Source organism: Streptomyces scabichelini, from assembly GCF_011045015.1.
In the GTDB taxonomy this organism is placed as follows: Bacteria; Actinomycetota; Actinomycetes; order Streptomycetales; family Streptomycetaceae; genus Streptomyces; species Streptomyces scabichelini.
On record NZ_JAAKZY010000045.1, the window covers coordinates 1 to 55,931 of the forward strand.

At 70.1% G+C, this 55,931-nt stretch carries 54 protein-coding genes and 1 pseudogene (1 of these 55 running past the window's edge); 37 read left to right on the plus strand and 18 right to left on the minus strand.

Features of this window, described 5'->3' with window-relative positions; translation table 11 throughout:
* The 6 genes from G5C60_RS16425 to G5C60_RS16450 form a co-directional block, all read left to right on the plus strand.
* Positions 1-1,239, plus strand: a 1,239-nt coding sequence (locus G5C60_RS16425; RefSeq protein WP_165259820.1) for a jacalin-like lectin, incomplete at its 5' end; no start/stop codon positions are given.
* A gap of 122 nt (positions 1,240-1,361) precedes the next feature.
* Positions 1,362-2,474, plus strand: a complete 1,113-nt coding sequence (locus G5C60_RS16430; protein WP_165259822.1) for a serine hydrolase domain-containing protein — start codon at positions 1,362-1,364, stop codon at positions 2,472-2,474.
* A gap of 98 nt (positions 2,475-2,572) precedes the next feature.
* Entirely contained in the window at positions 2,573-3,169 is a 597-nt protein-coding gene (locus tag G5C60_RS16435) for a TetR/AcrR family transcriptional regulator (protein WP_165259824.1), read from the plus strand.
* Entirely contained in the window at positions 3,166-4,002 is an 837-nt protein-coding gene (locus G5C60_RS16440; protein WP_165259826.1) for an alpha/beta fold hydrolase, read from the plus strand. The genes G5C60_RS16435 and G5C60_RS16440 overlap by 4 nt, the downstream gene beginning before the upstream one ends.
* Positions 4,003-4,053: 51 nt before the next feature.
* Entirely contained in the window at positions 4,054-5,442 is a 1,389-nt protein-coding gene (locus G5C60_RS16445; protein ID WP_165259828.1) for a hypothetical protein, read from the plus strand.
* Between the two features lie 46 nt (positions 5,443-5,488).
* Positions 5,489-6,211, plus strand: a complete 723-nt coding sequence (locus tag G5C60_RS16450) for a cupin domain-containing protein (protein ID WP_165259829.1) — start codon at positions 5,489-5,491, stop codon at positions 6,209-6,211.
* A gap of 23 nt (positions 6,212-6,234) precedes the next feature.
* Here G5C60_RS16450 and G5C60_RS16455 read toward each other — a convergent pair whose 3' ends face one another.
* The 4 genes from G5C60_RS16455 to G5C60_RS16470 form a co-directional block, all read right to left on the minus strand.
* Complete coding sequence (locus G5C60_RS16455) at positions 6,235-6,657, minus strand: NUDIX hydrolase (protein ID WP_165259831.1); 423 nt, start codon at positions 6,655-6,657, stop codon at positions 6,235-6,237.
* Between the two features lie 61 nt (positions 6,658-6,718).
* Complete coding sequence (locus tag G5C60_RS16460) at positions 6,719-7,492, minus strand: isocitrate lyase/PEP mutase family protein (protein WP_165259833.1); 774 nt, start codon at positions 7,490-7,492, stop codon at positions 6,719-6,721.
* 49 nt (positions 7,493-7,541) lie between these two features.
* On the minus strand, positions 7,542-9,290 hold the full coding sequence (locus tag G5C60_RS16465; RefSeq protein ID WP_165259835.1) for a DUF2264 domain-containing protein: 1,749 nt from the start codon (positions 9,288-9,290) through the stop codon (positions 7,542-7,544).
* Positions 9,291-9,542: 252 nt separating this feature from the next.
* Positions 9,543-10,595 carry a rhamnogalacturonan acetylesterase gene (locus tag G5C60_RS16470; protein WP_165259837.1) on the minus strand — a complete coding sequence of 351 codons (1,053 nt, stop codon included), beginning with the start codon at positions 10,593-10,595 and terminating at the stop codon, positions 9,543-9,545.
* A 227-nt stretch (positions 10,596-10,822) separates the two neighbouring features.
* On the opposite strand from G5C60_RS16470, the gene G5C60_RS16475 reads away from it, so the two are divergent.
* Complete coding sequence (locus G5C60_RS16475) at positions 10,823-11,803, plus strand: polyprenyl synthetase family protein (protein ID WP_338145838.1); 981 nt, start codon at positions 10,823-10,825, stop codon at positions 11,801-11,803.
* A 3-nt stretch (positions 11,804-11,806) separates the two neighbouring features.
* On the opposite strand, the gene G5C60_RS16480 is transcribed toward G5C60_RS16475, so the two are convergent.
* The 3 genes and pseudogenes from G5C60_RS16480 to G5C60_RS52095 form a co-directional block, all read right to left on the minus strand.
* Positions 11,807-13,279: an RICIN domain-containing protein gene (locus G5C60_RS16480; protein WP_165259839.1), complete on the minus strand. Its 1,473-nt coding sequence runs from the start codon at positions 13,277-13,279 to the stop codon at positions 11,807-11,809.
* Complete coding sequence (locus tag G5C60_RS52090; protein WP_241266852.1) at positions 13,280-14,056, minus strand: glycoside hydrolase family 43 protein; 777 nt, start codon at positions 14,054-14,056, stop codon at positions 13,280-13,282.
* 36 nt (positions 14,057-14,092) lie between these two features.
* Positions 14,093-15,157: pseudogene (locus G5C60_RS52095) on the minus strand (glycoside hydrolase family 43 protein); the annotation flags it as partial.
* A gap of 316 nt (positions 15,158-15,473) precedes the next feature.
* Between G5C60_RS52095 and G5C60_RS16490 the strand changes: the two are divergent.
* The gene (locus G5C60_RS16490) at positions 15,474-17,540 is read left to right on the plus strand and encodes an autotransporter (protein WP_165259912.1); all 2,067 of its coding nucleotides are present in this window, start codon (positions 15,474-15,476) and stop codon (positions 17,538-17,540) included.
* Positions 17,541-17,627: 87 nt separating this feature from the next.
* Here the strand turns inward: G5C60_RS16490 and G5C60_RS16495 are convergent, their stop codons facing one another.
* Positions 17,628-18,542, minus strand: coding sequence for a LysR family transcriptional regulator (locus G5C60_RS16495; RefSeq protein ID WP_165259843.1), 915 nt, complete (start codon positions 18,540-18,542; stop codon positions 17,628-17,630).
* 92 nt (positions 18,543-18,634) lie between these two features.
* Here G5C60_RS16495 and G5C60_RS16500 point away from each other — a divergent pair, with 92 nt between their 5' ends.
* The gene (locus G5C60_RS16500) at positions 18,635-19,462 is read left to right on the plus strand and encodes an oxidoreductase (protein WP_165259845.1); all 828 of its coding nucleotides are present in this window, start codon (positions 18,635-18,637) and stop codon (positions 19,460-19,462) included.
* Between the two features lie 94 nt (positions 19,463-19,556).
* Here G5C60_RS16500 and G5C60_RS51130 read toward each other — a convergent pair whose 3' ends face one another.
* Positions 19,557-20,900 (minus strand): protein kinase family protein, encoded by a 1,344-nt coding sequence (locus G5C60_RS51130; RefSeq protein WP_206439613.1) that lies wholly within the window; start codon positions 20,898-20,900, stop codon positions 19,557-19,559.
* A 320-nt stretch (positions 20,901-21,220) separates the two neighbouring features.
* On the opposite strand from G5C60_RS51130, the gene thrS reads away from it, so the two are divergent.
* The 3 genes from thrS (at position 21,221) to G5C60_RS16525 (ending at position 24,832) form a co-directional block, all read left to right on the plus strand.
* Complete coding sequence (gene thrS / locus G5C60_RS16515) at positions 21,221-22,501, plus strand: threonine--tRNA ligase (RefSeq protein WP_165259847.1); 1,281 nt, start codon at positions 21,221-21,223, stop codon at positions 22,499-22,501.
* A 290-nt stretch (positions 22,502-22,791) separates the two neighbouring features.
* Positions 22,792-23,484: a TetR/AcrR family transcriptional regulator gene (locus G5C60_RS16520; protein ID WP_165259849.1), complete on the plus strand. Its 693-nt coding sequence runs from the start codon at positions 22,792-22,794 to the stop codon at positions 23,482-23,484.
* Between the two features lie 202 nt (positions 23,485-23,686).
* Positions 23,687-24,832, plus strand: a complete 1,146-nt coding sequence (locus G5C60_RS16525; RefSeq protein ID WP_165259851.1) for an alpha/beta hydrolase — start codon at positions 23,687-23,689, stop codon at positions 24,830-24,832.
* A 404-nt stretch (positions 24,833-25,236) separates the two neighbouring features.
* Here the strand turns inward: G5C60_RS16525 and G5C60_RS16530 are convergent, their stop codons facing one another.
* The gene (locus G5C60_RS16530; protein ID WP_165259853.1) at positions 25,237-25,989 is read right to left on the minus strand and encodes an NADPH-dependent F420 reductase; all 753 of its coding nucleotides are present in this window, start codon (positions 25,987-25,989) and stop codon (positions 25,237-25,239) included.
* Between the two features lie 130 nt (positions 25,990-26,119).
* Here G5C60_RS16530 and G5C60_RS16535 point away from each other — a divergent pair, with 130 nt between their 5' ends.
* The 8 genes from G5C60_RS16535 (at position 26,120) to G5C60_RS16570 (ending at position 32,830) form a co-directional block, all read left to right on the plus strand.
* Positions 26,120-26,968 (plus strand): LysR family transcriptional regulator, encoded by an 849-nt coding sequence (locus tag G5C60_RS16535; RefSeq protein ID WP_165259855.1) that lies wholly within the window; start codon positions 26,120-26,122, stop codon positions 26,966-26,968.
* An 83-nt stretch (positions 26,969-27,051) separates the two neighbouring features.
* The gene (locus G5C60_RS16540; RefSeq protein WP_206439614.1) at positions 27,052-27,420 is read left to right on the plus strand and encodes a hypothetical protein; all 369 of its coding nucleotides are present in this window, start codon (positions 27,052-27,054) and stop codon (positions 27,418-27,420) included.
* Between the two features lie 18 nt (positions 27,421-27,438).
* Complete coding sequence (locus G5C60_RS54145) at positions 27,439-27,933, plus strand: DinB family protein (protein ID WP_165259857.1); 495 nt, start codon at positions 27,439-27,441, stop codon at positions 27,931-27,933.
* A complete protein-coding gene (gene mmuM / locus G5C60_RS16550; RefSeq protein ID WP_165259859.1) occupies positions 27,930-28,859 on the plus strand; it encodes a homocysteine S-methyltransferase in 930 nt (309 codons plus the stop codon). Before G5C60_RS54145 ends, mmuM begins: the two co-directional genes overlap by 4 nt.
* A 129-nt stretch (positions 28,860-28,988) precedes the next feature.
* On the plus strand, positions 28,989-29,282 hold the full coding sequence (locus tag G5C60_RS16555; protein ID WP_206439615.1) for a hypothetical protein: 294 nt from the start codon (positions 28,989-28,991) through the stop codon (positions 29,280-29,282).
* Positions 29,279-30,895, plus strand: coding sequence for an amidase (locus G5C60_RS16560; protein ID WP_165259861.1), 1,617 nt, complete (start codon positions 29,279-29,281; stop codon positions 30,893-30,895). The genes G5C60_RS16555 and G5C60_RS16560 overlap by 4 nt, the downstream gene beginning before the upstream one ends.
* Before the next feature lie 271 nt (positions 30,896-31,166).
* Positions 31,167-31,772, plus strand: a complete 606-nt coding sequence (locus tag G5C60_RS16565) for a sigma-70 family RNA polymerase sigma factor (protein WP_165259916.1) — start codon at positions 31,167-31,169, stop codon at positions 31,770-31,772.
* Complete coding sequence (locus tag G5C60_RS16570; protein WP_165259863.1) at positions 31,769-32,830, plus strand: CU044_5270 family protein; 1,062 nt, start codon at positions 31,769-31,771, stop codon at positions 32,828-32,830. Before G5C60_RS16565 ends, G5C60_RS16570 begins: the two co-directional genes overlap by 4 nt.
* A gap of 159 nt (positions 32,831-32,989) precedes the next feature.
* Here the strand turns inward: G5C60_RS16570 and G5C60_RS16575 are convergent, their stop codons facing one another.
* Positions 32,990-33,424 (minus strand): VOC family protein, encoded by a 435-nt coding sequence (locus tag G5C60_RS16575; RefSeq protein WP_165259918.1) that lies wholly within the window; start codon positions 33,422-33,424, stop codon positions 32,990-32,992.
* A gap of 293 nt (positions 33,425-33,717) precedes the next feature.
* Between G5C60_RS16575 and G5C60_RS16580 the strand changes: the two genes are divergently transcribed.
* Positions 33,718-34,779: a LacI family DNA-binding transcriptional regulator gene (locus tag G5C60_RS16580; RefSeq protein WP_165259865.1), complete on the plus strand. Its 1,062-nt coding sequence runs from the start codon at positions 33,718-33,720 to the stop codon at positions 34,777-34,779.
* Between the two features lie 64 nt (positions 34,780-34,843).
* Here the strand turns inward: G5C60_RS16580 and G5C60_RS16585 are convergent, their stop codons facing one another.
* The 3 genes from G5C60_RS16585 to G5C60_RS16595 all read right to left on the minus strand — a co-directional run bounded on the left by G5C60_RS16585 (position 34,844) and on the right by G5C60_RS16595 (position 36,870).
* Complete coding sequence (locus tag G5C60_RS16585) at positions 34,844-35,515, minus strand: ThuA domain-containing protein (protein ID WP_165259868.1); 672 nt, start codon at positions 35,513-35,515, stop codon at positions 34,844-34,846.
* A 96-nt stretch (positions 35,516-35,611) separates the two neighbouring features.
* Complete coding sequence (locus tag G5C60_RS16590; RefSeq protein ID WP_165259870.1) at positions 35,612-36,178, minus strand: hypothetical protein; 567 nt, start codon at positions 36,176-36,178, stop codon at positions 35,612-35,614.
* A 26-nt stretch (positions 36,179-36,204) separates the two neighbouring features.
* Positions 36,205-36,870, minus strand: a complete 666-nt coding sequence (locus G5C60_RS16595) for a DUF4389 domain-containing protein (protein ID WP_165259872.1) — start codon at positions 36,868-36,870, stop codon at positions 36,205-36,207.
* Between the two features lie 162 nt (positions 36,871-37,032).
* Here G5C60_RS16595 and G5C60_RS16600 point away from each other — a divergent pair, with 162 nt between their 5' ends.
* On the plus strand, positions 37,033-37,431 hold the full coding sequence (locus G5C60_RS16600) for a VOC family protein (protein ID WP_165259874.1): 399 nt from the start codon (positions 37,033-37,035) through the stop codon (positions 37,429-37,431).
* On the opposite strand, the gene G5C60_RS16605 is transcribed toward G5C60_RS16600, so the two are convergent.
* Together G5C60_RS16605 and G5C60_RS16610 are read right to left on the minus strand one after the other, a co-directional pair.
* Positions 37,417-38,121 carry a helix-turn-helix domain-containing protein gene (locus G5C60_RS16605; protein WP_165259876.1) on the minus strand — a complete coding sequence of 235 codons (705 nt, stop codon included), beginning with the start codon at positions 38,119-38,121 and terminating at the stop codon, positions 37,417-37,419. The two genes, G5C60_RS16600 and G5C60_RS16605, sit on opposite strands and share 15 nt — an antisense overlap.
* A gap of 10 nt (positions 38,122-38,131) precedes the next feature.
* Entirely contained in the window at positions 38,132-39,076 is a 945-nt protein-coding gene (locus tag G5C60_RS16610) for an AraC family transcriptional regulator (protein ID WP_165259878.1), read from the minus strand.
* 81 nt (positions 39,077-39,157) lie between these two features.
* On the opposite strand from G5C60_RS16610, the gene G5C60_RS16615 reads away from it, so the two are divergent.
* A complete protein-coding gene (locus G5C60_RS16615; protein WP_165259880.1) occupies positions 39,158-39,994 on the plus strand; it encodes an NmrA family NAD(P)-binding protein in 837 nt (278 codons plus the stop codon).
* Positions 39,995-40,006: 12 nt separating this feature from the next.
* Here the strand turns inward: G5C60_RS16615 and G5C60_RS16620 are convergent, their stop codons facing one another.
* A complete protein-coding gene (locus tag G5C60_RS16620) occupies positions 40,007-41,152 on the minus strand; it encodes a YhjD/YihY/BrkB family envelope integrity protein (RefSeq protein ID WP_165259882.1) in 1,146 nt (381 codons plus the stop codon).
* A gap of 88 nt (positions 41,153-41,240) precedes the next feature.
* On the opposite strand from G5C60_RS16620, the gene G5C60_RS16625 reads away from it, so the two are divergent.
* From G5C60_RS16625 to G5C60_RS16685, 14 genes are all read left to right on the plus strand, one after another.
* Positions 41,241-42,875, plus strand: coding sequence for an acyl-CoA dehydrogenase family protein (locus G5C60_RS16625; RefSeq protein ID WP_165259884.1), 1,635 nt, complete (start codon positions 41,241-41,243; stop codon positions 42,873-42,875).
* A 175-nt stretch (positions 42,876-43,050) separates the two neighbouring features.
* A complete protein-coding gene (locus tag G5C60_RS16630) occupies positions 43,051-44,454 on the plus strand; it encodes a hypothetical protein (protein WP_165259886.1) in 1,404 nt (467 codons plus the stop codon).
* A gap of 46 nt (positions 44,455-44,500) precedes the next feature.
* On the plus strand, positions 44,501-45,070 hold the full coding sequence (locus G5C60_RS16635; RefSeq protein WP_165259888.1) for a GNAT family N-acetyltransferase: 570 nt from the start codon (positions 44,501-44,503) through the stop codon (positions 45,068-45,070).
* 138 nt (positions 45,071-45,208) lie between these two features.
* Positions 45,209-45,292, plus strand: a complete 84-nt coding sequence (locus G5C60_RS53690) for a putative leader peptide (protein WP_309486338.1) — start codon at positions 45,209-45,211, stop codon at positions 45,290-45,292.
* Positions 45,293-45,418: 126 nt separating this feature from the next.
* Positions 45,419-47,116 carry a nitrite/sulfite reductase gene (locus G5C60_RS16640; protein ID WP_165259890.1) on the plus strand — a complete coding sequence of 566 codons (1,698 nt, stop codon included), beginning with the start codon at positions 45,419-45,421 and terminating at the stop codon, positions 47,114-47,116.
* A complete protein-coding gene (locus tag G5C60_RS16645; RefSeq protein WP_165259892.1) occupies positions 47,113-47,292 on the plus strand; it encodes a hypothetical protein in 180 nt (59 codons plus the stop codon). The genes G5C60_RS16640 and G5C60_RS16645 overlap by 4 nt, the downstream gene beginning before the upstream one ends.
* Positions 47,289-48,023: a phosphoadenylyl-sulfate reductase gene (locus G5C60_RS16650; protein ID WP_165259894.1), complete on the plus strand. Its 735-nt coding sequence runs from the start codon at positions 47,289-47,291 to the stop codon at positions 48,021-48,023. Before G5C60_RS16645 ends, G5C60_RS16650 begins: the two co-directional genes overlap by 4 nt.
* 2 nt (positions 48,024-48,025) lie before the next feature.
* Positions 48,026-48,619 carry an adenylyl-sulfate kinase gene (cysC, locus tag G5C60_RS16655; RefSeq protein ID WP_165259896.1) on the plus strand — a complete coding sequence of 198 codons (594 nt, stop codon included), beginning with the start codon at positions 48,026-48,028 and terminating at the stop codon, positions 48,617-48,619.
* The gene (cysD, locus tag G5C60_RS16660; protein WP_165259898.1) at positions 48,616-49,551 is read left to right on the plus strand and encodes a sulfate adenylyltransferase subunit CysD; all 936 of its coding nucleotides are present in this window, start codon (positions 48,616-48,618) and stop codon (positions 49,549-49,551) included. Before cysC ends, cysD begins: the two co-directional genes overlap by 4 nt.
* Before the next feature lie 2 nt (positions 49,552-49,553).
* Entirely contained in the window at positions 49,554-50,909 is a 1,356-nt protein-coding gene (locus tag G5C60_RS16665; RefSeq protein ID WP_206439616.1) for a sulfate adenylyltransferase subunit 1, read from the plus strand.
* 201 nt (positions 50,910-51,110) lie between these two features.
* Positions 51,111-52,232 carry an aliphatic sulfonate ABC transporter substrate-binding protein gene (locus G5C60_RS16670; protein ID WP_165259900.1) on the plus strand — a complete coding sequence of 374 codons (1,122 nt, stop codon included), beginning with the start codon at positions 51,111-51,113 and terminating at the stop codon, positions 52,230-52,232.
* A 59-nt stretch (positions 52,233-52,291) separates the two neighbouring features.
* Positions 52,292-53,080: an ABC transporter ATP-binding protein gene (locus G5C60_RS16675; RefSeq protein ID WP_165259902.1), complete on the plus strand. Its 789-nt coding sequence runs from the start codon at positions 52,292-52,294 to the stop codon at positions 53,078-53,080.
* Positions 53,067-53,978, plus strand: coding sequence for an ABC transporter permease (locus G5C60_RS16680; RefSeq protein ID WP_165259904.1), 912 nt, complete (start codon positions 53,067-53,069; stop codon positions 53,976-53,978). Before G5C60_RS16675 ends, G5C60_RS16680 begins: the two co-directional genes overlap by 14 nt.
* 6 nt (positions 53,979-53,984) lie before the next feature.
* Complete coding sequence (locus G5C60_RS16685) at positions 53,985-54,722, plus strand: sirohydrochlorin chelatase (protein ID WP_165259906.1); 738 nt, start codon at positions 53,985-53,987, stop codon at positions 54,720-54,722.
* A 262-nt stretch (positions 54,723-54,984) separates the two neighbouring features.
* Here G5C60_RS16685 and G5C60_RS16690 read toward each other — a convergent pair whose 3' ends face one another.
* A protein-coding gene (locus G5C60_RS16690; RefSeq protein WP_165259908.1) for a ketopantoate reductase family protein crosses the window boundary here: on the minus strand, positions 54,985-55,931 show its 3' portion. 91 nt of this gene lie beyond the right edge of the window; the window shows 947 of its 1,038 coding nt (coding positions 92-1,038); its start codon lies beyond the right edge, outside the window; it ends in the stop codon at positions 54,985-54,987.

The following is a 55,931-nucleotide window of genomic DNA, read 5'->3' on the forward strand; positions in this document are numbered from 1 at the left end:
GCCCCCTCCTCCGGCACCTTCAACGTCCTGACGTACAACGTCGCGGGCCTCCCGGAAGGGCTGAGCTCCGGCAACCCGGCGACCAACACCCCGCTCATCTCCCCGCGTCTCGCGGCGTACGACATCATCAATGTGCAGGAGGACTTCAACTACCACGCGGCGCTGTACGCGGGCGACAACCACCCCCACCGCACCGCGACCAGCGGCGGAGTCCCCTTCGGCGACGGCCTCAACACCCTCTCGGACCACTCCTTCGAGGACTTCCAGCGGGTGAAGTGGAACAAGTGCACCGGCACCAACTGCCTGACCCCGAAGGGCTTCTCACTGGCCCGGGTCCGGCTCGCCGAGGGCGTCTTCGTCGACCTCTACAACGTCCACACGAACGCCGACTCGACCGACGACGCCCTCGCGGCCCGCCGCGCCAACATCGACCAGCTCTCCGACTTCATCCAGGAGAACTCGGCGGGCAACGCGGTGATCGTCATGGGCGACACGAACACCCGCTACACGCGCACGGGCGACAACATCCGCACGCTCGTGAACGAGAACGGCCTGACCGACCCGTGGGTCGACCTGGTCCGCGGCGGCAACGCCCCCGCGCAGGGCAGCGACGCACTCGTCTGCCCCGAGACGGCCCCGACGAACGACTGCGAGGTGGTGGACAAGGTCCTCTACCGCGGCAGCGACCTGGTGAACCTCACCGCCACCCGCTACAACAACGACTGGGCCAAGTTCCTGGACTCGGCCGGCGGCAACCTCTCCGACCACTTCCCGCACGCGGTCGACTTCTCCTGGAAGCTGCCCGCGAAGCTCCGCGCCGGCGACTTCTTCGGCGGCCCGCACGGCACGGCCTTCAACGACGCGGACGACCTCCCCGCCACGCCCGCACCCCGCACGCTCACCCTGCGCGGCGCGTCCCGCCTGGACGGCGTATCCCTGACGCACGACGGCGGTACGTCCCTGACCCACGGCGGCACGGGCGGCACGGCGACGTCCCTCACCCTCGCCCCCGACGAACACCTCACCTCGGTGAAGCTCACCAGCGGCCAGAAGGACGGCCGGACGCGCCTCTTCTCGGCCTCCTTCACGACCGACAAGTCCCGCACCCTGACGGCCGGTTCGGCCACTTCGAACACCGCGACCTACACGGCCCCGTCCGGCTGGCAGATCGTCGGCTTCACGGGCCGCGCGGGCGCCGAGATCGACAAGCTGGGGGTGCTGTACGCGCCGATCGGCTGACCTGACGTACCGTCGGCCCCCTCCCCGGATCATACCCCCCGAGGGTATGGTTCGGGGAGTGCCCTCCGGGTGCACGCGCGGGGGGCACTCGACACCGGACCACGGGACGAGGGGAGACGGACATGGCGAACACGGCGCAGGTCGAGGGATACGCGGAAGACGGGTACGACGCGGTACGCCGGGTCTTCGAGAAGCTGCTGGCCGTCGGCCGGGAGACGGGGGCGGGCCTGTCGGTCCGGCGGGACGGCCGCGAGGTCGTCCGGCTCAACGGAGGGTGGACCGACGCCGAACGGCGTCACCCCTGGCAGAGCGACACACTGGTCATGCCGTACTCGCTGTCGAAGGCGTTCGCCGCGCTCGCGGCCCTGGCGGCCGTCCGCAGGGGCGCACCGGGGCTCGACGAGCCCATCGCCACCTACTGGCGCGAGTACGGGCGTCACGGCAAGGACCGCACCACCCTGCGTCACGTACTCACTCACCAGGCGGGCCAGCCCCGCTTCCCCGAGTCGGCCGCAGGGCTCGACCTGCTGGACGAAGCCGGGCTCCGGAAGAGCCTGGCGGATGCGGCACCGGAGTACGCCCCCGGTACGGGCCTCGGCGAGCACGCGCTGACCTACGGCCATCTGATCGACGGCATCCTGCGCGCGGGTGCCGGCACGACGCTGGGGGACGTGTTCAACGACGTGGTGCGGCCCGCACTGGGTCTCGACGCCTGGTTCGGAGTACCGACGCACGCACTCCCCCGCGTCGCCGACCTGGAGTACGCCCATCCCGACTGGCCCGTCGAGCTTCCCGCGGCGCCCTGGCTGCAGATCCCGGCCGGCGTCCTCGACGTGGAGCGGATGAACTCCACGGCCTGGCGGCAGTCGGTCTTCGGCGGGGTCAACCTGCACGCGAGCGCGACCAGCGTGGCGGAGTTCTTCTCCCACCTCACGAGCACGGACGGTCCGTTACGCGAACTCCTGGGGCCCGAGCTGCACACCGAGTACATCTCGTCCCAAGTCACCGGCTACGACGAGGTCTTCGGGAGCGGAACCCGGCTCACCTGGACGCTGGGCTTCCTGCGCGACAAGGGCAAGATCGCCAAGGGCGGCATAGGCGGCTCGGCGGCCTGGTGGTCACTCCGGCACGGACACGCCTGCGCCTACCTGACACACCGGCTCGACGACCACTCCCGCGCCGCCGAGATCGCGGCCGCCCTGGGCGACGACCTCACGGTGGTACACGACGGCTGACCCGACCGGTGTCCTGGCAGTGCCTGGCCGGAGAGTGGCTATGTATATTAGCCATCAACCTAGACCGACTAGGTTTTGCTTGCCGGAGGTGACACCCCATGGCCCGAGCCGGGCTCACGACCGCCCGCGTGGTCGAGGCCGCCGCCGAGCTCGCGGACGAGGTCGGGTTCCAGAACGTCACGGTGTCCGCGCTGGCGCGGCGGTTCGGGGTGAAGGACGCGAGTCTGTACTCGCACGTCAAGAGCGTGCAGGAGCTGCGGACGCGGCTCGCGTTGCTGGCGGGCGGCGAGATGATCGACCGGATCGGCGTCGCCGTGGCCGGACGGGCCGGCAAGGACGCGCTGGTCGCGTTCGCCGGCGCCTACCGGGCGTACGCGCTGAAGCACCCCGGGCGGTATGCGGCGACGCAGATCCCGGTCGGCCCGGCCCTCGTCGCCGACTCGGCCGTGTTCCGGCGCACCGCCGAGGTCACGTACGGCATGCTGCGCGCCTACGGCCTCGAAGAGCCCGACCTCACCGACGCCGTACGACTGCTGCGCAGCACCTTCCACGGCTACTGCCACCTCGAAGCGAGCGGCGGATTCGGCCACCCCCGCGACGTACGGACGTCCTGGGACAAGGCCATCGACGCCCTGCACATCGCCCTGGAGCACTGGCCCCGCGAGGAGAAGAAACATGGGGGAGAAGAAGCATGACTGAGACCACTGCGCATCATGAGGTGCGCGGCAGCGGGCCCGTGCTGCTGGTCGTCCCCGGCGGGGCCGGGCATCCCATGGGCCTCGACGGACTCGTGGAGCAGCTCGCCGACCGGTTCACCGTGGTGACGTACGACCCGATGGGTCTCGCGCACGGCCGGCTCGGCGAACCCGTGGAAGACCAGCGGGTGGAGGCGTGGAGCGACGGCGCGCGTCAGGTGCTCGACTCGCTGCTTCCGGGTGGCGAGTCCGCGTACGTCTTCGGCAGCAGCTCGGGCGGCATCGCCGCGCTCGACCTGCTCACCCGCCACCCGGACCGGGTACGGCACGTCGTCGCCCACGAGCCGCCGAGCGTGACGGTGCTGCCCGATGCCGCGCGGCACCGGACGATGTTCGAGGAGGTGTACGAGACGTATCGCACGGCGGGTCTCCAGGCCGCGGCGGCCCGGCTCAACGCCGGTCTTGAGGACCGGACTTGGGAGGCTCCGCCGCCGCCCCCCGTCGGCACCTCCCACATCCCCTCACCGCCGCCCGTCCCCGACACCCCGATGGCCGTCTTCGTCGCCCACGTCCTGCGCCGATTCACCGCGTACGAACCGGACTTCGCCGCTCTCCAACCCCTTGCCGCCCGCCTCACGCTCGCCGGTGGACACGACTCGCGCGCCCAACTCCCCCACCTGACCGCGCGCATGCTCGCTCAACGAAGCGGCAGCGACTTCGTGGAGTTTCCCGGCGGCCACATCGGCGCGGTCACGCATCCCGAGGAGTTCGCCGAGCGTCTCGCGGAGAGACTGCTTCCGGTCACCGTCACAGGTGTACCGCCGACCACTTAGACTGGAAGCTTCGCCAATATCCACGTGCCGCCCCGGGGGAGGGAGCGCGCCTTGTCTCAACAGCAGCTGGGACGCGGGCCGTTGAGAACGGATCCCGTGCCGCCCGTGCGCAACGGCCCGCGGCCTCCGCGGTTCGTGCGGTGGCTGGGCGGCTTCGGCTGCGCGGCCGCCGGTTACGCGGTGTTCCAGTCACTGGTCGGCGTGCTGCCGGACAGCATCGACGGGCAGGCCGCGCGGTACACGATCGCCGTGGTGGCCGGTCTCGGCACGGCTGTCGCGGCCTGGCTGGCAGCGGCACTGCTGCGCGCCAGGACCGAGAACAACACCCCGGCCGGAACAGGCCGGCTGACCGTCGGCCCGCAGTCGCTGTCGGGGCCGGGACCGCTCCCCCAGCTGTTCTCGTCGGCGTACGACACTCTCGCCGAGCATGTCTCCGTCGTCGACGATCCGGTCTGCGGACGGCTCACCGGCTGGCCGCACTCCCTGGGCGAGAGCGCGCAGAGCAGGCCGACCCCGGTCGGTACGGCGTACGGGCTGCACATCGCGCTCGACCTCGGCGTCCCCGACGGGCGGCTGAGCACGGGCGACCTGGTCGAGACGCTGTGGCGGCTGCGCCTGCCGGACGGCGGCTGGTCGGCGCGCTCGCAGGGAACCGTGGCCCGGCCCGAGGTGACCGCGCTTGTCCTCGGCGTACTGGCCCGGGCCGGCGCCGACCCGGCACGACTGGCCACGGAGGTGACGCGGTGCGAGTCGGGCTTCACCCTCGAACTCGACCGGGCCGGGCGGGAGTTGACCCACGTCGTGACGACCGTGCTGCGCGGGCTGCTGCGCGCCGCACCCCGCTCGGACGTGCTGCCGGTACTGCGCGAAGCCCTCGTCGACGGCGCCGTCACCGACCCGCGCCGCCAGCATCGCCGCTGCTGGAGCTACCGCCTGGCACCCCTCCACGGCCCGCCGTCCGCGCTGCACACCGCCCAGGCCGTGGTCGCCCTGGATCGCACGGCCCGCGTCCTCGGCGGCGAGAGCGCCAACGCCCGCGCGGCGCGCGAGGACGGCGTCCGCTGGCTGCTGGCCTGCCCGGACACCCTGCACGACTCCTGCCTGGATCTGTCCAGCCTCCGTGAGGAGGTGCGCCGGCCGCGCCCCGACGATCCGTCACGCCACGAGGTCCTGAACGTACGGCACTTCAGCGCCTCCTGGATCGTCCGCGCCCTGCTCACTCCGGGCGCCCACGACATCGCCCGCGAGGACGGCTTGGAGGAGGAGTGGCGGGAACGGCTGAACGGCGCGGCATCCGCCGTGTGGGCGGCACAGTCGGACGGCATCTGGACCTGGCCGCGCGAGGACACCAACGAGCTGCGCCGTCCCATGTGGATGACCTATCAAGGCCTTTCGGCGCTGCGCGCTCATGCCGTATGGATGTACCAGCCGCATGGCTGAGGCGGACGGATGCGCCCGCGGCATGGCTGAGACGGAGGGAGCGTGCATGGGTGGCCGACAGGTCCTGGCGGCACGACGGCTGCTGGCCGAGGCACTCGACGGCGAACTGCCCGAGCATGAACGGGTGTTGGCGGCACGTGCCGTCATAGCCGAACTCGGCTCTCCCGACCGGCTGTTGGAGCTGACCGCCGAACTCGCCTCCGGCGAGGGCGACCCGGAGGGCTGCGCCCGGCTCTCGTACCGCCATGTCCTCGGCTTCGACAAGCTCCTGCTCATCGACGGCGGCCCGCACCACATGCTGCGCGCCCACATGTGGCACGCCGGTCGAGGCGCGGCCGGCAAGGAGGACATCCACAACCACCGCTCCCCGCTTGCCTCTTATGTCGTACGCGGGCGTCTGGCCATGGAGTTGTACGCCCCCGTGCCCGACGGCGGAGTCGAGGCGGACCGCTACCAGGAGTCCCTGTCGGACGCGTCCGCCGACTGGCTCCTGGAGCCGGCGGGCCCGTCCCGGCTGCATCTGACACAGGTGGCGGAGTACGCGGCGGGCAGCACGTACGCCCTCCCCGCCAACACCCTGCACCGTGCGTGGACGGACACGACGGAGCCGACGGTGACGCTCTTCCTGGAGACGGGGAGCGGGCGGCGGCGTCACACCGATGTGTTCACGGCGACGGGACCGCATCAGGGCACGGTGGCGAAGGTGCCGTTGGAGGTGGAGGAGTACCTGGGGGAGCTCAACGCGTTGGCGGAGCTGCTCAGGAGTTAGTACCAAGTACCAGTACGGGTTGCTCAGGAACGGGTGAGAGCCTGCCGCACGATGTCGAGGTTGTACTCGTCGATGTCGACGGTGCTCAGCTCGGCCGGGCTCAGCCAGGCGTACGCCTGGTCGGGCTCGGGCAGCGTGATGTGCCGGGAGAGGGGCCTGACCAGGAAGTTGTCCTGCCAGTTCTTGACCTCGTGCCCCTGGTACTCACTCACGAACGACGATTCGCCGACCTTGCGGACGACCTCGCCGAGGAGCCCGGTCTCTTCCTTCAGCTCCCGCAGCACCCCGTCCCGGGCACTCTCCCCCGGTTCGAGCTTTCCGCAGGGCACGCCCCACACCCGGGGCAGGAACCGCTCGGTCTCACTGCGGCGCACCAGCAGCACACGCCCTTTGTGCATCACAACGGCGGCGGCCAGTCGCTTGTCGCCGGGGATGTCCATGTCCATGGTTCCTCGGTCCCTTGCCGATCGGAGTCCAAAGGGTTACGTACCCACGAAAGCTCCAACCCTACCAGGAACTCACCTCAGACGACTGGCTCAGCGCCTCCACCTCGTCGTACGCCGGGGCGGCGCCCCGCGGCGTCCGGCCGGCCCGGACGTCGGCGGCCGTCTCCAGAGCCGCACCCAGCGCCCGCCGGTACAGCAGGGAACCGAGGCTCACCCTGCGCACCCCGAGGTCGCCGAGCCGGGTGACGGTGGGGCCGGACGGCGAGTAGAGGATGTTGAGCGGGACGTCGAGGGTCTTCACGAGGGAGACGATGCGTTGCTCGTCGGCCAGACCAGGAACGAAGACACCGTCGGCGCCCGCCTGCTGATAGGCGTCGAGGCGTCGGTACGTGTCCGACTCGTCGCCGTCTCCCAGCCAGTACGTGTCGGTGCGGGCGTTCACGAAGAGCCCCGGTACGGCCGCCTTCACCGCCGCGATCTTCGCAGCGTGCCGTGGCGCGGAGCCGAGGCCGTCCTCCAGGTTGATGCCGACGGCTCCGGCGGCGGCGAGTTCGCGGGCGACCTCGGCGACCTCGTCCGGGTCGTCGCCGAAGCCGCCCTCGGCGTCGACCGACAGGAGGAACGGGCCGTTGCCGAGCGCCAGGGCCAGACTCAGCGTCGCGTCCCGGGTGGCCCCCGCCCCGTCGGGCAGCCCGGCGGCCGCGGCGACCCCCAGGCTGGTCGTGCCGACCGCCTCGAAGCCCTGGGCGGCCAGGGCCGCCGCCGAGGCGTGATCCCAGGCGTTGGGCAGCAGCAGGGGTGTGTCCCGGTGGTGGAGGTCGGCAAAGAGGCTCATGCCACAACGCTAGAAGCGGGACGCTTCGGTACGGGCCGAAGCGTCCCGGTCAGGCGGGCGTCACCGACCACGAAGACTCCACGGAGCGCCCGTCCGGAGCCTTGAACCGGAACCGGTTCTCGGGCCCGTCGACCCAGCGCACGCACACCTCGTACGTCCCCTCCACCGTGCCCTCCACCTCCACGGACGCCAACTCCTGGAGCGGGACCGGGTCCGGTTCGCCGGTGAGGCGGGCCAGGGCGACGAAGAGGGCGCCCTCGCCCCGTGCCCCTGTCCCCGTGACACCCGTCAGGGCAGTCGTGCCCAACAGACCGAAGACCGGGAGGAGTTCGGCCCGTACCCCCTCCTCCTCCGCCGACCAGCCGGTGACCCGCACCGGGGTCCCGGGAGGCGCGCCCGCCACCAGATGGGCGCGCACCTCCACCGCTCCCCGGGCCACGACCAGGTTGGTCACCCTGGCCCCCTCCCCGGCCTCGTGCCGGGAGGCCACCCAGCCCTCACCCGTTCCCAGCGGTTCGATGCCCGTACGGCTCGGGTCCTCGTCGATGAGCACGCTGTTGTCGTACGCCTCCGAGGGCGCCGTCGCCGTCGAGTACGCGAGGCGCGTGTAGTACGGGTCGTAGCGGACGTCCTCGCTGCCGTGGTTGTGGAGGCGGACCAGGCCGTCGGAAGAGGTGGACTGCAGAAGCCAGTTGGGCGCGGGGACGGAGGTGACCGCGTCCGAGCGCTCCGCCGGTCCGGGTTCCTCGGCCGCCGTCCACACCTCGTGGTCGGCGGGGAGGAGCAGACCGAGGAAGCCCTTGCTCGCCCAGTACGGGGACGCCGGGCCCGAATAGCCTTGCAGGATTGATGGGTCGGGGCCGTGCCAGCCGAGGGTCAGGAGGCCGCGGTCGTCCACGGCTCCCCGGTCGAGGAAATACTTCAGCGCACCGGAGGCCAGCCGTCGCGTCTCGCCCGGCGGCAGCGGCGTACGGCCCGTCATGGCGCCCAGCCACAGCGGCGCGGTCGTCGCGAAGCGGTATGTGAGGGAGCGGCCCTGGCGCATCGGGGCGCCGTCGGCGCCGAACAGGCGGGCGTAGTCCGCGAGATGGGACGACAGACGGCCGCCGTACAGGTCGAGCAGGCGCGCGTCGTCCGCGAGCCAGGCGTGCAGCACCGGATACAGGTGCATGGCCCAGCCGTTGTAGTAGTCGAACTTCCGGCCGTCGCCGTCGGTGTACCAGCCGTCGCCGACGTACCACTGCTCGATGCGGTCGAGCCCCCGGTCGATCGCCGCCCGCGACGACTCGGCCTCGTACCCGATCTCCTCCAGGAAGCCGCCGACCGTGACCGGGAACAACTCCCAGTTGCAGGGCCAGGCTTCGGCGGTCAGAGCGTCACCGAGCCAGGCCGCGGCCCGCTGCTGTACGGCGTCGTCGAGGCGGTCCCACAGGAGGGGGCGGGTCAGACGCAGGGCGAGGGCGATCGAGGCGGCCTCGACGAGGGGCTGGCTGCGGTCCTCGATGCGCGGCCAGACGTCCGCGGTTCCGGCGGCGAGCCCGTCGGCGTACCGCGCCAGGGCCTTCTCGTCACGGCGGAAGGCAGCCAGCAGGAGCGTACGGGCATACCCCTCAAGGCCATCGGACAGCCGGCCCGACCAACTCGTACGGTCGCCCGGCAGGTGGTACAGCGCCCGGTCCTCGGACGCGAAGGGCTCCACGGCCGCGAGCAGAGAGTCGGCCACCGCCTCCCAGTGGGCACGCGTATAGCCGGTGAACGGGCTGAGAACACGGTCGTCCTCGGGAACGCCTGCGATCATGGGTGGTGCTTCCTGTCTAGGCGGCCTTGATGAGTTCCGGTGCAGTATCGCGCCCTATTGAGGGCCGCAGGCCCGATAGGGGCGCGGGGAACTGCGCGACCAGCCACAACGCACCCGCAGCCGCGACACGATCCCAATACCCCACCCCGTGGCGGGGGTCTGGGGCGCAGCCCCAGTTAACTGCGCACCCAGCGGAACGCTGAGGTACCTGGGGCGCCCCGGTTCCGGTCGGGACGCCCCAGGGGTCTTGGGTCACCTCACCAGGCCCCTGGGGACCAGTCGCCGCGCGACCAGCTCATCCCGGACCAGGTCCGCGTACACGGTCGCGCCGTGCACGGAGGTGTGGGTGTTGTCCCGCTGCTCGTTGTAGAGGTAGAGCGCCTTGGAACCCTCGACGCCGAGCGACTCCACCAGGGCCTTGGTCCTGGCGGTCAGGTCGATGAGTGGAACGTTGTGCGAGGCGGCCACCGAGCGGGTGACGGCGGGGTGGTTCACGCCGAGGCCGTTCACGAGCAGCGCCGTGTCGTTGTCGAGAGTGCCGTCGGCGTTGAACCAGCGGCGGACGATGGGCGTGACCAGTACGGGTCGGCCGCCCCGGTCGCGTACGCCGGCGACGAGCGTTTCGAGGTTCGCGCGGTACGTCGCCTCGTCGGTCTGCTTGTCGTTGTGGGCGAGCTGGATGAGGACCAGGTCGCCCTTGCGGATCAGCGGCCGGACGGTCGCGAAGAGCGCGGGGTTGGCGAGGTAGCTGACCGTACTCTCCCCGGAATCGGCGTAGTTGGCGACCGACAGGCCCTTGCGGAGGTACTGCGGCAGCTGCTGGCCCCAGCCGGAGTACGGGGCGGCGGGCTGGTCGCAGGAGGTGGAGTCGCCGACCAGGAAGACCTGGCGGGCGCGGGCGGCCGGAGTGACGCGGATGTCGGCGAGCGCGGGTGCCGAGCCGCCGAGGACGAGGTCGAGGCCGGGGGTGCCGTCGGGGCCGGTCGGTTCTCCCTCGGGGGTGCGTACGTTCACGGTGAAACTGCGGGCCACGCGCTCGCCCGCCGCGGTGGCCGTCTCGGGGAGGAGGGTGCGGCGGGTCTCGCCGGTGATGCCGGTGCTCGCCGCGGTGTCGCCGCCGAGCAGCACGCGTACGTCGTACGTGCCGGGCGGGACGTCGAAGTGACAGGCCGTCGCCGTGCAGTTCTCGGGGCCCAGGGCCCGCTTCTCGGGACCCAGAGCCCGCTCGTGCGCCTGCGCCGGGGTGGCGGACAGAGCCGCGGCAACGGTCAGCGCGGCCAGCACGGCGATCATGGTGCGTCTCAACGCGGCTCCTCCAACAGGGCGACGGGACCTGGCGGCTGGACCGTACCCCGTGATGGCAAGCGCTTTCTAGTGGCGTACGAGACATACGAGACGTACGACATCTCGGCCCCGCACCACCGGAAAGGGACCGGCCACGAATCGGCCATGGCCGGAAGTCGCTCTGGATACGCCACGTTTCAGAGTGATCAAATCGATGCCATAAGCGGCACGACAAAAGGGAAATCATCGTGAATTCCACCTCATACCTTGACCTGTACCAGCGGTTCTCCGCGGATATCGACACGGAGATGGAAGCCGGCATCGAACGGCTCGGCCCCTCCTCGAACGCGGTCAAGAACGCGGTCGGCAAACTCCTGCAGCACCAGAAATTCAAGTATCCCCTTCAGGTACTGCCGCTCCTGGTGCACGCCGCCGAGACAGGAAATCCCCGGCCTGCGGTACCTCTGTCCGCGATCCATGTGCTGTGGTGGACCTCCGCGTGCTATCTCGACGACTTGGCGGACGGGCAGGGTACGAGCGTTTCCGGCGCACTCGGTGAGAGCGAGGCACTGCTCGCATCGATCATCAGCGGAAACACCCTTCCCCTTCACATCATTCAGTCGCAGCAGGTTCCCGATTCAGTGCGCAACGCCCTGACGGCCGAGCTCACGACCTGCTGGATCGTCGGCACCGAAGGGCAGTTGAGCGACCTGCGCAGAGATGTCGGCGAAGCCACGCGGAACTCAGTGGTCACGACGTACCGAGGCAAATCCGGGGCACCCTTCGGGATGATCACGGCGATGGGTGCGATATTGGCGGGAGCGGAACACGAGCGAATACGGATGTGGCGCGAGTTCGGCACGGTCTTCGGCATCCTCTGGCAGCTGTTCAATGACCAGGAGGACATCCTTTCCGGCCGCAATGAGGATCTGCGGAACGGAACAGTAACGTTTCTGCTCGCCTGTGCCATCGAGGCATCCTCCGCCGGCACCAAGGAGGAAATCCTGAACCTGCACGCCGCGTCGAGGACTTCCGAACCGGCACGCTCGCAGCTCACGAAGAAACTCCTCGCACCGCCCGTCCTCCATCAGTACGGCGAGGACCTGAACAGGTTCCGCGAGGACGCTCAGCGCATCCTGACCGAACTGGGTGGCGACGGAAACTACGTGCCGGTGCTGCGCCGCCTGGTGGACGAGTCGGCCGAACTGCTCGTCCACCGGGCGGACTGAGGATCAGCTGGCGCGCGTCCACTGCTGGTTGGTCGCTCCGTTGCAGGTGTACGTGATGATCGCCGCGGAGTCGGCGGTGGACGCGCCGTTCACGTCCAGGCACTCACCGCTCGCGCGGGACTTCAGCGTGACGTAACCGCCGGACGTGGTGACCGTCCACTGCTGGGCGGTGGCGGAGGAGGAGCAGGTCTCCTGTGTGACGTTGGAGGCGTTCTCCCGCAGGCACAGCGAGCTGTGCCGGGCCATCAGCTGGACGTATCCGTTGCCGAGGTCCTTGAACCAGAACCGCTGGTTGCCCCCGCCGTTGCAGGTCCACTGCTTGATCTGGGCGCCCGCGAGGACCGACTGGCTGGTGACGTCCGCGCACTTGCCGCTGTGCCGGGCGGCCAGCGTCTCGTACGGACCGCCCCGACCGGTGATCGTCCCGGCGGCCGTGTCGATGGTGACCTCCGGATACCAGGACATGGACATCGTGGTGGAGTTCGAGAAGGTCAGCGGCAGCCAGACGTACCGCGAGTCGTTGACCGTCCCGCCGATGGAATTGCCCCAGCGGTCGCCCATGTAGAGGTAGGAGGTGCCCGAACTCCCCTGTACGGGAAGGACGTACGCGGTCTGCGAGCCGTACGCCGTCGAGTCGCCGATGTTCTTCATCGCCGTCCACGGGCCGGCGAGCGAGGTGGCTGTCGCGTACTGCTGCTGATTGGGGTTCCAGCCGGTGGCGCCCGACGTCAGCATGAAATAGACGCCGTTACGTTTGAAGAGGGCGGGGGCCTCGCGGTGACCGCCGTGCCAAGGGTCGGCGACCAGGGCGGCGATTCCGGTGTAGTCGCTGGTCAGCCGGTAGATGTGCAGGTCGTAGTTCTCGCGGGCGGCGGACACCATGTAGCCGGTGCCGTCGGTGTCGGTGAAGACGGTGATGTCGCGGGACATGTGCTGGCCCAGCGGGCGGAAGCTGCCCCGCCAGGTGTAGTTGCCGTCGACGGTGTCCGAGACGGCGACGGCGGCGCGCGCCTCGCTGTAGTCGACGCCGTTCTCCTTGTGCATCCACATCACGAACTTGCCGGTGGCCGCGTTGTACATGACCTTGGGCCGCTCGATGTTGGCGGTCGCCAGCTCCGGGTCGGTGGCCTCGGTCAGGACGTGGTTGCGGAACTCCCAGTTCTTCAGGTCGGTGGAGCGGTAGGCGTCCACGTACCGGAAGGTGTTGTCGGAATTCCGGTTCTCGCCGAACCAGTAGTAGTACGAGCCGACCTTGATGACCCCGCCACCGTGCGCGTGTACGGGGTTGCCGTTGACGTCCGTGAACTGCGTCCCGTTGGTGATGGTCTGGGGCGCCGCCTGGGCCGGGCCTGCGGTCGCGAGTGCTCCGGCGACCGCGAGACAGAGGGCGACGAGGATCGCGTACAGACGTCTTGCACCGGCACGTCCTGTACCGGCATGACCTGTACCGGCACGTCTTGTCCCAGCATGTGGCATCTAGACACTCTCCTTGAGGACGGTGAAGTGGCGTGCGAAGCCGGTCAGTTGGGGCACCTGGCGGATCGGGGTCCAGGTCTTCAGGCCGTCGAGACTGTCGCTGTAGTAGTACTTCTTCTCGGCGTAGCCGTCGAAGTAGACACGCCAGCCGCCGTTGTCGAGCCGTACGAGCGCCGGGCCCTCGCGCCAGCTGCCCCAGCCGGCCCAGTCGCCCGTGCCGACGAAGGTGTACGGCCCGGCGAGGCGGTCGGCGACCGCGTGCTCCAGGTACTTGGTCGTCTCCTGCTTGGTGATCGCGTGGTACTTGCCGCCGTGCCGCACGATGAACGTGTCGATGTAGTTGGAGTCGTCCAGGCCCGGAAGGGGCTTAGGGACCGACCAGTTGCGCAGTGACGCGTCGGTCGCCGTGAGCAGGTGCGGCCGGAAGACGGAGTTGTTCGCGGTGTCGAGCGAGACGACGACGTTGACGCTGCCGTTCGTGTCGACGAACCACTCGGGCGCCCAGGTGCGGGCCAGGCCGGGCGTCTGGAGTGTGTGGTTGGCGACGAAGGACCAGGTGACGCGGTCCTTGCTGCGCGCGAAACCGATGGTGTTCCCGGTCCAGTTGGTGGTGTAGACGATCCAGTAGTACCCGTCGGTGTGCTTGATGATCGACGGGTCGCGGATCAGGCCGGTGGGCGGGGTGTAGGCGGGGCCCTTCAGCAGCTGGTACGTCAGCGCGTCCGTGGACTCGTAGACGTACAGGTTGGATTCGCTGCTGTTGGTGAAGGCCGTCATCGTGTAGCGAGTGGTGGCCTTCGGCTTGTGGACCGGGGTGTCGGCGACCGGTATGCCGAAGTCCGGGGTGCCGTCCGGCTTCCAGCCCAGCTTCTGGATGCGGGTGTGGCGGTTGGGGTCGTTCAGCGGGTCGCCGACGATCTCCTTGTACTGGCGGGCGTGGTAGACGAGGACGTCGGTGCGGCCGTCCTCGGCGACCGTGAAGCTGTTGTGGCCCGGGCCGTACTGCTTGGTGGTGTCGTTGCTGGTGAAGACCGGCTTCGGGGACTTGGCCCAGCTCGCCGGGTCCATGAGGTCGCTGTCGGCGTCGGCGGTCAGCAGGCCGAGGCAGTAGTTGAAGTCGGTCGCGCTGGCGGAGTACGACATGAAGACACGGCCGTTGCGCTGGATGACCGACGGTCCCTCGTTGACCTTGAACCCGATGGTCTCCCAGTCGAACTCCGGTGTGGTGAGCCGCACTTGGGGACCTGTCAGGGTCCAGGGGTTGGCCATCTTCGAGAGCCAGACCGCGGTGTTGTTGTCCATGCCGGGCTCGTGCTGCGCCCAGGCGAGGTAGCGGCTGCCGCGGTGGGTGAAGGTGGTGGCGTCGAGGGAGAAGGTCTCCCAGGCCGTCTTCAGCTGGCCCTTCTCCGTCCACGTCCCTTGGAAGGGGTTGCGGCTCGCGTTCTCCAGCACCCAGATGCGGATCGCCCAGATGTCGTTCGCGGGCGCGGCGGCGAAGTAGATGTACCACTTGCCGTCGATGTGGTGGATCTCCGGCGCCCAGATGTGCGCGCCCATGTCTCCGGTCGGGTGCTTCTTCCAGATGACGGACTCGGAGGCCTTCGTCAGTCCGCGCAGGGTGCGGGAGCGGCGCAGGATGATGCGGTCGTACTCGGGGGCCGTGGCCGTGAAGTAGTAGTAGCCGTCGGTGTGACGGTGGATGTGCGGGTCGGCGCGGTTGCGGACGAGCGGGTTGACGTACGCGGCGGTGGCGCCGGCCGCTTCGGGGGCGGCGGCTTGGGCCACTCCGGGTACGGCGGTGAGGGCCCCCGCGGCCAAGGCCCCCTTCAGGACGAGTCTGCGACTCGGGACGTCCGGGCTCTCGTCGTTGCGGCTCATGTCGTCTCCTACTCTGCGGGCCGTATGTGGCTGGTCGCGCAGTTCCCCGCGCCCCTTACGGGGCGCCCCTGTTGGGCGCGCCTGCGCGCCCGATTTTCGATATCTCGAACCGCATCTGTCACTCCGAACGCCGAAACGGTAAGGGTGTGTTACGGGGAGGTCAACGGGACGGGAGCTTCGAAAAAGTCGGAGACTTTCGGGGCCAAGTTTTTGTTATCGGCCCCTCGGTGCGTCCGTCTCCACGGACGTGAACCAGAACATCCGAGTACGGGCGGCAGGAGCGGGCGCGGCTCTGGCCGTGGCCGCGACAGGGATCATGACGCCGGGCGCGGCGGCAGCTCCCGCCGGAGCCGACGACGTCACCGCGGCGGTGCTCGCCGGGCGCGACGTGACGCTCGACGGCGACACGGTGGTGACCGTGCCGGCCGGGAAGACGACGTACAACGGGGTGTTCCGGGGCGAGGGCACGCTCACCGTGCGCGGCAGCGGAACCCTGATCCTGACCAGGGACAGCGACTTCACGCTGCCGAAGTCCCGGCAGCGGCAAGCGGTGCGGACGCAGGGCGGCAATCACCCGTATGTCACCACGGCCAACCCGGACCCGCCCGCGATCACGGTCGAGCGCGGCGCGACCCTGCAGTACGGCAACGGCGGGACGACCGGGCTGATCGGCCACTTCCCGTACAACACTCCGGCGTTCCGGCTCAACCAGGACAACATCCGGGTCGACGGCACCCTGCGGCTCTCCCTGAAGAGCGCCTACAACCTGGGCACCATCAGCGGCTCCGGACTGATCACCCAGCCGAGGTTCCTCTGGGGCACCTGGGACCTGTCGGGCGCCCACTCCTTCTCCGGCGTGATCGACAACGGCACGCAGGTGAACGCCGGACGCCCGGAGTTCGCGACGTCGCTGCCGAACGTGCGCAAGATCCTCAACCAGGGCACGTACACCGTGGACACCCCGCTGGGCCAGACCGTCACCATGGGCATGGACTTCTACCAGCGGGAATACGGCAGCGACATCAACGTGCAGTCGCGGCCGGGGAGCAAGGTCGTCCTGACCGGCCAGTACAGCTGGTCGAACCAGGGCGGCGACACCAACCCCTCGCTCAGCGACCCGGCGCTGAACTGGACGCCCGCGCGGAAGAACATCAACAAGCGCGGCACCAACATCAAGGGCGCCAACGTCCAATGGGGCGACGGCACCACGAACAAGATCTTCATGCCGGGTACCGCCGAGACCGTATACATCAACCTGCTGGCGGCCAGGTCCCGCTCGCTGCTCACGTTCGACTACAACGGCCCAGTGACGCTGGGCGCGCCGATCGGCGGCGGCGTGTTCCACGACACGCTGTCCGCGCCCGGCGCCGGGGACATCGTCATCAAGGGGACGACGGGCAACGACGTCACCTTCGCCGCCGTCCAGTACTACAACGGCTCGACGACGGTCGAGAAGGGTGCGGTACTGCGGCTGGGCAGCGGCAAGTCCGGCGGCGACGGTGGCCTGTACACCAAGGGCGACCTCTACAAGGTCGCCAACAACGGCTCGCTGGTACTCCGCAACACCGCCAAGCCGCTCGTCCTGTCCAAGATCAGCGGCAGCGGTTCGCTCACGCAGTCGGGTGCCGCCACGACGACGCTGACGAGTGGCGTGACCTACACGGGCACGACGACCGTCACGAAGGGCACGCTCGCGCTCGACGGGGCGAGTCTGGCGCGCAGCAAGGGGATCCGGCTCACTTCGCCGGGCGCGCGGCTGGATGTGCGCAAGGCGAGCGGGCGGGCGCTGAACCTGACCACGTCCCTGTCCGGCAAGGGCAAGGTCGTCGGGACGGTGACGAATACGGGCACGGGGAAGGTCGCCGGTGGGGTGACGGTGACCGGGGATTACACGCAGGGCGGGGGCGGTCAACTGACCGTGAAGGGCAAGGCGTTGAAGGTCGGCGGCGCACTGCGGCTGGGCGGGAAGCTCGTGGTCGAGCCGGCCTCCGCGACTGCTGGGACTCCTTCGAAGACGGTCACCGTGATCGACCACACCGGCAAGGCGAAGACGAGCGGCACCTTCAAGGGACTGAAGGAAGGCGCCAAGGTCAAGGCGGGGAAGACCGAGTACCGGATCAGCTACCGCGGCGGCGACGGCAACGACGTCGTCCTGACCACCGCGGGCAGCAGCGCGAGCCCTTCAGCGACCTCACGCGCCGCCGCGGACTCCGCCGCCCCGAAGGTCGCGGTCACCGAGAACGCGAGCAGTGAGAATTCCGTCCCGCTCGCGTGGTGGGTGGCCGGGGCGGCACTGGGGTTCCTGGCCACCCTGATCGTGCCGGTGACCAGGCGGAGGCGTACGGGACGTACAGGGAGAAGGGGTGGACGGCATGCTGCGTGAACCTTCGTGGACGGTTCGCTTGCGCTCCGGTGGGTGGCTCGCGTGAGGCGGGCCAGATCGTCGAATTGGCGTCTGCCTCGGGACGCCTTAGCCGGTTCGCTCTTCCCGGACCAGGTTCGACACTTTCCGGGCCGCGCGCAGATAGTCGAGTACCAGCGGGCGGTGGTCGCCGGTGCGGGCGGCGAGCGCGAGTCTGCTGGGTGAGAGGCCGTGGACCGGGCGGGTGACGACACCGCCCAGGCTGATCAGGGGCGCGTTCCCGACCGCGACCAGGCACACGCCACGGCCGTCCACCAGTGCCTCGTACGTCTCCTCCGTGCTCGCGATCTCGGCTCCGATACGCGGCGGGCGGCCGGCCCGTTCGTCGAGGGCGAGCCAGTAGTCGCGCAGCACGCCGGCGCTCTTCGGCAGGGCGAGGAACGGTTCGTCCAGCAGATCGGCGAAGTCGACGGACCTCCGCGCCGCGAGGGGGTGCGTCTCCGCGAGGGCGACGAGGCGCGCTTCCTCGGCGACCACGACGTACGTATAACGGTCGAGGTCAGGGACGGGCAGCCAGACATACGCCACGTCGACCGAGCCGTCCGCGAGCCCGGCGGTGGGATCGTCCCAGCCGATCTGCCGCAGCCGCACGGTGGCTTCGGGGTGCGCTTCGGTGAACCGGGAGCGGATGGCGGGGAGGAGGCCGCCGCGTGCGGGACTGGTGCTCATGCCGACTAGAAGGACGGCGGCCTGCTCGGCCTTGGCGCGCTCGATCACGTCCTGGGCTTCGTGCCAGGCGGCGAGGACACTACGGGCGTACGGCAACAGCGCCGAGCCCACCGGTGTCAGCCGTACTCCCTGGCTGTCCCGCTCGAACAGCGGCGCGCCCAACTGCCGCTCCAGCGCCCTGACCTGCTTGCTCAGGGCGGGCTGCGAGACGTACAACCGCTCGGCGGCCCGGGTGAAGTGGAGCTCCTCGGCGACCGCGACGAAGTACCTCAGATCTCTGCCGTGCACGTCCATAACCCACGGTTATCACGACGGGTCTTGGACGGACCACCGGGTTGGCGGACAAGCTTGTAGGCACAGAGAGCCGACCGAGCGAGGAGCTTGAGATGAGCAGGGTATGGCTGGTGACGGGCGCGAACAGCGGCTTCGGGCGGGCGATCACCGAGGCGGCGGTCGCGGCGGGGGACGTCGTGGTGGCCACCGCGCGCCGTCCGGCCACGCTGGACGACCTGGTCACGGCGCATCCCGACCAGGTGGAGGCGCTGGCCCTGGATGTCACCGACGTCGCCGGGATCGAGGCGACCGTACGGGATGTCGTGGAGCGCCACGGGCGGATCGACGTGCTGGTCAACAACGCGGGCCGCAGCCACGTCGGCGCCTTCGAGGAGACCACGGACACGGAACTGCGGGACCTCTTCGACGTGCACGTCTTCGGGCCCGCCGCCCTGGTCCGCGCCGTCCTGCCGCACATGCGCGACCGTCGCTCCGGGGCGATCGTGCAGCTGAGCAGCATGGGCGGTCAGCTGTCGTTCGCCGGATTCTCCGCGTACAGCGGGACGAAGTTCGCGCTGGAGGGGATGTCGGAGGCGCTGGCGGACGAGGTCCGGCCGTACGGCATCAAGGTGCTGATCGTCGAGCCGGGCGCCTTCCGGACCGGTCTGTTCGGCAACATCAGCGCCAGCGCGGAGCTCGACGCGTACGCCGACACGGTGGGCCCGACGCGCCGCATGGTCGCCACCAGCGACGGCAGCCAGCCCGGCGACCCGGCCAAGGCCGCGGCCGCGATCGTCACCGCGCTGGAGGCCGAGGCGACTCCGTTGCGGTTGCCGTTGGGCGATGACGCCGTGGATGCCGTGGTCGGGCATCTGGACGGGGTGCGCGCGGAGATCGCCGCGTGGGAGAAGGTCACCCGGGCGACGGCGTTCAGCGACTGAGGGATCAGTGGCTGCGGCTGAGGCCTCAGTGGCTGCGGCTGCGGCGTCAATGGCTGCGGCTGCGGCTGCGGCTCAGTGGCTGCGGCCGTGCGGCTCAGCGGCTGCGGCTGAAGCCGAGTTCCGTCGCGAGCCCGCGGGCCTCTCGTGCCCAGTCCGCCAGGAAGGCCAGCACCACGCCCCGCTCGCGGTAGTGGTGCTCGGCCTCCACGGTGCGGCCGCCGCCGTAGTCGAGCTGCTGGGCGTCGCTCGCGCGGGACAGCATCAGGGCGGTGAGCCAGTCGTACTTCACGGCGGAGGCGCACACGCCGAGCCGTACGATCCGTTCGTCGCCCTGCCAGCCGCTTTCGCGCAGGCCCCGTACGTAGCCCTCGTACACGGCGGTCGCCAGCTCGGGCAGCCGGGCGGCGGGCAGGAACCGGTCGAAGATGGTGTCGGGGATGTAGTTGCCGATGTCCTCGCCGAGCGCGCCGTCACCCGCGAACGCCCAGTCGAACAGCACGCTTCGGCCGCGGTGCGGCGAGGTGAGGTTGGCCGGCCACTGGTCGAGATGGCTGAAGACACGGGGCAACGATTCCATGACCCGCAGGAACCACTCACGTTCGTGATGCAGCCGCACCATGTCCTCGCGGAGGCCTGCGGGGAAGTGGTCGCGTACGAGCGGCTGCCGCCAGGCGGTGTCGTCGTCGAGCAGTTCCCGGCCGGTCGTCTGGGCTGCGGTGTAGTCGCGGAGGAAGCGGCGGCTGAGCCACGAGTGGTCGAGGGGTGGGCCGTCCGGGCCTCCCCGGCCGTCCGGGCCTCCCCGGCCGTCCGAGCTGGCCGGGCTAGCCGGGCCGTCCAGGCCATCCGAGCTGTCCAGGCCATCCGAGCTGTCCAGGCCTTCCGAGGTGGCCGAGCTGGCCGGGCTAGCCGGGCCGTCCGAGCCATCCGAGCTGTCCAGGCCGTCCGAGCGGGCCGGGCTAGTCGGGCTAGCCCAGCCGTCCGCAAGGGCCGTGCCGTGGGCTGCGCCCAGGCGTCGGGCGTGCGCCGCGTGGGCCTCTGTGGACCAGCCCGTGGCCGGTTCGCCCCTCACGTCCTCCAGCCACAACGCCACGTCGCCGTCGGGGCGTTCGACGGAGGCGAGCAGCTCGGGCGCGGTGATGCCCCACGGCTCCCAGGCCCGGGCGACGCCCTCCTCGTACACGTACGCCTCACGCCGCCAGAAGTTCCAGTGGCGCGGGTCCTCCGAGGCCGCCCAGGTCTCGGTGGTGTCCTTGCCCCGGGTCAGCACCTTCAGCACGGCCGACCGCTCGCCTGCGGTCACGCGCCAGACGCCTGCGGTGACGCCGTTCCTCGGGTTGTGCGTGAGGGGCGTGAACTTGGCGCGTTCGGGCGGCACTTGGAATATCTCCCGGACTTCGTCCGCGAGTTGGGGGGAGGTTGAGGCGGCGGCTTCGGGCATGCGGCGATCTTAGGATCCGGGGCGGTTCGGGGGCGAGTGTGCGTGGGTGGGTACGGGGCCGCACCCCGGCCGCAGCGGCAGCGCACCGGCGGCACACCTGCAGCGCACCGGCGGCCGAAAAATCCGGGCGGGCGCCGCCCCGCCCCTGCTACCGTCCCCCGCATGAAGCGCGCCCACATGACGACGACGCCGGAGAGTGTCCCGGCGCGCTGAACGATGAGTCAGTCCGAAGCCCCGGGGCGAGTGCCCCGGGGCTTCGGCTTGTGCGGGGGTCACTCGGCCGGAGCCGTCCATGATCCGTCCGTGAGGAGATCACCGCCATGAACGACCACCGCAAACTCGGCCGTGAGCTGGGCCTGTTCGACACCGACCCGCTGATCGGGGCGGGGCTGCCGTACTGGTTGCCCGACGGCGCGGTCGTACGCCACACCCTGGAGGAGTACATCCGCACCGCGGAGCGGGAGGCGGGCTACCAGCACGTGTACTCGCCGGTGCTGGGCAAGCGGGAGCTGTACGAGATCTCGGGTCACTGGTCGCACTACAGCGACGACATGTTCCCGCCGATGGAGCTGGGCCGGGAACCGGACGGGGAGCAGGCCAGGGAACAACAGGACGGGGGACAACAGGCCAGGGAACAAGTCGTGCTGCGCCCCAGCCTGTGTCCCCATCACGCGGTCATCTACCGCTCGCGCACCCACAGCTACCGCGAACTCCCCCTCCGCATGGCCGAGTTGGGCGACATGTACCGCTCCGAGCTGTCCGGCGTACTCGGCGGACTCACCCGCGTACGGGCCATCCACCTCAACGACGCGCACATCTTCTGCACCCTGGAGCAGGTCGCCGACGAGGCCGGGGCGGCGCTGGAGATGATCCGGCGGGCGTACGAGGCGCTCGGCCTCACCCCGGAGCGCTACCGGCTCTCGCTGCCGGGGCCCGGCGGAAAGTACGTCGCCGCTCCCGAGCTGTGGGAGCGGTCCACCGCGCTGCTCACCGAGGTCCTGGATCGCTCCGGTCTGCCGTACGAGGCGGCCGACGGCGAGGCCGCGTTCTACGGGCCGAAGATCGACGTCCAGGTCGTCGACGGCGCCGGCCGGGAGTCCACCCTGTCCACCGTCCAGATCGACTTCCACCAGCCGGGGCGTTTCGACCTGCACTACATCGGTGCCGACGGCGCGAAACACCGTCCCGTCATGGTCCACCGCAGCATCATCGGCAGCGTGGAACGAGCCGTCGCGCATCTCATCGAGGAGCACGGCGGTGCCTTCCCGGCCTGGCTCGCCCCGACCCAGGTGGTGATCCTTCCCGTTTCCGCCGCCGAGTTGCCGAATGCCGTCGCGCTCGCGGGGCGTTGTTCTCGCCGCGGACTGCGGGCCGAGATCGCCGGACCGGATCGCGGCAGCCTGGGCGCCCGGATCCGGGAGGCCCGCCTCGTGCCGTACCAGGCGGTGATCGGCGCCAAGGAGTCCGCCGACGATCTCGTCGCGGTGCGACTGCGGGACGGCCGTCGCCTCGACCCTTTGCCTGCCGAGGACGCCCTCGGCCGGATCGGTTCGCTGGTCGACGCCCACCGAACCGATCTGTGGGACGAACCGACCGGCTGATCCCGGGGGCGGGCGGTCCGCATTGTGGGCAAACTGTTCATGGCCTGGGCGCACCAGGGCGTCGGGCGCCTATTCGACTGAGTGGCCTTGGTCAAGTCCGGTGCGGTATCGCGCCCCTAAGCGAGTTTGGCCTCATGCGAAGCGTCGTCGACTCGGCCGCGCATCCCGGATGTACAGGGAGGGGCGCTCCGGTCTCCCATTGTGGTGCGCCGCACCACAATGGGAGACCGTTCCCACTTGGATCAACGCACTAATTTGGGACGGCGCTCCAAATGTGTCATGGTGGTGGCATGGCAACGAGAACTCGCCGGCCTCAGCGGCGTAACCAGGTGCTCTCCCGGGAGAAGATCATCGACACCGCGATCGGGCTGCTCGACGCGGGGGGCGAGGGCGCGCTGACCAGTCGCGCGCTGACCGAGCGCCTGGCCACCGGGTCCGGGGCGATCTACTACCACGTGGGGTCCCGGGAGGAGTTGCTGGACACAGTGACGGAGACGGTCGTCACTGCCGCTTTGGCGGCGAGGCCCACCGGGGAGGCGGCCACGCCCGGGGACGAGATCCGCGTCGTCGCGCTGGCGCTGTTCGATGCGATCGCCGAGCACCCGTGGCTCGCTACGCGGCTGATCCTGCAGGTCGTGCGGAATCCGGTCGGCCCGGTGACGGTGGGGATCTTCGAGAGGATCGGCCGACAGGTGGAGGCCCTGGGTGTGCCGCAGGGTTCCTGGTTCGACGCTGCCTCGACGCTTGTGCACTACATCCTCGGGGCTGTCAGTCAGAACGCGCACATCGACGGTGCCCCCTCGGCCGTCGAGCCGGACCGCGCCGCGTTCCTGGACGCGTCGGTGACGGCGTGGCAGGAGCTCGATCCCGAGGACTACCCGTTCATGCACGCCATCGTCGGCCAGTTCGGCGAGCACGATGATCGCGAGCAGTTCCTCACCGGCATCGCCATCGTCCTGGACGGCCTGACCCGTCTGGGCTGATCCGTCCCACGCCCGCACGCGGCCCATCAATGAGCCGGCGAAGCCGCCGCCTTCTCGCCTCGGGCGCCAAGCCCTCATGGCCCTGCCCGGCCCGTTTCAGTACGGCCGGGCACCCCCTACTCATGACGCGCACCGAACGCGCGGCCGAACACGGCCGCTCCGCTCACCGACGATGCCCCTCTTCGGCCCTTTGGAGATGACCATGACCGCACGCCGGTGTCGTGCCCTTTCCACGAAAACCAAGACGCTCCTCGCCTCGGCGATGGCGCTCGCCGCGGCCGGGATCGCCGTGTCCGCGATCACCTCCGCACCGGAGGAGCCCTCCGCGCCGGCCCACACCTCCTCGGGCGGCGCGACGTACGTCGCAAGCGCCGTGCAGAGCAGGCACCCTGACGCACGCTGCTACGAGGTACAGGTGCCGGTCTCGGTCAAGAAGACCGGCAAGGCGCACATATACGGGGAGCTGTGCCAGCCCCGCCACGCCGCCAAGACAAGCACGACCGTCCAGCTGCTGGTGGCGGGCTCCACCTACAACCACAGCTACTACGACATGCCGGTGAAGTCCTCCCGCTACTCGTACGTCTCCAAGGCCCTCGACGCAGGCTATTCCACGTTCAACATCGACCGGCTCGCCACCGGCAAGAGCACACTGCCGCCCAGTTCGCTCTACACCCTCGACTCCGGGACCCAGGCGATCCACCAGGTGATCACCAAGCTGCGCGCGGGGGAGGTCAAGGACCGCAAGTTCACCAAGGTCGTGTGGGTCGGCCACTCCCTGGGCTCCTCGATGGGCTGGTCCCAGGCCAGGAAGTACAACGACGACATCGACGCCTTCGTGCTCACCAGCATGAGCCATGTCGTCCGGGAAGAGGAGCTCTCGGACGACGACGGCCCCGCCGAGGACATCCAGTTCGAGATCAAGGCGAAGGACGACCCCAAGTTCCGCGGCAATATCAACGACCCCGGCTACCTGACCACCAACGCCGGCATGCGGCAGTTCTTCTACCACACACCCAACGCCGACCCGGCCGTCATCAAGGCGGACGAACGCCTCAAGGACGTGAGCACCGCGGCGGACTCGGGCAGCGAGAACCTTCCTCCGTCGCAGTCGCCCTCCCGTTCGATCAAGGTACCGACCCTCCTCGTCGTCGGTGACAAGGACCAGTACTGCACCACCGGCACCTGCACCCCCGAGTCGATGCTGGCCAACGAACGGCCCTACTACTCCGACAAGGCCAACCTCAAGGCCATCGTCGTCCCCGACAGCGGCCACGACGTGCAGCTACACAAAAACGCGACCCAGACCAACGCGGCAATCCTCCAGTGGGTCAAGGACGCCGTGTCCTGATGAGCGTGTTCTCTATGGTTTGACCTCGAACGATGTCCCGAACGTGACCCCTCGTACGAGGATTCCGGGGACGTGAACACGGCCTCCGTCTGATCCTGTGCTCCGACCAAAGAGCCAGATCAGCACGAAGGCCGTGGGGACTGAGTCCGCTGCACACAAATGCCCAACGGGAAGCGTTCGCGGTGGCGTCACACTTCCGCGAGGATCTCTTCGACTGCCTGACCATGCACTGGACGACCTGGGCCAGGCAGACCGACGACGGCTCCGACACCGGTGCGGCACAGCTGCTCGCGCAGGCCCGGGGCCGAGGCCCCCCAGGGATCCCCATGCCGCAGCGCCTGCATGACAGTCGCGGTGACGGTGAGCGGACGCTTGGCCGTACCGTCGGGGCGGATCACCCGCTATTACATCCGGAAACCCGCAGGCCCTCGCAATGCGGCGGCGAGCTCCTTGATCCGGGCGACTGGTACGGGCACACCGGGCGCCTGCTGGGCCCAGGCCACGAATTCCTTGGCGGTGAGGCCGGACGGCGGCTGTCCCACGTACGGGATGGCGTACAACGGGGTGTTGGGTTCGCTGCGCCAGCTGTCGGCCAGTGTGCCGAGGTCTACCGCATCGAAGCCGAGGACGTCCAGCAGGTCGGCCACCTCCTTCTTGGCGTCCGGGTCGTCGCCGGAAAGTGGGAGCGCGGTGCGGTCGGGGGCTCCGGTCGGGCGGAACAGCTCCATCAACTGCTTGGGGCCGATGTTGTGCAATGCCTTCACCACCTGGGCATCTGCGAGGTGGCGCTGCACCAGTTCGCTGGAGGTCAGCTCGTTGCTGTCGAGTTCCGGCACTTCGAAGTTGGAATTTGGCGCGTAGTTCATCGGGTCGATCACGGTCTTGCCGGCAAGCTCCGCCCGGGGCAGCTGCTCGTAGGCGGCCAGCGGTACGGATGCGATGACCAGATTGCCGGCGCTTGCTGCTTCGGCCGGGGTGGCCGCGCGGGCCCGCTCGCCGAGCTCCGCAACGAGATCGGCCAGCGTCTCGGGGCCGCGTGAGTTGCTCAGGACGACGTTCAGGCCGGCGTCGACGGCGCGGCGGGCGGCCCCGAGGCCGACCATGCCGGTGCCGATGACGCCGAGGGTTGTTGTGCTCACTCTGTTCTCCGTTCGCATTTCCCCGCGTCGCGGCATCCAGCGGGTAGGACCGCTCTGGCGGGCTCGTACCCATCACAGCCGGAGTGACCTGCGCGAACAATGACCAGAAACGCTCGGCAGCAATCACATCGTGTGATAGATCGGGCAGATGGAACTGAGAGCGCTGCAGTACTTCGTGACCGTCGCCGAGGAGCTGCACTTCGGGCGCGCAGCGCAACGGCTGGGCATAGTGCAGCCGGCGGTGAGCCAGCAGATCGCCCGGCTCGAACGCGAGCTCGGCGTGCGCCTGCTCGACCGCACCTCACGCCGGGTACGGCTCACCCCGGCTGGCGACCGAGTGCTCGCTGCGGCCCGTAAGACCCTCGCTGCGGCGGCCCGGGTGCGGGTGGTTGCCGGAGAACCGGCGGCCGTCCTGCGGATCGGGGTGGCGTCCTGCGTCACTGGACGGCTCGACCGGGCGGTTGGCCGCTTGAGCGACAGCGAACGCCCCGCCGAGCCGAAACTGGTCGACCTGCCGGTGGCCGCGCGACTCGACGCCGTCCGCGACGGCGAGCTGGACCTGGCGCTGGTGCGGGGCGCGCTCACCTCCGCGGCGGTGACGGTGGTGCGCGCCTGGTCTGAGCCGCTGCACGCAGTGCTCGCGCGTGAACACCCCGCTGCCTGCAAGCCCGCGGTCAGCCTGCACGACCTCGATCCGTACGGTCTGCGGCTTCCCGCCCGCGACAGTGACCCGCCGATGCATGACGCGATCCTCGCCGCCCTGCCCGTGGCCCCACTGCGGCCGCCTGCCGGGGACATGCTCAACGTGCTGTTCGAGGTGAGCCGGGATACCGAGAGCTGGACGCTGATGCCGGCCGAGCAACTCGACGGGTCCCGCTCCGAGCGGCTGCTCCAGATGCCGCTCGACCCGCCGGTGACCGTCGATGGCCACGTCGTCACCTCACTGGCCACCCCGGAGCCGTGCGTGGCGTCGTACGTGACCGCGTTCGCGGATTGAACTTCCACCTCAGGCGAGTAGGCCTTTCCGGGAAGGAACGCCGCATCCCGCCCCGAACCAGCGGCAATACGCTGAGCTTGTTCTTGAGCTGGCCTCGAACGACGTCCCGAACGTGGCCGCTCGTACGAGAATTCCGGGGACGTGAACACGCGACGCTCCTGAACGACACGGTGGCGGCCGATGCCGCCTACGCGGCAACCGAGCCACTCTGCCCGGACTCGCAGCGGCCCGTCCCCTCCCACGACGTCTGGCTGCGGGCGGCCCGCACCGGCCTCGACGACCAGGACCTCGCCAAGGCCGCCCGCGCCTGCTTTGCCGCGGCCGACAGCGCCCTCGCCGTTCCCGGCACCCCGGCGGTCCTGCGGCATGTCCTGACCGATTTCGCCGAGCGCTACACAGAGCGCGGCCGTTCCCCCGCCCATGACCATCTGGACGCGCTCCGCCGCACCTGACCCCCGCAAAGGCATGCCATGACGAACGCCCCCACCTCCTGTACGGCCCGAAACGGGTCCACCGCCGCCCCCACTGCCACACCAGTCCCCGACGCATCCGCTGCCCCGGCAGACTCCGAGACGCCTCTGCGTACGCCCCAGACGCCGTCGGCCGCGGCCCGCACCGCGCTGGAGGCCGCCCGGCGCCGGACCCTGAGCCTGACCGACCCGGTCACCGACATGGACCTCACCGCCCAGCGCTCCCGGCTGATGTCCCCCCTGGTCTGGGACTTGGCCCACATCGCCAACCAGGAAGACCTGTGGCTGGTCCGCACGGCCGGCCGCCGCCCCGGAGTGCGCCGCGACCACGGCAGGTCAGCGCGTGGGCGTACCTCGCCGACGTGCCGATTTGCGGCTCCGCCGCGATGGGGGTCCCCCCGCTCGAGCGCAGCCGAGAGTGGGGAGCAACCAGCCCCCACCGGCCCGCAGGTTCATTACCGTTCTTCCAGCGGAGCGCTTAGCGTCGTGGCATGACCAGCGCCGCCACCTCCCGCACCCTCCCCGAAGCCCTCGCCACCGGCCCCATCGTCCTCGACGGCGGCCTGTCCAACCAGCTCGAATCGGCCGGGCACGACCTGAGCGACGAGCTGTGGTCGGCACGGCTGCTCGCCGAGCGGCCGGAGGCGATCGCTCAGGCTCATCTCGCGTACTTCGAGGCGGGCGCGAACGTGGCGATCACCTCCAGCTACCAGGCGACTTTCGAGGGGTTCGCCAAGCGCGGTCTCTCCCGCGAGCGCGCGGCCGAACTGCTCGGGCTGAGCGTGGAGTTGGCCCGCGAGGCCGCCCGGCGGGCCACGGCCGAGGGGGTGCGCCGACCGCTGTGGGTGGCGGCGTCGGCCGGTCCGTACGGGGCGATGCTCGCGGACGGTTCGGAGTACCGGGGGCGGTACGGGCTCAGCGTCGCCGAGCTTGAGCGGTTCCACCGGCCCCGGCTAGAGGTGCTGGCCGCCGCATCTCCTGACGTCCTGGCGCTGGAGACGGTGCCCGATGCCGACGAGGCGCGGGCGCTGCTCCGGGCGGTGCGCGGGCTCGGCGTACCGGCGTGGCTGTCGTACAGCGTCGCCGGGGACCGGACGCGGGCCGGGCAGCCGCTGGAGGAGGCCTTCGCGCTCGCCGCCGACGCGGACGAGGTGATCGCGGTGGGCGTGAACTGCTGCGCCCCGGACGACGTGGACGCCGCCGTGGAGACCGCCGCGCGGGTGACCGGCAAGCCGGTCGTGGTCTATCCGAACAGCGGCGAGTCCTGGGACGCCGAGGCCCGCGCCTGGAGCGGGCGCTCCACGTTCGCCGCCGAGCAGGTCGTCGGCTGGCAGCGGGCGGGGGCCCGGCTGATCGGGGGCTGCTGCCGGGTGGGGCCGGAGGCGATCGCGGGCATCTCGGGGGCGCTCAAGGCCGGTTGACGTTCGCGGAACGGTCGCCAGGGGCACATACCGGAACTCCCGTAACTCCGGTGAAGCACAGGCTCAACGAGGCCTTCACGGCGGGGTGATGAAGTCCCCGTACCCGTACGCCGATCACGGAGGTCCGCCTTGAGCGAGGTGCAGCCGCCCACGCAGGAGCAGTTGGACGCGTACGTCCGGACGAGGCTGGCGCTGGCCGGGTTCGATCTGACGCTGCTCCCCGAGAAGGCGGACCCGGAGAGCGGGGTACCCACGCGGGACCAGGTGCTCGCCTCGCTGCGGTCGTTCGTGGCGTCCACGCCGGGTGCGATAGCCGGGTGGTCCGCGTCGGCGGAGAGTCCCGTGTACGCCCAGCAGGCCGCGCCCCCGCTTCTCTATCCGTCGATCACGGAGGCCTGGACGGGGAAGGCGGACGGCCGATGAGCCGATCCCCCATCCGATCCCTCAACCGGCGGATTTTTCTGGCAAGTTCGGCGGCGGTGGCGAGCGGTCTTGCCCTGCAGAACACGAGTCCGGCGAGCGCCGCGGGCTCGTCGAACGCCACGGGCTCGGCGAACGCCGCGGGTTCAGCGAGCACCGCGGGAGCCGCGACCGTACGCATCCCCGACATCGACGTACGAGAGGCCGCCCGGCAGGACCCCTCCGAAGCCACCCTCGCCGAGGCCGTCGTCCTCATGCGGCGCGGAAAGCTGACGGCGACGGAACTCGTCCAGGCGTACCTGGAGCGGATCGAGCGCCATGACGCCACCTACCAGGCGTACGCAGAGGTCACCGGCGAGGCGGCCCTCGAAGCGGCGCGCGCGGCGGACCGTGGCTCCGTGGGCGTACTGGGCGGCATCCCTGTCTGCATCAAGGACAACTACTTCACCGACGGCGTGCCCACCCGCTGCAACTCCCTCATCTTCGAGAACTTCGTCCCGGACGAGGACGCCACCGCCGTGGCCCGGCTGAGGGCGGCCGGCGGAATCGTCCTCGGCAAGGGACAGATGGGGCCGCTGGCCACGACCCGGGCCACCAAGCCGAACGGTACGGTCACCACGGTCAACGCCTGGACGCCCGACGACCCGGCCGTCGACCCCGGGGGCTCCTCGACCGGGCCCGCCTGCGCGGTGGCCGGGCGCCTCGCCTCGTCGTCCATCGGTACCCAGACGGGCGGCTCCATCGTGCTGCCGTCCAACCAGCAGAACCTGACGGGCCTCAAGCCCACCATGGGCCGGGTGTCCCTGCACGGCGTGATCCCCCTGTCCTTCACCCGTGACCACGCGGGCCCGCTCGCCCGCGACGCCATGGATGCGGCGATCATGCTGCAGATCATGGCGGGACCCGACTCCCGTGACCCGCGCACACAGGGTCTTCCGGCCGTGCCCGATCTCGTGAAGTCCGCAACTCCGGTCGTTTCGAAGGCCGTTCGCATACGCCGGGCCACGAGGATCGGTGTCCCCGCCGACTACCTCGCCGACCGGAAGGAGTTGCGCGGCAGCTTCCTCGACCAGTTGGACGCGATCCGGGGTGTAACCCTGGTCGACGTCACCTACCCGGCCGACTGGACACTTCTGACCGGCACCTTCAACGCGGCCCGCCTCGCCGAACGCACCGAGCCCTTCCGGCACTGGCTGCGCGAGGACCCGGCCAAGTTCGGTGTGTCACTGCTGAGTTGGCTCCAGGGCCTGATGCTCTCGGGCGACGAGTGGATCACGGCCCAGCGAGCCAAGAACCACCTTCTGAGGGAGGTCCTCGACGGCCCTCTGAGCGACTGCGACGTCCTGCTCCAGACCGGCCCCGTCCCCTTCGACATCCTCGGCCTCCCGGAGATCGCCTTCCCCATCGGCTTCGACAGCGCGGGCGTCCCGGTCGGCACGATCCTCGGCGGTCACCCCTACGAGGAGGACCGGCTGCTGGAGGTCGCCGCGGCGTACCAGGCGCTCACCGACTGGCACACCCGCCGCCCACCCGACCCCACGACAAAGCCCGCGCTGCGCTCGGCGGGCGCCCGGCCCCGCCTCTCGGCGAAGGAGGCCGCCGAGAGGTCGGCGTAGGTGTCAAGGCGCCGTCACTGTCGCGGCGGTCGTGCAGGCTGAGAGCCCTCGGCGGACTGGTTTGTCTGTGCCCGACAGCCGCCGCCCGCCGGCGGTCTCCTCGCCCCACTGCCCGTACACCACCGCACCGCACCGAGGGCCTCCTCGCCCCCTCCCTATGATGTGCCTCTGGACTTCTACGGCGTTGCGCTCGCACCAGTGCGTGACACAGGCCACAGGAACTCCTCCCGTGTCGCGGAGAGAAGTGGTCGTGAGGGACTCAGAAAACGATGTGCGTCGCCGTGTGCGCGAGGGGGACCGAGAGGCGTTCGCCCTGCTGTACGAGCAGTTCGCCCGCGCCGTCTACAACCACGGGCTGCGATTGACGGGCGACTGGTCGACAGCCGAAGAGATCATGTCCGAAACGTTCCTGACCGCATGGCGGACCCGCGTGCGGGTGCAGGAGGACGGCGGCTCCCTGCTGCCCTGGCTGCTGGGCATCGCCACCCACAAGGCGGACAACGCCCGCCGGGGAGTCCGCAGACGGCAGTTGTTCCTGGCGCGTCAGCCGCAGCCACGTGTGGAGGAGGACTTCGCGCCCCGGACGATCGGGCGCATCGACGACGCACGGTACTTGCGTGCCGTGCAGACCGCGCTGGGACGGCTGCGGCGTCAGGAGCGGGAAGTACTGGCCTTGTGCGTGTGGTCCGGCCTGGACTACCAGCAGACGGCCGAAGCGCTGGGCATCGCCGTCGGAACCGTACGGTCCCGCCTTTCGCGTGCCCGCAAGAAGCTCGCTCACCTCGCGGAAGAAGACCGGGAACCACGCACCGCCCGCGGAGAGATGACAAGTGCGGCCGCGATCGCGGCCCTGCCCGTACGGGAGGAGCTCACATGAACGACGACACCACCGGCACTTCCCCGGAGCGGCACGGCGACCGCGAGGAGATCGCCCGCCTGCTCCCGGCCCCGGCCGACTGGGACCTTCCGCGCGAGCAGCACCTTCGTCACAGGGACCTTCTGATGCACCACATCGACCACGACCAGGTCGCCCGTACCCGGCCGGCCCGCCGACTGCTGCGGCCCGCGGTCCTGGCGCCGGCGACCGCTCTGGCCCTGGCCTGCGCGGTGACCGCGGGGATCGTGCTGACCGGCGGTGACCCGGCGCCCGCCGACACCGCGTCGCACCGTGCGGCCACGGACATGCAGCCCGCCGCCGCGCTCCTGGACCGGATCTCCGACGCCACGGAGACGCGCGTCGGCCTCACGGTGCGCGACGACCAGTTCGTTTACACCAGGGAGAAGACCCGTGGCGCCGACCTGACCAGCGGGAAGGCCGTCCTCGGCCCGCTGATGGACCGTGAGGTGTGGGCCGCTCAGGAGCCGGGGCCCCTGCGGAAGCTCGGCCTGGTCCGGGAGGACGGTGAGACGTTGCCCATCAACGCCGAACTCGGTGACACCGAGGGCACACCCGCCGGTATCAACCGGCCCACCCACCGCTGGCTCAGCTCGCTGCCCACCGACCCCGGCAAACTGCTGACCTATCTGTACGCCAAGACCCCGCAGGCCGATGGACGGGAACGTGACCAGGCGGTGTTCGAGCAGATCGGATCTTTGCTCGGCGGGGTGATGCCACCCCGTACGGCCGCCGCCCTCTACCGGGCCGCGGCGAAGATCCCCGGTGTCACCCCGGCCCCTCAGGCCCGCGACGCGATCGGTCGCAAGGGCCTCGGTATCGCCCGCGACGACACGCGGTACAGCATCCGGACCGAGTGGGTCTTCGACGAGAAGGACTTCGCCTTCCTGGGCTCCCGCAGCTACCTGACCAAGGACGCCCCATACGGAAAGGCCGGGACCCTGCTGTCCAGCGCGGCCGAGCTGGAACACGCCGTCGTCGACGAAGCCGGCCGGCAGCCCACCGACGCGGAGCGGACACAGACCAGGCGCCAAAGCTGACCGTTGACCACCGGAGGCGGGGCTGCGGCGCAGGCCGCAGTGCCGCCCCAAGGGCGGCCCCGGGGCTCGGCCGGCGGGCGCTCTGCGCATCCGTGAGCCGCCGCAGCGTGATGCTGCGGCGGCCTCGTTCGTCGGACCCGTCACATCGGAATGACTCGGCTAGGACGCGCCGAAGTCCGGAATGGTGAGCGACCCGTCCTCGGCGAGCGGGAATCCGGGGTTGTGCGCGATCTCCCAGGCGTGGCCGTCCGGGTCGACGAAGGCTCCGGAGTAGAAGCCGACGGCATTGGTGGCCGCGGGCTTGGTGATGGTTGCTCCGGCCCGTTCCGCCGCCGCCAGCAGGTCGTCGACCTCGGCATCGGAGCGGACGTTGTGCGCCAGGGCGATCCCGCCGAAGCCGGCTGCCGCTCCGTCCGTCAGCCCGCAGTCCCGCGCGAGCTTGTCGCGGCCCCACAGGACCAGGGCCAGACCGCCCGCCTGGAAGAAGACGGTCTCTTCGACCTCTTGCCCCCGCCAGCCCAGGGCTTCATAGAAGGCCCGGGAGCGCGCCACATCAGAAACTCCCAGCGTGACCAGACTGATGCGCTGTTCCATACGAGCCATGCAACGACGTTAACGCAGCCTGCGGGGCGATTCAGAGACTTGCCTCCCGGACCCTCCCGGACCCTCCCGGGCCCTCTCGGACACACCAAGCCCCGCCTGTTCGACATTTCGAAAGTTTCGGTTCTCAGGGATTCCCACTGAACACCGCCCCTTCCACGAAGAGTTCCGACGGCCTTAATGTAGGAAGCGCTTTCTAAGCGGTCGACGCCCTCCCGCGTGCCAGACCGTGGTGATTCGAAAACTTTCGCTGGCCCTCGGGACGGGGCCGGAGAGGTGGGGCTTCCATGGTGCGTACCGGGAGCGTGGCCGGGCCGACACTCGCGGTCGTCGCCCGCGAGGCCGGCGTGTCCGTGCCGACGGCGTCGAAGGTGGTCAACGGCCGGGAGGACGTGGCGCCGGAGACCCGCCGCCGGGTCACCGAGGCGCTCGACCGCCTTGGTTACGTACGCAGACCGCGGTTCGACGCGGCGAAGTCGCCGGGCCTTGTCGATCTCGTCGTGCACTCGCTGGACTCCTCCTGGTCGGGCGCGGTCCTGCACGGCGTGGAGGAGGCGGCGCACGATGCGGGCCTGGAGGTGGTGGTGTCTGCGGGTCTGACCCGGACGCGCGGCGGCCGCCCCGAGCGCGGCTGGCTGGACAAGCTCTCCACACGCGGCTCCGCCGGAGTGCTGTTCAACCTGGCGGAGCTGACCCAGTCCCAGTACGCCTGGCTGGACCAGCACCGCATCCCGTTCGTCCTGATCGACCCGGTGATCGATCCGCCGCCCGGCGTTGTCTCGGTGGGCGCCGCCAACTGGCAGGGCGGCGTGACGGCCACCGAGCACCTGCTCGCCCTCGGCCACGAGCGGATCGCGGTCATCGCCGGATACCGGCGCAAGATGTGCAGCAGCGCCCGTGTCGCCGGTTACCGCTCGGCGCTCGCGGCGGCCGGCATCCGCCACCGTCCCGAGTACGTCCGTTACGCCGGCTTCAACGAGATCACCGCCCACCGCCGCATGCTGGAACTCCTCGACCTCCCCGAGCCGCCCACAGCCGTCTTCGTCTGCTCGGACAAGATGGCCCTCGGCAGCTACCGGGCCCTGGCCGAACGGAAGTTGAGCGTCCCCGACGACATGAGCGTGGTCGGCTTCGACGATCTGCCCGAGGCCCACTGGGCCGCACCCCCGCTGACCACGATCCGCCAGCCCCTGTCGGAGATGGCCGCGACCGCGCTGCGCCTGCTGGTCCGGATCATGGCGGGCGAGCGGCCGGAGGGCACACGGACGGAGCTGTCCACCCGGCTGGTGGTGCGGGAGAGCACGGGGAAACCACCGGGGTCCGCCTTAGGGCTCCCGGGGTCCGACTGAGGGTTCCCGGGGACTCCCGGGGTCCGTCTGAGGGCTTCCGGCGTCCGTCTGAGGGCTGAAGGACCTACGCCAGCCCCGCCGCCCACCTGATGCCGCCGAGCAGATGCGCCCGGAAATCCGGGTCCTCGTACGCCTCCGAGGCATGCCCGAGCGCGGTGTAGAAGACCCGCCCGGCCCCCTGCTCCCGGCACCACACCAGCGGATGGTCGTCGCCCATCGCGCCTCCGTCGTACGAGGACTCGTCGGCCGAGGCGAGCACCCGCACCGATCCCCGCGGGTTCGACCGGAAGTCGTACCACTCGTCGGTGAACTCCCAGGCGGCGGGCAGGTGTCGGGTCGCCGGGTGCTCGCGGTCCTCGACGAGGAGCTTGCCCGGCTGGTGGTCGGGATGGCGGGCGAAGCGGGCGCCGAGCAGTTCGCCGTAGTACGGCCAGTCGTACTCGGTGCAGGCCGCCGCGTGCACCCCGACGAAGCCGCCGCCCGCCTCGACGTACGCGGCGAGGTACTCACGTCCCGCGGGCCACAGGACGTCACCGCTGGTGGAGAGGAAGACGACAGCCGCGTACGGGCCGAGGGGCGCGTCGAAGAAGCCGGGGTCCTCCGTGGCGTACACCGTGAAGCCGTGCGCGGCGCCGAGGGAGCGTACGGCCGCGATGCCGTCCGGGATCGACTCGTGCCGGTAGGCCGTGGTGCGGGTGTAGAGGAGTACGCGGGGCTCGAGGTGCGCTGCTGCCATGGCATCCGACTTTATGTGCCGAGCGGGGCGGGCCCCAGCGAGGCAAGGGGCCGAAAATTTCGGATCAGCGGCTCGTGAGAACCGGTGGCCCTCGGCTCAGCCCGTCGCGCCCACCTCGTTGTTCGGCGCCCCGTCGCCGACCGGTGGCAGGTCTCCGCGTTCGACCGGCTCGGTGGCGGTGGCCGACGGGGCCGGCGGAAGGAGAACCTCCAGTTCTGCCGCGTTCGGGCGGCGGACGGACTGGGCGGCCGCACGCAGGACGTCGCGGCCGATCGCGCTCGGTGCGCCGCTGAGCCGGACGACATGCCCCTTCCCGGTTACGGCGTACTCATGGGCTCCGGTGGTGCTGCGATACCAGAGATCGCCGTCCCGCTCGCATGCGACTGGCTCGCCCGCGATGTCGCCGGGTTGCTGATCCGGACAGGTCGCGGCGGTGATGGTGCCGCGGTCCACAGTGAGCTGGAGCTGCGCGCCGGTCTTCGACCCCACGTACACGCTGGAGAAACCGTCGCCCCCGTACACCCCCACCGACCGCTCGGCCGGCGTGAAGTCGGGAGCCACGGTGACGTACACATGCTCCGGCGCGACGCTCAACGCCCTTGCGCGGGTGGCGAGTGCGGCAGGGCGCGCACGGTACGGATCATGCACGTCATCCTGCCGCACAGATGTTCCCCTCGTCCTTCAAAGACTCACGGTTCACGCGGCCCCTGATCCAGGCGGTACGGCGGATAGACGTCCGTCAGCAGCGTCGCGTACGCCACCACCCGCATCACCCAGCGGTGCAGCCCCACGTTGAGGTCGTACATGCCGCGCGGATAGCGGCCGGTGAACAGCAGCGCGACGCCCGCGTAGAAGGTCAGCAGGCCCACGAGGCCGCCCGCGAGGCCGCCGCCGCCCGCGAAGACGGCGACCACGAACACCTGTGGCAGCACCAGGAGCCACCACTTGACGAGAACGAGGCCGCGGGAGAGCTGTTCGGGATGGGTGATCTCCAGGTGGGCCGGATAGTCGGGCACGTCCGCCAGCGTGAAGGGCGGGTAGCGGTCCGTGCCGAGGGTTCCGTACGCGTAGTACGACACCCGCCAACTCCAGCGCAGCACCCCGACGTTGAAGTCGAACAGGGCGCGCGGATAGCCACCGGTGATCAGGATCGCGAAGAAGGCGATCACGGTGACGACCAGGAAGGCGATCCAGAGGAAGGCGAGGACGACGTAGTGCGGGATCGCCAGCAGCCACTTCACCAGCCATAACCAGCGGGACGGGCCGGCGTCGTACACCGTTTCCAGGGTGACCGGACTCTTCAGGGTGACCGCACTCTTCGGGCGGTCCCCGAGCGCGGTGGTCACGTCGGACATGCCGTTCATCTCCCCCCAGGGGCGGAACAGATCCGCCCGCTTTCGCCCACATACGGGCTTTCTATCCGTGTACAGGTGGGTGGAGGGCCGTGCAAGGTTCTGGACCAGGACACGTCCGATTCCTACAAGACCGTGCGCCAACGGCCTTCCTACGGTGGTCGCATGACTCCACGATTCGACCTCATCGGCATCGTCGTCTCCGACCTGTCCGCATCGCTCGCCTTCTACCGCCGCCTCGGCCTCGTCTTCCCGGAGGGCGCCGAGGAGCAGCCGCACGTCGAGGCCCAGTTGCCCGGCGGGCTGCGCTTCGCGCTCGACACCGAGGAGAGCGTCCGCGCGTTCCACGCCGACTGGCAGCCGCCGGCGGGCGGCGGCCGGATCGGGCTGGCCTTCCTGTGCGACAGCCCGGCCGACGTCGACACCACGTACGACGACCTGGTGAACGCCGGCTACCGGACGGAACTCAAGCCGTGGGACGCCCCCTGGGGCATGCGGTACGCCATCGTGCACGACCCGGACGGCAACGGCGTGGACCTGTTCGCCCGGCTAGCGTCCGAGTAGCTCACCCAGGGGCGCGCCCGCCAAGTCCCGTACGTCGCGGGCGAGATGGGCCTGGTCGGCGAAGCCGGCGCGGGCCGCGGTGTCCGCCAGGGGGACTCCGTCCCGGGCGAGGGTGAGCGCGCGTTGCAGGCGCAGTACCCGGGCCAGCGTCTTGGGGCCGTAGCCGAACGCGGACAGGGAACGGCGGTGCAGTTGCCGTTCGCTCCAGCCCAGCGCGCCCGCGGTCAGGGCGACGGAGTAGCCCGCGGACACGGCCGTCACGATCTCCCGCAGCCGTGGATCGGGCGGCTCGGCGTCGGCCGCGCGGCCAAGGGCCACCGCTTCGAGCGCGGCGGCGGGATCGTCCGCCGAGTCGACCCGCTCGGTCAGCCGCCGCACCTCCCCGGAGGGCCACAGGTTCGCCAGGTCCACGCGCTGGTCGCGCAGTTCATGGGCCGGTACGCCGAGATAGGCGGGCGCGGTGCCGGGGAAGAACCGGACGCCCGCATAGCGGACGGCCACGGGTTCCTGCCCTCCGTGCGCGTGTGTGTCGGGTCCCGCGACGAAGAGCCGGCCCTCCGTCCACAGCAGGTCCATGCAGCCGTCGGGCAGCACCGGTGCGGCGTCACCCGGCGCTGTGGTGCGGGTCCACACGACCGCACCCGGCAGCCGGGACGCCCACTCGGCGTACCGGGACCGCTCTGCGTGCACCTACAAAAGGTTACGCGCGCAGCCCGGCCCGGGTCCGGTGTTCCTGCGGGCTGACCCCGTACACCCGCTTGAAGGCGCTGGACAGGGCGAACGCGCTGCCGTAGCCGATCTGGCGGGCGATCGCGCCGATGGTCTCGTCGGTGTCCCGCAGCCGGTCCGCGGCGAGGGCGAGGCGCCAGCCGGTCAGATACGTCATCGGGGGCTCGCCCACGAGCTCGCTGAAGCGGCGGGCGAGCGCGGCCCGGGAGACGCCCGCCTTCACGGCGAGCGAGGCGACCGTCCAGGGATGCGCCGGATCGTCCTGGAGGAGGCGCAGCACCCGGCCCACGACGGGGTCCGCGAGAGCCTGGTACCAGGCCGGCGCCTCGGCCTCCGGGCGCGAGAACCAGACCCGTAGCGCGGCGATGACCAGCAGGTCGAGCAGCCGGTCGAGGACGACCTCCTGGCCGGGCTCGTCGCGCACGATCTCCTCGAGGATCAGCGGGGTGAGCGGGCACTCCCACTCGTCGGAGGTCAGGCTGAGCAGGGGTGGCAGGGCGTCGAGCAGCCGCCCGCTGATCTCGCCCTGCATGGTGTACGTCCCGATCAGGATGACCGTGGAGCCGTCGAGCCGGTCGCCCCAGGTGCGGACGCCGAGGTCCATGACCCCGTTCAGGGAGCGGCCGTCGGGATAGAAGCACTCGGCGCCCGGCAGGATCAGCGCCTGCGGCACGGTCGAGGGGTCGTCGGCGCAGGTGTACGGGTCCGGGCCGCGCGCGATGGCCAGGTCACCGGCCCTCAGCCGCAGCCGCTCCCCCTTGTCCGGCGTGATCCAGGCGTCGCCGCGGACCATGAGCATCACCGTGAGCGGGGCCCGGTCCTCGATTCGTAGGCACCACGGTGGATCGAAACACGCTCGGATCATGAAGGCGCCGCGCGCGCGTGGGCCCTCCAGAAGACCTGCGAGTGCGTCCATGACCTCAGAGTAGACGCGCGCTTATAGGAACGAGAGGTTCAGCGATGTTCCCTTTTCGCGCAGGGCAGTTCACTGGATTTCATGACAGAGAACACGCGGAACAAGACGCTGTTGGTGACGGGAGCCTCGGGCAAGACGGGGCGCAGGGTGGCGGAGGCCGCGCAGGCCGCGGGATTCGACGTACGGGCCGCGTCGCGCGGTGGCGCGGTGCGCTTCGACTGGGCCGACTCCTCCACGTGGGACGAGGCGCTGCGCGGCGCCGACGCGGCGTATCTGGCGTATCCGGGGGACGTCGGTGCGCCCGGCGCGGACGAGAGCATCGCTGCCCTGGCACGGCGGGCGCTGGCGCTCGGCGTACGGCGGCTGGTGCTGCTGTCGGCGCGCGGTGAGCCGCAGGCGGAGCCGACCGAGCGGGCGGTGCGCGAGTCGGGTGCCGAGTGGACGGTCGTGCAGGCGGACTGGTTCATGCAGAACTTCAGTGAGGGGCTGCTGCTGGAGGGGGTGCGCGGTGGTGAGTTCGTGTTCCCGGCGGGCGAGGTGCAGGTGCCGTTCATCGACGCGCGGGACATCGCGGACATCGTGGTGAAGGCGCTCACCGACTCCTCGTACGTGGGGCGGACCCTGGAGATCACCGGGGCGCGGCTGCTGTCCTTCCGTGAGGCCATGGCGGAGATCTCCGCCGCGGCGGGCCGGGAAATCCGCTACGTGCCGGTGTCCTTCAAGGAGTACGGCGCCATGCTGACCGACTTCGGGCTGCCGGCCGAGGAGGCCGCCTCCCTGCTGGAGGTCTTCGAGACGCTGCTCGACGGCAGCAACGCGCAGACCACCGACGGGGTCGAGCAGATCCTGGGCCGCGCCCCGCGCGACTTCACGGACTTCGCGCGGGAGCACGCGGCGCAGGGGGTGTGGAAGGTCTAGGACCGGCGAGGGTCAGTGCGGCGCCGGCGGTTCGTCCCCGTTCTTGGGAGAGCTCTTGGCGTGCGTGCGCAGTCGTGAGGTGACGTCCTCCGGGGGGAGGAAGCGGGACCAGCGCTCCGGGAACTCGGAGGGCATGTCCGGAGGGTCGTCGGGGTCGGCGCTCCGAGCCGCGGCCGCGCGGGCCACGAAGTCGGCGGCCTGCGCGGCGCGCAGCTGTTCGTTGACGGCGCGCGCGGCGGCCGTGGCGGCGGCCGGCCAGACCCGGTCGATGGCCGCGTTGACGGCCGCCCCGACGAGCACGGCGAAGGCCGAGACGCCGATCCACAGCAGCACAGCGACGGGTGCGGCCAACGAGCCGTAGATCGTGGGCCCTTCGACCGTGTTGGCCAGGTAGAAACGCAGCAGGAAGCTGCCGAGGACCCACATGCCGAGCGCGACCAGGGCGCCGGGCACATCCTCGATCCACGGGGACCGCACCGGCACGGACACGTGGTAGAGGGTCGTCAGGAAGACGATGGACAGAACGATGACGACGGGCCAGTACAGGACCTGCACGACGGTCGTCGACCACGACACGATGTTCACCACGGCGTCCGGGCCCGCGACCATCAGCGGCAGCGCGATCGAGCCGATCAGCAGCGCCACGAGGAACAGCAGGAACGCCATCAGCCGGGTCTTGACGATGCCGCGCACCCCGTCGAGGCCGTACATGACGGTGATGGTGTCGATGAAGACGTTCACCGCGCGCGAGCCCGACCACAGGGCGAACAGGAAGCCGATGGAGATGACGTCGGGCCTGCCGCCCTTCATCACGTCGTGCAGGATCGGCTCGGCGATCTGCGAGACGCCCTTGTCGGACAGGACGGTGCGGGAGGCCTCCAGGATGTTGGTCTCCAGGCTGGCGATGGTGTCGGCGCCGGTCCAGTCGTCGACGTAGCCGAGCAGGCCGATCATGCTCAGCAGCAGCGGCGGCACGGAAAGGAGCGTGAAGAAGGCGGCTTCGGCCGCCAGACCCAGGATCCGGTACTCGATGCAGGAGTTGACGGTGTCCTTGAGCAGCAGCCAGGCGGTCCTCCGTTTGGAGACATTCCGGTAGAGAGCACGTGCCCGGTGAAGCCGACCGGACGGGCTCTCTGGCGTTTCACTTGCTGGCTGCACGCTCCTAACCGTATCTGCCGCGACGTGCCTTTCTCACCCTCCGCACTCGAAGGTGACTGCCGCCCTACCCGGGGGTAGTTTTCCTCACATGGCAACCGGCACCCACGAAGTGACCAACCAGGCTCCGCCTCTGCTCGGCTATGACGTCTTCGGCGCCGACCGGGTCCTGACGGAAGCGGTCGAGCGGCATCTCGCCCCCGGGCTGCTCGACGAGGCGCGCGAGGAGCTGTCGTCCCTGGGGCGTACGGCTGGTTCCGCGCAGGTCCAGGAGTGGGGTGTGCTGGCGAACGAGAATCCGCCCAGGCTGCGCACGCACGACCGCTACGGTCACCGCATCGACGAGGTCGACTTCCATCCGTCCTGGCACCGGCTGCTCGGCAAGGGCGTCGCGGCGGGCCTGACGGCGGCGTGGGTGCGCCCTGGCGGGCATGTGCGGCGTGCGGCCGGGTTCCTGATCTGGACGCAGGTCGAGGCGGGCAACGGCTGCCCGCTGTCGATGACGCACGCGGCGGTGCCCGCGCTGCGCACGGACCCGGAGCTGGCGGCCGAGTGGGAGCCGCGGCTCACGTCCACCGTCTACGACCAGGAGCTGCGGCCCGCGTCCCAGAAGGCCGGCGCGCTCTTCGGCATGGGCATGACGGAGAAGCAGGGCGGCAGCGACGTACGGGCGAACACGACTCAGGCGCGACCGCTCGCCGAGGACGGGACGTACGAGCTGACGGGCCACAAATGGTTCTGCTCGGCCCCGATGTCGGACGGTTTTCTCGTGCTGGCGCAGGCACCGGACGGGTTGACGTGCTTCCTGGTGCCGCGCGTGCTGGAGGACGGCACGCGGAACGTGTTCCGCATCCAGCGGCTCAAGGACAAGCTGGGCAACCGGTCGAACGCGTCGAGCGAGGTCGAGTTCGACGGGACCTGGGCGCGCCGGGTCGGGGACGAGGGGCGTGGGGTGCGCACGATCATCGAGATGGTCGCGGTGACCCGCCTTGACTGCGCGCTGGGCGCCGCCTCCCTGATGCGGCAGGCGGTCGCGCAGGCCGTGCACCACTGCACCTACCGCGAGGCCTTCGGCGGCAGGCTGATCGACAAGCCGCTGATGCGCAACGTACTGGCCGATCTGGCACTGGAGTCCGAGGCCGCGACGACGCTGTCGCTGCGGCTGGCCGCGGCGTACGACGACGGGAGCGAGCGGGAGCGGGCGTTCCTGCGGCTCGCGGTGCCCGCCGCGAAGTACTGGGTGACCAAGCGCTGCACTCCGGTCGTGGTCGAGGCGTCGGAGTGCCTGGGCGGCAACGGGTACGTGGAGGAGTCCGGCATGCCGAGGCTGCTGCGTGAGTCGCCGCTCAACTCCATCTGGGAGGGCGCGGGCAACGTCCAGGCGCTGGACATCCTGCGGGCCATACAGCGCGAGCCGCACGCCCTGAACGCCTACCTGGAGGAGATCGGCCGGGCACGCGGCGCCGACCACCGGCTGGACGGCGCGATCAAGAACCTGCTCGCCGAACTCGCCGACCTGGAGGGCATCGAGGGCCGCGCCCGGCGCCTGGCCGAGCGGATCGCCCTGGTGCTCCAGGGTGCTCTGCTGGTCCAGTACGCGCCCCCGGAGGTCGCCGACGCGTTCTGCGCGTCACGCCTCGGCGGGGACTGGGGAACGGCGTTCGGGACCCTGCCGCACAGCCTGGACCTGGCCTCGGTGGTGGAGCGGGCTCGACCCGTCTCCTGAGCGGGCCGTACCGGGGGCCGTACCAGACCCTCCCTCTCGTACCACGTATTCCGGCGTATTCGACCAGGCCCGGCCACACCTGACGTACCATCCTTCCCACGGCTCCCCCACACTGTCTCCCTCGGTTCAACGCACTGATCGCGAGAGGCAGTTGGCCGCCAACGCGGGAGGAACAATGGCGTATCGAGGCAGGCACCGCCGTCGGAGGAAGGGGCGCGCACTGCGGGCGAGCCTGGCCGGGACCGCCCTCGCGCTCACCGTCGCCGCGGGCTTCATCAGTACGTCGCAGGCCGCGAGCAGCGACAACCCGGGCGGCCTCACCGCAATCACCTCGTCGGCCGAGACGGACAAGCTCCAGCTGCGGGAGAACCTGGCCGACGCCGACACGCTCGGCACCCTCGAGAACGGGATGGGCGGGAACGTCGGCGTGGACGGCGTTCTGAAGGACGCCAACCACTCGATGCGCGACAAGGCCGGCTGCGCCGCCACCGAGAAGGCCGCGCTGCCCGCCGAGCCGGCCGCCACGCGCGCGTACTGCTGGGAGGACGGCGACGCGCAGACCCAGAAGTGGCTGCCCCGGTCCGTGACCACCTCCGGGGACTCCGACGAGGACGGCAGGTGGGGCTCCAACCGCGTGATCCTGTCCGGCTGGACGCACAACGACCGGATGGCGGACACACCCGAGGAGGACAAGGGCCTCGCCCGCGTCGCCTTCATCGACGCGAACGACCCGGACAACCTCAAGTACCGCTGGGTCCTGCTGGTCGCCCCGCTGGACGGCGGCAAGGACTTCGAGGCCGTCCGCTCCCGCATCGGCGGCATGGTCTGGTACCAGGACAAGCTGATCGTCACCGCGAAGAACGGCGCCGCCGGCGACAACGCCCTGTTCGTCTTCGACATGAACCGCATCCTGCGCGCCGACGTCGTCAGCGACGAGGTCGGCAAGGTGAAGGACGGCTGGTCCGCACACCGCTACCGGTACGTCATGCCGGCCATGGGCTCGTACAGCCTCACCGGCGGCGCGTGCGACGCCACCACGAACGACGAGGTCCCCTGCCTCGCCTCCGTCTCACTCGACCGCACGTCGACGCCGGACAGCCTGGTCGCGAACGAGTGGTTCCGCTCGGACAGCGGCGAACCGGCCCGCGTGTGGCGCTACGACTACAGCACCGCGAGCGACCGCACGGGCCTGCTCGCCGTCGACAGCGGCGGGCGCGTCAACGCCGACGAGGCGTACGAGACCGAGGCCGTCGGTCTGCGGGGCGTGCTCTCGCACCGACCGGGCGGCGCGAGCGAGCCGAACTGGTACGGCGGTCACGCACCGGACGCCCATGGCAAGCACGGCACGCTCTGGCGGCAGAACGAGAGCACGGCCAAGGCCGCGAAGTGCGGTGCGGGCGAGTCGTACGCCTGCTGGGGGCAGCACACGGAGTCGATGTCGTACTGGCAGGAGACCGGCGAGTTGTGGACGCTGACCGGACGGACGCCGAACCACGGCAACGGGGGACAGTCGAACGCCGCCGCCGAACGGGTGTTGTACGCGGTGCCGCTGTCCTCGGTCGACCGCTCATTGGAGTGAGCCGTTCTTTTGAAGCGCGGCTCCCCTTCGTGGTTCGCTTGCCCTTATGAGCATCCCTGTCACCACTTGGTCACTGGAGCAGACCTCTCCGGCCGACCTGCGGCCCGCCGCCGAGCCGGCCGACGACGTCCGGATCGTGCGCTCCGAGGTGCCCTCACCAGAGTTCAGCCGCTTCCTGTACAGCTCGGTCGGCGGCGACATCCGCTGGACGGACCGGCTCGGCTGGACGTACGCCCAGTGGCAGAAGGACCTCGACAGGCCGGGAGTCGAGACCTGGGTCGCGTACGAGCGCGGGACGCCCGCGGGATACGTACAGCTGGACCCGCAGGACGAGGGCGTCGTCGAGATCCTCTACTTCGGGCTGATCCCGGCCTTCCGGGGCCGGCGGATCGGCGGACACCTCCTCTCGTACGGGGTCGCGCGCGCCTGGGACCTGGCCGAACGCTGGCCGGGCAGGCCGCCGACCAAGCGGGTCTGGCTGCATACATGCAGCAAGGACGGGGAGCATGCGATGGACAACTACCTGCGTCGCGGCTTCAAGCTCTTCGACACCAAGGTGGAGGAGGAGCCGGACATCCCCACCGCCGGCCCCTGGCCCGGGGCGCTGGCTGTCTGACCTGGTGAGATGAGAAAAACGCAAGGCCGGGGTCCGGTCTTGTGACCAACAACACCCTTGTCTCACAGTACGGGACAAGGGTGTCCGCATCTTGGACAAAGCTGGACTGAGTCCAGATCGACGTGACACGCTTCCGTCATGTCTGGAACTGGAATCGCCTTGGTGAGTCGACGGCACGTCGACCTCGGCCGCATGTCCAGCGCCATCTGTCCGGCGAGCTGAGCACTCTCCAGCACCGCCGACATTCTCCCTTTTGCCTCGCCTGCGCAAAGATGCGCGCGTATGCCCGCATGCGCCCTGTGCGCAGGTCAGAGTAGCTTTCCCCCGCCTGTCCCGAAGGACGTAATCATGGCCGCCACCCCACAGAAGCCTGCTGCCGCCGCGCCCCGCCGCAAGGTGAGCCGTCACCGCGGCGAGGGCCAGTGGGCCGTGGGTCACTACACCCCGCTCAACGGCAACGAACAGTTCAAGAAGGACGACGACGGTCTCAACGTACGGACACGTATTGAGACGATCTACTCCAAGCGGGGCTTCGACTCGATCGACCCCAACGACCTGCGCGGCCGGATGCGCTGGTGGGGTCTCTACACCCAGCGCAAGCCCGGGATCGACGGCGGCAAGACCGCGATCCTGGAGCCGGAGGAGCTGGACGACAAGTACTTCATGCTGCGGGTGCGGATCGACGGCGGCCGGCTCACCACCGAGCAGCTGCGGGTGATCGGCGAGATCTCGCAGGAGTTCGCGCGCGGCACCGCCGACCTCACCGACCGGCAGAACGTCCAGTACCACTGGATCCGTATCGAGGACGTCCCGGAGATCTGGGAGCGGCTGGAGGCCGTGGGTCTTTCGACGACCGAGGCCTGCGGTGACACGCCCCGCGTCATCCTCGGCTCGCCCGTCGCCGGGATCGCCGAGGACGAGATCATCGACGGCACCCCGGCCATCGACGAGATCCACCGCCGGGTCATCGGCAACAAGGACTTCTCGAACCTGCCCCGCAAGTTCAAGACCGCGATCTCCGGCTCGCCCCTGCTCGACGTGGCGCACGAGATCAACGACGTCGCCTTCGTCGGCGTGAACCACCCGGAGCACGGCCCCGGCTTCGACCTCTGGGTCGGCGGTGGCCTCTCCACCAACCCCAAGATCGGCCAGCGGCTTGGCACTTGGGTCCCGCTGGACGAGGTCGCGGACGTCCACATCGGCGTCCTCTCGATCTTCCGCGACTACGGCTACCGGCGCCTTCGTACGAGGGCCCGGCTGAAGTTCCTGGTCGCCGACTGGGGCGTCGAGAAGTTCCGCCAGGTGCTGGAGGACGAGTACCTGAAGCGGAAGCTCGTCGACGGCCCTGCGCCCGACCAGCCCGTGGAGCGCTGGCGCGACCACGTCGGAGTGCACCGGCAGCAGGACGGCCGCTTCTACGTCGGTTTCGCGCCGCGCGTGGGCCGGGTGGACGGCACGACCCTCACGAAGATCTCCGAGCTGGCCGAGGCACACGGCTCGGGCCGGCTGCGCACCACCGTCGAGCAGAAGATGATCGTGCTCGACGTGGACGAGTCGAAGGTCGCCTCGCTCGTCGAGGGCCTGGAGGCGCTCGACCTGACCACCAAGCCCTCGCCGTTCCGGCGCGGCACGATGGCCTGCACCGGCATCGAGTACTGCAAGCTCGCGATCGTCGAGACCAAGGCGCGCGGGTCCTCGCTGATCGACGAACTCGAGCGCCGCATCCCCGAGTTCGACGAGCCGATCACCATCAACATCAACGGCTGCCCGAACGCCTGCGCCCGTATCCAGGTCGCGGACATCGGTCTCAAGGGCCAGTTGGTCCTGGACGACGAGGGCAACCAGGTCGAGGGCTTCCAGGTGCACCTCGGCGGCGCACTCGGTCTTGAGGCCGGTTTCGGCCGCAAGGTCCGTGGCCTGAAGGTCACTTCGGAGGAACTGCCGGACTATGTCGAGCGGGTCCTCAAGCGCTTCCAGGAGGAGCGCGAGGACGGCGAGCGATTCGCCACGTGGGCCGCGCGGGCCTCCGAGGAGTCGCTGTCATGAGTGAGCGCGCGGCGCCGTTCTACTGCCCGTACTGCGGCGACGAGGACCTGCGTCCGAGCGAGCAGGGCCACGGGGCCTGGGAATGCGGAGCGTGCAATCGAGCCTTCCAGTTGAAGTTCCTCGGGCTGCTGTCCCGGGGGCTTCAGCCCACAAACGGTGGAGGGGACGAGATATGACGACGGTTCAGGCAGAACCGGACATCGAGAGTGATCAGAACGATCCGGACGCAGCGCTGAGGGCGCTCGCCGAGCAGGCGGGCCGCGACCTCGAGGACGCGTCCGCGCTGGAGATCCTCCAGTGGGCCGCCAAGACCTTCGGCAAGAAGTTCTGTGTGACGTCCTCCATGGAGGACGCGGTCGTCGCCCACCTCGCCGCCCGCGCCATGCCCGGCGTGGACGTCGTGTTCCTCGACACCGGCTACCACTTCCCCGAGACCATCGGCACCCGGGACGCGGTCGAGGCCGTGATGGACGTCAACGTCATCACGCTCACCCCGCGCCAGACCGTGGCCGAGCAGGACGCCGAGTACGGGCCGAAGCTGCACGACCGCAACCCCGACCTGTGCTGCGCGCTGCGGAAGATCAAGCCTCTGGAAGAGGGGCTGACGAAGTACAGCGCCTGGGCCACGGGCCTGCGCCGCGACGAATCCCCGACCCGGGCCAACACCCCGGTCGTCGGCTGGGACGAGAAGCGCCGCAAGGTCAAGATCTCGCCGATCGCCCGCTGGACGCAGGACGACGTCGACGAGTACGTCGCCGAGCACGGGGTCCTCACCAACCCGCTGCTCATGGACGGTTACCCCTCCGTGGGCTGCGCCCCCTGCACCCGCCGAGTACTCGAGGGCGAGGACGCGCGCGCCGGCCGCTGGGCAGGCCGCGCCAAGACCGAGTGCGGGCTGCACGACTGACCATGGCCGTGCCCTCGACGACTCCGACGTTTTCGACGACTCCGATGAACCAGGAGAACCAAGTGACCGGAGCCACCATCTGGCTCACGGGTCTGCCGAGCGCCGGCAAGACCACGATCGCGTACGAACTGGCCGACCGGCTGCGTGCGGAGGGCCACCGCGTCGAGGTGCTCGACGGCGACGAGATCCGTACGTTCCTGACGGCGGGCCTCGGCTTCAGCCGCGAGGACCGGCACACGAACGTGCAGCGCATCGGCTTCCTCGCCGACCTGCTCTCCCGTAACGGCGTCAAGACGCTGGTGCCGGTGATCGCGCCGTACTCGGACAGCCGTGAGGCGGTGCGCAAGCGCCACATGGCCGGCGGGACCGCGTACCTCGAGGTGCATGTCGCCACTCCGGTCGAGGTGTGCTCCGAGCGTGATGTGAAGGGGCTGTACGCCAAGCAGGCGGCGGGCGAGATCTCCGGACTCACCGGGGTCGACGATCCGTACGAGGAGCCCGAGTCGCCCGATCTGCGCATCGAGTCGCACAACCAGACCGTGCAGGAGTCCGCGGCCGCGCTGCATGCGCTGCTCACCGAAAGGGGTCTCGCATGACGACCGTCGCCACTGTCTCCGAGGAGGCGGCCAGCCCGTACACGCTGTCGCACCTGGACGCTCTGGAGTCCGAGGGCGTGCACATCTTCCGTGAGGTGGCGGGTGAGTTCGAGCGGCCGGTGATCCTGTTCTCCGGTGGCAAGGACTCGATCGTCATGCTGCATCTGGCGCTGAAGGCGTTCGCCCCGGCGGCGGTCCCGTTCTCGCTGCTGCACGTGGACACCGGGCACAACTTCCCCGAGGTCATCGAGTACCGCGACCGCGTGGTGGCCGAGCACGGTCTGCGGCTGCATGTCGCCTCCGTGCAGGACTACATCGACGCCGGCAAGCTGCGGGAGCGGCCTGATGGCACGCGCAATCCGCTGCAGACCGTTCCGCTCACGGAGAAGATCCAGTCCGAGCGGTTCGACGCGGTGTTCGGCGGCGGGCGCCGGGACGAGGAGAAGGCCCGCGCCAAGGAGCGCGTCTTCAGCCTGCGGGACGAGTTCTCGCAGTGGGACCCGCGCCGTCAGCGGCCCGAGCTGTGGAACCTCTACAACGGCCGGCACGCACCCGGCGAGCATGTCCGCGTGTTCCCGCTGTCCAACTGGACCGAGCTGGACGTCTGGCAGTACATCGCCCGCGAGAAGATCGAACTGCCGCAGATCTACTTCGCCCACCAGCGCGAGGTCTTCCAGCGGGCCGGCATGTGGCTGACCGCCGGCGAGTGGGGCGGCCCGAAGGACGCCGAGACCGTCGAGAAGCGCCTCGTCCGCTACCGCACCGTCGGCGACATGTCCTGCACCGGCGCCGTCGACTCCGACGCCACCACGCTGGACGCGGTGATCGCCGAGATCGCCGCCTCCCGGCTCACCGAGCGGGGCGCGACCCGCGCGGACGACAAGCTGTCCGAGGCCGCGATGGAAGACCGCAAGCGCGAGGGGTACTTCTAAAGATGACCAGCACCACCGATCCCATCGAGCCGCTGTCGGTCGAGCAGCTGTCGGAGACGACCCTGCTGCGGTTCGCGACCGCAGGGTCCGTCGACGACGGCAAGTCCACGCTCGTCGGCAGGCTGCTGCACGACTCCAAGTCGGTCCTCACCGACCAGCTGGAAGCCGTGGAGCGCGCCTCCGCGAGCCGCGGCCAGGACGCACCCGACCTCGCGCTGCTCACCGACGGTCTGCGCGCCGAGCGCGAGCAGGGCATCACCATCGACGTGGCGTACCGCTACTTCGCCACACCCCGCCGCCGGTTCATCCTCGCCGACACGCCCGGCCATGTGCAGTACACGCGGAACATGGTCACCGGCGCCTCCACGGCCGAGCTGACGGTCATCCTCGTGGACGCGCGCAACGGCGTCGTCGAGCAGACCCGCCGGCACGCCGCGATCGCCGCGCTGCTGCGTGTCCCGCACGTGGTGCTGGCCGTCAACAAGATGGACCTGGTCGACTACCAGGAGTCCGTGTTCGCCGCGATCGCCGAGGAGTTCACGGCGTACGCCTCCGAGCTGGGCGTCCCCGAGATCACCTCGATCCCGATCTCGGCACTCGCCGGTGACAACGTGGTGGACCCGTCCGCGAACATGGACTGGTACGGCGGCCCGACCTTCCTGGAGCACCTGGAGACGGTCCCGGTCGCCCACGACCTGGCCACCTGCCACGCCCGGCTGCCCGTGCAGTACGTGATCCGCCCGCAGACCGCCGAGCACCCGGACTACCGGGGGTACGCGGGTCAGATCGCGGCCGGTGCGTTCCGCATCGGCGAGGAGATCACCGTGCTGCCCTCCGGCCGTACGTCGAAGATCTCCGGAATCGACCTGCTGGGCGTGCCGGTCGACGTGGCCTGGACGACGCAGTCGGTGACGGTCCTCCTGGAGGACGACATCGACATCTCGCGCGGCGACCTGATCGTGCCGCGCAAGGACGCGCCCGCGACCACGCAGGACATCGAGGCGACCGTGTGCCATGTCGCCGACGCGGCGCTGACCATCGGGCACCGTGTGCTGCTCAAGCACGGCACCCGCACGGTCAAGGCGATCGTCAAGGACATCCCCTCCCGGCTGACCCTCGACGACCTCTCCCTGCACCCGCACCCGGGCCACCTGGTCGCCAACGACATCGGCCGCGTCAAGATCCGTACCGCGGAGCCGCTGCCGGTCGACGCGTACGCCGACTCCCGGCGCACCGGCTCGTTCATCCTGATCGACCCGGCCGACGGCACCACGCTGACCGCGGGCATGGTCGGCGAGTCCTTCGCCTCGCCGGAGCCGGTGAAGGCCGACGCGGACGACGACGGGTGGGACTTCTAGCCATGACCACCGACATCTTCTCGACCTTCGCGAAGGAGGGCGGCCGCGTCGGCAGCGGCGCCCTCGGCAGCGGGGAAGGCGGGGTGGCGCGATGTGCGCGATGACGTACGCGCACTGCCTGCGCGCCAGACGAAAACCCGCCGCCTACCCGGCCACGACCTGAGAGACGTGACCGCCGGGCCGACGAGAGGAACTCCTCCCGTGCCTGCCAGCACCCGAAGTACCGCGCGCCGTGGCCTCGCCGCCCTTGCCGCGCTTCCGCTCCTCGCGCTCGCCGCGACGGCCTGCGGCTACGGCTCTCAGGCGAAGGACGACACGGCGAACGTCGCCGCCAAGGGCGCGAAGATCGACGGCCTCGACACCGTCAAGATCGGCTACTTCGGAAATCTCACGCACGCCACCGCTCTCGTGGGCAACCAGAAGGGCTTCGTCCAGAAGGAGCTGGGCGGTACGCAGGCCCAGTACGCGACCTTCAACGCGGGGCCCTCCGAGATCGAGGCCCTCAACTCGAAGTCCATCGACATCGGCTGGATCGGCCCCTCCCCGGCGATCAACGGCTACACCAAGTCGAACGGCAAGAACCTGCGCATCATCGGCGGTTCGGCCTCCGGCGGTGTGAAGCTCGTCGTCGACCCGGACAAGATCAAGACCTTGGACGACGTCAAGGGCAAGAAGATCGCCACGCCGCAGCTCGGCAACACCCAGGACGTCGCGTTCCTCAACTGGATCGGCGAGCAGGGCTGGAAGGTCGACGCGGAGAGCGGCCAGGGCGACGTCTCAGTGGTCCGCACGGACAACAAGGTCACCCCGGACGCCTACAAGTCGGGCTCGATCGACGGCGCCTGGGTGCCGGAGCCGACCGCGTCCAAGCTGGTCGCCGAGGGCGGCAAGGTACTGCTCGACGAGGCCGATCTGTGGCCGGACAAGAAGTTCGTGATCACGAACATCATCGTGTCGCAGAGCTTCCTCAAGGAGCACCCGAAGGTCGTCGAGGCCGTGCTCCGCGGCTCGGTGAAGACGAACGCGTGGATCAGCGCCAACCCGGACGAGGCGAAGACGGCGGCGAACGCGCAGCTGAAGACCGACACCGGCAAGGCGCTTCCGGCGGAGGTGCTCGACCCGGCCTGGAAGTCCATCCGGATGACCGACGACCCGCTGGCCTCGACCCTCAACACCGAGGCGGAGCACGCGGTGAAGGCGGGCCTGCTGGAGAAGCCCGATCTGAGCGGCATCTACGACCTCACGCTCCTGAACAAGGTCCTCGCAGCCGAGGGCAAGAGCACCGTCGACGACTCCGGTCTCGGCGTCGAGCAGGCCAAGTGAGCCCGCAGGCCGAGCAAGTCCACAAGCCGACACTGATGAGTTCCCAGGAGGTGACGACCATGGCAACCGCCCTCGCCAAGGCCGCCGACGCCACGACGTCGGTGGAGTACGCCGCGCGGATCGAGCACGTCTCGAAGTCCTTCGCCGGACCCGCCGGACACCAGCTCGTCCTCGACGACATCACGCTCGATGTCGCGCCGGGCGAGTTCGTCACCCTGCTGGGGGCCTCAGGCTGCGGCAAGTCGACGTTGCTGAACCTGGTCGCGGGTCTCGACGCCCCCACCGCGGGCAGCATCACGACGGACGGCAGGCCCGCCCTGATGTTCCAGGAGCACGCGCTCTTTCCGTGGCTGACCGCGGGCAAGAACATCGAACTCGCCCTCAAGCTCAGGGGAGTTCCGAAGTCCGAGCGCCGCGACAAGGCGGACGAGCTGCTGGAACTCGTCCGGCTGAAGGGCGCGTACGGGAAGCGGGTGCACGAGCTGTCCGGCGGTATGCGGCAGCGGGTCGCGCTGGCCCGCGCGCTCGCCCAGGACAGCCAGCTGCTGCTGATGGACGAGCCGTTCGCGGCCCTCGACGCCATCACACGGGACGTGCTGCACGACGAGCTGACCCGTATCTGGCGCGAGACGAAGCTGTCCGTCCTGTTCGTGACGCACAACGTGCGAGAGGCGGCACGGCTCGCGCAGCGCGTCGTACTCCTCTCCTCGCGTCCCGGGCGGATCGCACGTGAGTGGACGGTGGACCTTCCGCAGCCGCGCCGTATCGAGGACACCGCCGTCGCGGAACTGTCCGTCGAGATCACCGAACAACTGCGTGGGGAGATCCGCCGCCATGGCCAGCACTGAGACCAAGGCCGACGGGAACGCCAAGGACAGCGGGCACACCAGCGATCTCGCCGGTCTCGAGGCGGGCCTCGACGCGCTGGAGACGGTCCAGACGAGCCGGACTCCGTTCCGCCAGACCCTCGTCCAGAAGATCCTGCCGCCGATCGTCGCCGTCGCACTGGTCCTGGTGGTCTGGCAGGCGCTGATCACCTTCAAGGTCGTCGACGACCCGGCCAAGCTGCCCTCGCCGTCCGACGTGTGGGGGGAGGTCCGCGAGGCGTGGCTGCAGGGCACGCTGCTCGACTTCATCTGGACCAGCGTCTCGCGCGGTCTGTTCGGCTTCGTGATGGCGCTTGCGATCGGCACCCCGCTGGGACTGCTGGTCGCCCGGGTGAGGTTCGTGCGGGCGGCGATCGGCCCCATCCTGTCCGGCCTGCAGTCACTGCCGTCGGTGGCCTGGGTGCCGCCCGCCGTGATCTGGCTGGGCCTGAAACCCGAGATGATGTACGCGGTGATCCTGCTCGGCGCCGTCCCGTCGATCGCCAACGGTCTCGTCTCCGGCGTCGACCAGGTGCCGCCGCTGTTCCTGCGGGCGGGCCGCACCCTCGGCGCGACGGGCCTGCGCGGGACCTGGCACATCGTCATGCCGGCGGCGCTGCCCGGCTATGTGGCGGGGCTGAAGCAGGGCTGGGCGTTCTCCTGGCGCTCGCTGATGGCCGCGGAGATCATCGCGTCCTCGCCCGAACTCGGGGTGGGCCTCGGCCAGTTGCTGGAGAACGGCCGCAACACCAGTTCCATGTCGATGGTGTTCCTCGCCATCTTCCTCATCCTGATCGTCGGCATCGCCATCGACCTGCTGATCTTCAGTCCGCTGGAGCGGTGGGTCCTGCGCAGCCGCGGTCTCCTCGTGAGGAGCTGAACTCCCATGCGCAATCCGGTCCTCCTCGTCATCGCCCACGGCAGCCGCGACCCGCGGCATGCCGCGACCGTGCACGCCCTGGTACGCCGGGTGCGGGCCATGCGGCCGGGGCTGCGCGTGGAGACCGGGTTCCTGGACTTCAACGTCCCGTCCGTGGGCGGGGTGCTGGAGTCGCTGGCGACACGAGGAGTACGCGATGTCGTGGCCCTTCCGCTCCTCCTGAACAGGGCCTTCCATGCGAAGGCCGACATCCCGGCGGTGCTGCGGGAGGCACCGTCGCGGCTGCGGATCCGGCAGTCCGAGGTGCTCGGCCCGTCGCCGCTGCTGACCGCCGCGCTCGAACGGCGGTTGTACGAGGCCGGGCTGAGCCCGGCCGCCAAGTCCTCGACCGGGGTCGTGCTGGCCTCGGCGGGGTCCACGGACCCGGAGGCGATCGCAGTGATCGCAGAAATCGCGCGGGAGTGGCGGCACACCGGTTGGTGCGCCGTGCGGCCTGCGTTCGCCTCCGCGTCGCTCCCCCGCACCGAGGACGCCGTCCGGGAACTGCGCGCCCTCGGCTGCGCCCGCGTGGCGGTCGCTCCGTACGTCCTCGCGCCCGGCTTCCTGCCGGACCGGATCGCGCGCGGGGCCGCCGAGGCGGACGTACTCGCGGATGTGCTGGGGGCGGCGCCTGAGGTGGCGCGGGTGTTGTTGGAGCGGTACGACTCGGCTCGGGTGCCTGCGCTGGCGGCGCTGGGCGCCTGAGCGCTCCGCTGCTAGGGGCGGTTCGAAGCTGCGGGTTCGTTGTGGCTTGTCGCGCAGTTCCCCGCGCCCCTGAAAGGGCGCGCTCGACGCGTCCCGCGCTAGGGACGCGGCGCTCGGAGCGTGAGCGCTCCGCTGGGGGCGGGTTCGAAGCTGCGGGTTCGATGTGGCTTGTCGCGCAGTTCCCCGCGCCCCTGAAGGGCGTGTTCGACGCGGCCCGCGCCAGCAGCGCGTCCCGCTCGACGTCTCTCTCTCCCCCCCCGCGCTAGGGACGCGCTGCTTGGCTCTCCTCAGCGGACTCGGCCGCCTCGTTCGCGAGTCTCACCAGTTCGGGTACCGGCATCGAACCGGCCTCCCTGTGCTCGCGGGCGAAGTCGTTGGCGAGGTGTTGCAGCAGGTCGTTCAGCGGGGTCGGGATGCCGTGCAGGCGGCCCAGGAGCGTGATCTCGCCGTTGAGGTAGTCGGCCTCGATCGTGCCGGTGCCGCGGTGGAGGGACTGCCAGGAGGAGCCGGCGCCGCGGGCGGAGCCGTCGAAGGGCTCGAAGCGGATCTTGTCCGCGCGGGCCTGCTTCTGCTCCTCGTCACCGGCGTACGCGATGCCCGCCGCGGTGAGCACGGCCTCGCCCTCCGCGCGGACGCGTTCGTAGAGCGCGATGCCCTCCTCGCTGGTGAGCACGCCGCTGACCGCCTCGATCGCGTTCGCGAGGTTGCCGAGGAGTTTGGCGTACTGCCAGCGCGTCACCTCGGGCACGACCGGCGCCTCGAACCGGGACTTCTCCAGGTCGGCGGCGATACGGCGGGCCGTCTCGTCCGTGCCGGACGGGTAGCGGCCGAGGTGCAGGATGCCGGTCAGCGGCGTACCGGCGGCGGACACGACGCCCGGCTCGACGAAGGTCGCGGGCAGCCAGACGCACATGCCGTACACGTGGCGGAAACGGCGCAGCGCGAGCCGTTGGCTCTCCACCCCGTTCTGCGCGCAGACCACGGGCAGCCTCTCGGCCGCCGTCCCGCCGCCCGCCACCGGGGCCGGCGCCCAGGCCTCCAGGGCCGCCGCGCTGTCCTGCGTCTTGACGGCGAGTACGAGGACGTCGTCCGCCCGCAACTCACCGAGCGACTGCGGCCCGTCGACGGTGGTGGGCCGATGCGTACGCGGTCCGTCGGGCGTGATCAGGCGCAGCCCGCGCTCCCGCAGCGCCTCGTACTGCGCACCGC

Bases quoted from the DNA above. Each gene is read 5' to 3' on its own strand.
- G5C60_RS16650 (WP_165259894.1), top strand. From the start codon at position 47,289: ATGACGACGGTTCAGGCAGAACCGGACATCGAGAGTGATCAGAACGAT.
- G5C60_RS54145 (WP_165259857.1), top strand. From the start codon at position 27,439: ATGACGAACGCCCCCACCTCCTGTACGGCCCGAAACGGGTCCACCGCC.
- G5C60_RS16525 (WP_165259851.1), top strand. From the start codon at position 23,687: ATGACCGCACGCCGGTGTCGTGCCCTTTCCACGAAAACCAAGACGCTC.
- mmuM (WP_165259859.1), top strand. From the start codon at position 27,930: ATGACCAGCGCCGCCACCTCCCGCACCCTCCCCGAAGCCCTCGCCACC.
- G5C60_RS16635 (WP_165259888.1), top strand. From the start codon at position 44,501: ATGAGCATCCCTGTCACCACTTGGTCACTGGAGCAGACCTCTCCGGCC.
- G5C60_RS16500 (WP_165259845.1), top strand. From the start codon at position 18,635: ATGAGCAGGGTATGGCTGGTGACGGGCGCGAACAGCGGCTTCGGGCGG.
- G5C60_RS16630 (WP_165259886.1), top strand. From the start codon at position 43,051: ATGGCGTATCGAGGCAGGCACCGCCGTCGGAGGAAGGGGCGCGCACTG.
- G5C60_RS53690 (WP_309486338.1), top strand. From the start codon at position 45,209: ATGTCTGGAACTGGAATCGCCTTGGTGAGTCGACGGCACGTCGACCTC.
- G5C60_RS16535 (WP_165259855.1), top strand. From the start codon at position 26,120: ATGGAACTGAGAGCGCTGCAGTACTTCGTGACCGTCGCCGAGGAGCTG.
- G5C60_RS16560 (WP_165259861.1), top strand. From the start codon at position 29,279: ATGAGCCGATCCCCCATCCGATCCCTCAACCGGCGGATTTTTCTGGCA.
- G5C60_RS16665 (WP_206439616.1), top strand. From the start codon at position 49,554: ATGACCAGCACCACCGATCCCATCGAGCCGCTGTCGGTCGAGCAGCTG.
- G5C60_RS52090 (WP_241266852.1), bottom strand. From the start codon at position 14,056: ATGACGGCCTTCACCAACAGCAGCGAATCCAACCTGTACGTCTACGAG.
- G5C60_RS16610 (WP_165259878.1), bottom strand. From the start codon at position 39,076: ATGGACGCACTCGCAGGTCTTCTGGAGGGCCCACGCGCGCGCGGCGCC.
- G5C60_RS16580 (WP_165259865.1), top strand. From the start codon at position 33,718: ATGGTGCGTACCGGGAGCGTGGCCGGGCCGACACTCGCGGTCGTCGCC.
- G5C60_RS16615 (WP_165259880.1), top strand. From the start codon at position 39,158: ATGACAGAGAACACGCGGAACAAGACGCTGTTGGTGACGGGAGCCTCG.
- G5C60_RS16440 (WP_165259826.1), top strand. From the start codon at position 3,166: ATGACTGAGACCACTGCGCATCATGAGGTGCGCGGCAGCGGGCCCGTG.
- G5C60_RS16460 (WP_165259833.1), bottom strand. From the start codon at position 7,492: ATGAGCCTCTTTGCCGACCTCCACCACCGGGACACACCCCTGCTGCTG.
- G5C60_RS16675 (WP_165259902.1), top strand. From the start codon at position 52,292: ATGGCAACCGCCCTCGCCAAGGCCGCCGACGCCACGACGTCGGTGGAG.
- G5C60_RS16530 (WP_165259853.1), bottom strand. From the start codon at position 25,989: ATGCGAACGGAGAACAGAGTGAGCACAACAACCCTCGGCGTCATCGGC.
- G5C60_RS16480 (WP_165259839.1), bottom strand. From the start codon at position 13,279: ATGCCACATGCTGGGACAAGACGTGCCGGTACAGGTCATGCCGGTACA.
- G5C60_RS16680 (WP_165259904.1), top strand. From the start codon at position 53,067: ATGGCCAGCACTGAGACCAAGGCCGACGGGAACGCCAAGGACAGCGGG.
- G5C60_RS16435 (WP_165259824.1), top strand. From the start codon at position 2,573: ATGGCCCGAGCCGGGCTCACGACCGCCCGCGTGGTCGAGGCCGCCGCC.
- cysD (WP_165259898.1), top strand. From the start codon at position 48,616: ATGACGACCGTCGCCACTGTCTCCGAGGAGGCGGCCAGCCCGTACACG.
- G5C60_RS16450 (WP_165259829.1), top strand. From the start codon at position 5,489: ATGGGTGGCCGACAGGTCCTGGCGGCACGACGGCTGCTGGCCGAGGCA.
- G5C60_RS16490 (WP_165259912.1), top strand. From the start codon at position 15,474: ATGACGCCGGGCGCGGCGGCAGCTCCCGCCGGAGCCGACGACGTCACC.
- G5C60_RS16585 (WP_165259868.1), bottom strand. From the start codon at position 35,515: ATGGCAGCAGCGCACCTCGAGCCCCGCGTACTCCTCTACACCCGCACC.
- G5C60_RS16465 (WP_165259835.1), bottom strand. From the start codon at position 9,290: ATGATCGCAGGCGTTCCCGAGGACGACCGTGTTCTCAGCCCGTTCACC.
- G5C60_RS16570 (WP_165259863.1), top strand. From the start codon at position 31,769: ATGAACGACGACACCACCGGCACTTCCCCGGAGCGGCACGGCGACCGC.
- G5C60_RS16595 (WP_165259872.1), bottom strand. From the start codon at position 36,870: ATGTCCGACGTGACCACCGCGCTCGGGGACCGCCCGAAGAGTGCGGTC.
- G5C60_RS16685 (WP_165259906.1), top strand. From the start codon at position 53,985: ATGCGCAATCCGGTCCTCCTCGTCATCGCCCACGGCAGCCGCGACCCG.
- G5C60_RS16600 (WP_165259874.1), top strand. From the start codon at position 37,033: ATGACTCCACGATTCGACCTCATCGGCATCGTCGTCTCCGACCTGTCC.
- G5C60_RS16575 (WP_165259918.1), bottom strand. From the start codon at position 33,424: ATGGAACAGCGCATCAGTCTGGTCACGCTGGGAGTTTCTGATGTGGCG.
- G5C60_RS16625 (WP_165259884.1), top strand. From the start codon at position 41,241: ATGGCAACCGGCACCCACGAAGTGACCAACCAGGCTCCGCCTCTGCTC.
- G5C60_RS16645 (WP_165259892.1), top strand. From the start codon at position 47,113: ATGAGTGAGCGCGCGGCGCCGTTCTACTGCCCGTACTGCGGCGACGAG.
- G5C60_RS16520 (WP_165259849.1), top strand. From the start codon at position 22,792: ATGGCAACGAGAACTCGCCGGCCTCAGCGGCGTAACCAGGTGCTCTCC.
- G5C60_RS51130 (WP_206439613.1), bottom strand. From the start codon at position 20,900: ATGCCCGAAGCCGCCGCCTCAACCTCCCCCCAACTCGCGGACGAAGTC.
- thrS (WP_165259847.1), top strand. From the start codon at position 21,221: ATGAACGACCACCGCAAACTCGGCCGTGAGCTGGGCCTGTTCGACACC.
- G5C60_RS16455 (WP_165259831.1), bottom strand. From the start codon at position 6,657: ATGGACATGGACATCCCCGGCGACAAGCGACTGGCCGCCGCCGTTGTG.
- G5C60_RS16640 (WP_165259890.1), top strand. From the start codon at position 45,419: ATGGCCGCCACCCCACAGAAGCCTGCTGCCGCCGCGCCCCGCCGCAAG.
- cysC (WP_165259896.1), top strand. From the start codon at position 48,026: ATGGCCGTGCCCTCGACGACTCCGACGTTTTCGACGACTCCGATGAAC.
- G5C60_RS16495 (WP_165259843.1), bottom strand. From the start codon at position 18,542: ATGGACGTGCACGGCAGAGATCTGAGGTACTTCGTCGCGGTCGCCGAG.
- G5C60_RS16430 (WP_165259822.1), top strand. From the start codon at position 1,362: ATGGCGAACACGGCGCAGGTCGAGGGATACGCGGAAGACGGGTACGAC.